The organism is Klebsiella sp. GG_Kp175 (assembly GCF_040062325.1).
Lineage (GTDB): Bacteria > Pseudomonadota > Gammaproteobacteria > Enterobacterales > Enterobacteriaceae > Klebsiella > Klebsiella quasipneumoniae.
Genome location: NZ_JBEAFX010000004.1, coordinates 56,260 through 112,254, shown reverse-complemented (window position 1 = coordinate 112,254; position 55,995 = coordinate 56,260). Strand labels below are relative to the sequence as shown.

The 55,995-nt window shown below is 58.1% G+C and carries 59 protein-coding genes (2 of these 59 cut by a window edge); 20 read left to right on the top strand and 39 right to left on the bottom strand.

All coding sequences use genetic code 11. The annotated features are described in order from the left end of the window. The 3 genes in view from ABLU73_RS09180 to ABLU73_RS09170 are tightly spaced (each overlapping or abutting the next) and all read left to right on the top strand, a layout consistent with a single transcriptional unit that may run on beyond the window. Nucleotides 1-34 carry the 3' end of an antibiotic biosynthesis monooxygenase gene (locus tag ABLU73_RS09180; RefSeq protein ID WP_108450528.1) on the top strand. Its footprint begins 290 nt before the window's first position, so 34 of the gene's 324 nt are visible here — the last part of the coding sequence; the start codon falls outside the window, past its left edge; the stop codon is at nt 32-34. After that, nucleotides 27-419 (top strand): amino acid-binding ACT domain-containing protein, encoded by a 393-nt coding sequence (locus ABLU73_RS09175; protein WP_004203705.1) that lies wholly within the window; start codon nt 27-29, stop codon nt 417-419. Before ABLU73_RS09180 ends, ABLU73_RS09175 begins: the two co-directional genes overlap by 8 nt. Then, nucleotides 416-1,186, top strand: a complete 771-nt coding sequence (locus ABLU73_RS09170) for a winged helix-turn-helix domain-containing protein (protein WP_264923554.1) — start codon at nt 416-418, stop codon at nt 1,184-1,186. The genes ABLU73_RS09175 and ABLU73_RS09170 overlap by 4 nt, the downstream gene beginning before the upstream one ends. A 203-nt stretch (nt 1,187-1,389) precedes the next feature. Here the strand turns inward: ABLU73_RS09170 and ABLU73_RS09165 are convergent, their stop codons facing one another. The 5 genes from ABLU73_RS09165 to icd form a co-directional block, all read right to left on the bottom strand. After that, on the bottom strand, nt 1,390-1,809 hold the full coding sequence (locus ABLU73_RS09165; protein WP_177951921.1) for a hypothetical protein: 420 nt from the start codon (nt 1,807-1,809) through the stop codon (nt 1,390-1,392). A 20-nt stretch (nt 1,810-1,829) separates the two neighbouring features. Continuing rightward, a complete protein-coding gene (gene yecR, locus ABLU73_RS09160; protein ID WP_050442630.1) occupies nt 1,830-2,168 on the bottom strand; it encodes a YecR family lipoprotein in 339 nt (112 codons plus the stop codon). Further along, nucleotides 2,165-2,551 (bottom strand): hypothetical protein, encoded by a 387-nt coding sequence (locus ABLU73_RS09155; RefSeq protein ID WP_032452458.1) that lies wholly within the window; start codon nt 2,549-2,551, stop codon nt 2,165-2,167. The genes yecR and ABLU73_RS09155 overlap by 4 nt, the downstream gene beginning before the upstream one ends. Nucleotides 2,552-3,349: 798 nt before the next feature. After that, entirely contained in the window at nt 3,350-3,616 is a 267-nt protein-coding gene (locus tag ABLU73_RS09150; RefSeq protein WP_264923555.1) for a hypothetical protein, read from the bottom strand. 595 nt (nt 3,617-4,211) lie between these two features. Then, nucleotides 4,212-5,462 carry an NADP-dependent isocitrate dehydrogenase gene (gene icd / locus ABLU73_RS09145; RefSeq protein WP_004150800.1) on the bottom strand — a complete coding sequence of 417 codons (1,251 nt, stop codon included), beginning with the start codon at nt 5,460-5,462 and terminating at the stop codon, nt 4,212-4,214. 240 nt (nt 5,463-5,702) lie between these two features. Between icd and rluE the strand changes: the two genes are divergently transcribed. From rluE to purB, 5 genes are read left to right on the top strand one after another with little or no spacing between them, the layout of a single operon-like run. Next, nucleotides 5,703-6,353, top strand: a complete 651-nt coding sequence (gene rluE / locus ABLU73_RS09140; protein ID WP_048294490.1) for a 23S rRNA pseudouridine(2457) synthase RluE — start codon at nt 5,703-5,705, stop codon at nt 6,351-6,353. 16 nt (nt 6,354-6,369) lie between these two features. Continuing rightward, nucleotides 6,370-6,828, top strand: coding sequence for an NUDIX hydrolase (locus ABLU73_RS09135; protein WP_348850153.1), 459 nt, complete (start codon nt 6,370-6,372; stop codon nt 6,826-6,828). 56 nt (nt 6,829-6,884) lie between these two features. After that, a complete protein-coding gene (gene mnmA / locus ABLU73_RS09130; RefSeq protein ID WP_012542211.1) occupies nt 6,885-7,991 on the top strand; it encodes a tRNA 2-thiouridine(34) synthase MnmA in 1,107 nt (368 codons plus the stop codon). Between the two features lie 54 nt (nt 7,992-8,045). Further along, complete coding sequence (gene hflD / locus ABLU73_RS09125; RefSeq protein ID WP_004140557.1) at nt 8,046-8,687, top strand: high frequency lysogenization protein HflD; 642 nt, start codon at nt 8,046-8,048, stop codon at nt 8,685-8,687. A 3-nt stretch (nt 8,688-8,690) separates the two neighbouring features. Continuing rightward, a complete protein-coding gene (gene purB / locus ABLU73_RS09120) occupies nt 8,691-10,061 on the top strand; it encodes an adenylosuccinate lyase (protein ID WP_004150804.1) in 1,371 nt (456 codons plus the stop codon). Nucleotides 10,062-10,115: 54 nt separating this feature from the next. Here the strand turns inward: purB and ABLU73_RS09115 are convergent, their stop codons facing one another. Together ABLU73_RS09115 and ABLU73_RS09110 are read right to left on the bottom strand one after the other, a co-directional pair. Then, nucleotides 10,116-10,478, bottom strand: a complete 363-nt coding sequence (locus tag ABLU73_RS09115; protein ID WP_114464874.1) for a cupin domain-containing protein — start codon at nt 10,476-10,478, stop codon at nt 10,116-10,118. Between the two features lie 83 nt (nt 10,479-10,561). Continuing rightward, the gene (locus ABLU73_RS09110; protein ID WP_004206637.1) at nt 10,562-11,368 is read right to left on the bottom strand and encodes an AraC family transcriptional regulator; all 807 of its coding nucleotides are present in this window, start codon (nt 11,366-11,368) and stop codon (nt 10,562-10,564) included. Between the two features lie 282 nt (nt 11,369-11,650). Between ABLU73_RS09110 and phoP the strand changes: the two genes are divergently transcribed. The 3 genes from phoP (at nt 11,651) to ABLU73_RS09095 (ending at nt 14,995) form a co-directional block, all read left to right on the top strand. Continuing rightward, nucleotides 11,651-12,322: a two-component system response regulator PhoP gene (gene phoP, locus ABLU73_RS09105; protein WP_004206636.1), complete on the top strand. Its 672-nt coding sequence runs from the start codon at nt 11,651-11,653 to the stop codon at nt 12,320-12,322. Continuing rightward, nucleotides 12,322-13,788, top strand: coding sequence for a two-component system sensor histidine kinase PhoQ (gene phoQ / locus ABLU73_RS09100; protein WP_023317928.1), 1,467 nt, complete (start codon nt 12,322-12,324; stop codon nt 13,786-13,788). Before phoP ends, phoQ begins: the two co-directional genes overlap by 1 nt. A gap of 85 nt (nt 13,789-13,873) precedes the next feature. After that, nucleotides 13,874-14,995, top strand: a complete 1,122-nt coding sequence (locus ABLU73_RS09095; RefSeq protein WP_004206634.1) for a cupin domain-containing protein — start codon at nt 13,874-13,876, stop codon at nt 14,993-14,995. A 139-nt stretch (nt 14,996-15,134) separates the two neighbouring features. On the opposite strand, the gene pepT is transcribed toward ABLU73_RS09095, so the two are convergent. Continuing rightward, nucleotides 15,135-16,367 carry a peptidase T gene (pepT, locus tag ABLU73_RS09090; protein WP_004206633.1) on the bottom strand — a complete coding sequence of 411 codons (1,233 nt, stop codon included), beginning with the start codon at nt 16,365-16,367 and terminating at the stop codon, nt 15,135-15,137. A 257-nt stretch (nt 16,368-16,624) separates the two neighbouring features. Between pepT and potA the strand changes: the two genes are divergently transcribed. Genes potA through potD form a run of 4 tightly spaced genes read left to right on the top strand, consistent with a single transcriptional unit; the run spans nt 16,625 to nt 20,427 of the window. Beyond that, nucleotides 16,625-17,761, top strand: coding sequence for a spermidine/putrescine ABC transporter ATP-binding protein PotA (potA, locus tag ABLU73_RS09085; protein WP_004150811.1), 1,137 nt, complete (start codon nt 16,625-16,627; stop codon nt 17,759-17,761). After that, the gene (gene potB, locus ABLU73_RS09080; RefSeq protein WP_004150812.1) at nt 17,745-18,602 is read left to right on the top strand and encodes a spermidine/putrescine ABC transporter permease PotB; all 858 of its coding nucleotides are present in this window, start codon (nt 17,745-17,747) and stop codon (nt 18,600-18,602) included. Before potA ends, potB begins: the two co-directional genes overlap by 17 nt. Further along, nucleotides 18,599-19,384, top strand: coding sequence for a spermidine/putrescine ABC transporter permease PotC (gene potC / locus ABLU73_RS09075; protein ID WP_004150813.1), 786 nt, complete (start codon nt 18,599-18,601; stop codon nt 19,382-19,384). The genes potB and potC overlap by 4 nt, the downstream gene beginning before the upstream one ends. After that, the gene (gene potD / locus ABLU73_RS09070; protein WP_004206631.1) at nt 19,381-20,427 is read left to right on the top strand and encodes a spermidine/putrescine ABC transporter substrate-binding protein PotD; all 1,047 of its coding nucleotides are present in this window, start codon (nt 19,381-19,383) and stop codon (nt 20,425-20,427) included. Before potC ends, potD begins: the two co-directional genes overlap by 4 nt. 44 nt (nt 20,428-20,471) lie before the next feature. Here potD and ABLU73_RS09065 read toward each other — a convergent pair whose 3' ends face one another. The 9 genes from ABLU73_RS09065 to ABLU73_RS09025 all read right to left on the bottom strand — a co-directional run bounded on the left by ABLU73_RS09065 (nt 20,472) and on the right by ABLU73_RS09025 (nt 29,744). Continuing rightward, a complete protein-coding gene (locus ABLU73_RS09065) occupies nt 20,472-22,196 on the bottom strand; it encodes an aldehyde dehydrogenase family protein (protein ID WP_348850152.1) in 1,725 nt (574 codons plus the stop codon). After that, on the bottom strand, nt 22,193-23,821 hold the full coding sequence (locus ABLU73_RS09060) for a long-chain fatty acid--CoA ligase (RefSeq protein WP_064187943.1): 1,629 nt from the start codon (nt 23,819-23,821) through the stop codon (nt 22,193-22,195). The genes ABLU73_RS09065 and ABLU73_RS09060 overlap by 4 nt, the downstream gene beginning before the upstream one ends. 280 nt (nt 23,822-24,101) lie before the next feature. Further along, a complete protein-coding gene (locus tag ABLU73_RS09055; RefSeq protein WP_057214320.1) occupies nt 24,102-24,446 on the bottom strand; it encodes a hypothetical protein in 345 nt (114 codons plus the stop codon). A 90-nt stretch (nt 24,447-24,536) separates the two neighbouring features. Then, entirely contained in the window at nt 24,537-25,367 is an 831-nt protein-coding gene (gene cobB, locus ABLU73_RS09050; protein WP_017898959.1) for a Sir2 family NAD+-dependent deacetylase, read from the bottom strand. 14 nt (nt 25,368-25,381) lie between these two features. Next, nucleotides 25,382-26,293, bottom strand: coding sequence for an N-acetylglucosamine kinase (gene nagK / locus ABLU73_RS09045; protein ID WP_004204591.1), 912 nt, complete (start codon nt 26,291-26,293; stop codon nt 25,382-25,384). 48 nt (nt 26,294-26,341) lie between these two features. Next, the gene (lolE, locus tag ABLU73_RS09040; RefSeq protein WP_008806005.1) at nt 26,342-27,586 is read right to left on the bottom strand and encodes a lipoprotein-releasing ABC transporter permease subunit LolE; all 1,245 of its coding nucleotides are present in this window, start codon (nt 27,584-27,586) and stop codon (nt 26,342-26,344) included. Continuing rightward, nucleotides 27,586-28,287, bottom strand: coding sequence for a lipoprotein-releasing ABC transporter ATP-binding protein LolD (lolD, locus tag ABLU73_RS09035; RefSeq protein WP_004204584.1), 702 nt, complete (start codon nt 28,285-28,287; stop codon nt 27,586-27,588). The genes lolE and lolD overlap by 1 nt, the downstream gene beginning before the upstream one ends. Further along, nucleotides 28,280-29,479 (bottom strand): lipoprotein-releasing ABC transporter permease subunit LolC, encoded by a 1,200-nt coding sequence (gene lolC, locus ABLU73_RS09030; protein WP_004204582.1) that lies wholly within the window; start codon nt 29,477-29,479, stop codon nt 28,280-28,282. Before lolC ends, lolD begins: the two co-directional genes overlap by 8 nt. A gap of 133 nt (nt 29,480-29,612) precedes the next feature. Next, nucleotides 29,613-29,744 (bottom strand): hypothetical protein, encoded by a 132-nt coding sequence (locus ABLU73_RS09025; RefSeq protein ID WP_004140630.1) that lies wholly within the window; start codon nt 29,742-29,744, stop codon nt 29,613-29,615. Between the two features lie 39 nt (nt 29,745-29,783). Here ABLU73_RS09025 and mfd point away from each other — a divergent pair, with 39 nt between their 5' ends. Together mfd and ABLU73_RS09015 are read left to right on the top strand one after the other, a co-directional pair. Further along, entirely contained in the window at nt 29,784-33,230 is a 3,447-nt protein-coding gene (gene mfd, locus ABLU73_RS09020) for a transcription-repair coupling factor (protein WP_048294481.1), read from the top strand. 164 nt (nt 33,231-33,394) lie between these two features. Further along, nucleotides 33,395-34,348, top strand: coding sequence for a L,D-transpeptidase family protein (locus tag ABLU73_RS09015; protein WP_017898955.1), 954 nt, complete (start codon nt 33,395-33,397; stop codon nt 34,346-34,348). Between the two features lie 128 nt (nt 34,349-34,476). Here ABLU73_RS09015 and bhsA read toward each other — a convergent pair whose 3' ends face one another. Continuing rightward, complete coding sequence (bhsA, locus tag ABLU73_RS09010; RefSeq protein WP_002900788.1) at nt 34,477-34,734, bottom strand: multiple stress resistance protein BhsA; 258 nt, start codon at nt 34,732-34,734, stop codon at nt 34,477-34,479. A gap of 133 nt (nt 34,735-34,867) precedes the next feature. On the opposite strand from bhsA, the gene ABLU73_RS09005 reads away from it, so the two are divergent. Further along, nucleotides 34,868-34,987, top strand: coding sequence for a hypothetical protein (locus ABLU73_RS09005; RefSeq protein ID WP_048294479.1), 120 nt, complete (start codon nt 34,868-34,870; stop codon nt 34,985-34,987). Then, nucleotides 34,984-35,619 (top strand): TetR/AcrR family transcriptional regulator, encoded by a 636-nt coding sequence (locus tag ABLU73_RS09000; protein WP_004204579.1) that lies wholly within the window; start codon nt 34,984-34,986, stop codon nt 35,617-35,619. The genes ABLU73_RS09005 and ABLU73_RS09000 overlap by 4 nt, the downstream gene beginning before the upstream one ends. Before the next feature lie 51 nt (nt 35,620-35,670). Here ABLU73_RS09000 and ABLU73_RS08995 read toward each other — a convergent pair whose 3' ends face one another. Continuing rightward, a complete protein-coding gene (locus tag ABLU73_RS08995) occupies nt 35,671-35,793 on the bottom strand; it encodes a hypothetical protein (protein ID WP_004140642.1) in 123 nt (40 codons plus the stop codon). A 69-nt stretch (nt 35,794-35,862) separates the two neighbouring features. Here ABLU73_RS08995 and ABLU73_RS08990 point away from each other — a divergent pair, with 69 nt between their 5' ends. Beyond that, nucleotides 35,863-38,052 (top strand): TonB-dependent siderophore receptor, encoded by a 2,190-nt coding sequence (locus tag ABLU73_RS08990; protein ID WP_128335616.1) that lies wholly within the window; start codon nt 35,863-35,865, stop codon nt 38,050-38,052. 57 nt (nt 38,053-38,109) lie between these two features. Here the strand turns inward: ABLU73_RS08990 and ABLU73_RS08985 are convergent, their stop codons facing one another. The 20 genes from ABLU73_RS08985 to plsX all read right to left on the bottom strand — a co-directional run. Then, the gene (locus ABLU73_RS08985; protein WP_002900781.1) at nt 38,110-38,649 is read right to left on the bottom strand and encodes a glycine zipper 2TM domain-containing protein; all 540 of its coding nucleotides are present in this window, start codon (nt 38,647-38,649) and stop codon (nt 38,110-38,112) included. A gap of 193 nt (nt 38,650-38,842) precedes the next feature. After that, a complete protein-coding gene (locus tag ABLU73_RS08980; RefSeq protein ID WP_008805997.1) occupies nt 38,843-40,147 on the bottom strand; it encodes an NAD(P)/FAD-dependent oxidoreductase in 1,305 nt (434 codons plus the stop codon). A gap of 244 nt (nt 40,148-40,391) precedes the next feature. Next, nucleotides 40,392-40,934, bottom strand: coding sequence for an alpha/beta hydrolase YcfP (gene ycfP / locus ABLU73_RS08975; RefSeq protein WP_002900775.1), 543 nt, complete (start codon nt 40,932-40,934; stop codon nt 40,392-40,394). A 35-nt stretch (nt 40,935-40,969) separates the two neighbouring features. Beyond that, nucleotides 40,970-41,980 carry a beta-N-acetylhexosaminidase gene (nagZ, locus tag ABLU73_RS08970; protein ID WP_072140424.1) on the bottom strand — a complete coding sequence of 337 codons (1,011 nt, stop codon included), beginning with the start codon at nt 41,978-41,980 and terminating at the stop codon, nt 40,970-40,972. Nucleotides 41,981-42,003: 23 nt separating this feature from the next. Beyond that, nucleotides 42,004-42,831, bottom strand: coding sequence for a thiamine kinase (thiK, locus tag ABLU73_RS08965; RefSeq protein WP_264923433.1), 828 nt, complete (start codon nt 42,829-42,831; stop codon nt 42,004-42,006). Further along, nucleotides 42,812-43,450, bottom strand: coding sequence for a penicillin-binding protein activator LpoB (gene lpoB / locus ABLU73_RS08960; protein ID WP_072096711.1), 639 nt, complete (start codon nt 43,448-43,450; stop codon nt 42,812-42,814). The genes thiK and lpoB overlap by 20 nt, the downstream gene beginning before the upstream one ends. A gap of 21 nt (nt 43,451-43,471) precedes the next feature. Continuing rightward, the gene (locus ABLU73_RS08955) at nt 43,472-43,846 is read right to left on the bottom strand and encodes a YcfL family protein (RefSeq protein ID WP_004204572.1); all 375 of its coding nucleotides are present in this window, start codon (nt 43,844-43,846) and stop codon (nt 43,472-43,474) included. Nucleotides 43,847-43,850: 4 nt separating this feature from the next. Next, the gene (gene hinT, locus ABLU73_RS08950; RefSeq protein WP_004204571.1) at nt 43,851-44,207 is read right to left on the bottom strand and encodes a purine nucleoside phosphoramidase; all 357 of its coding nucleotides are present in this window, start codon (nt 44,205-44,207) and stop codon (nt 43,851-43,853) included. A gap of 261 nt (nt 44,208-44,468) precedes the next feature. Next, the gene (ptsG, locus tag ABLU73_RS08945; protein ID WP_002900680.1) at nt 44,469-45,902 is read right to left on the bottom strand and encodes a PTS glucose transporter subunit IIBC; all 1,434 of its coding nucleotides are present in this window, start codon (nt 45,900-45,902) and stop codon (nt 44,469-44,471) included. 296 nt (nt 45,903-46,198) lie between these two features. Next, on the bottom strand, nt 46,199-46,993 hold the full coding sequence (locus tag ABLU73_RS08940; RefSeq protein ID WP_004204569.1) for a metal-dependent hydrolase: 795 nt from the start codon (nt 46,991-46,993) through the stop codon (nt 46,199-46,201). Nucleotides 46,994-47,003: 10 nt separating this feature from the next. Next, nucleotides 47,004-48,008: a DNA polymerase III subunit delta' gene (gene holB, locus ABLU73_RS08935; RefSeq protein WP_017900729.1), complete on the bottom strand. Its 1,005-nt coding sequence runs from the start codon at nt 48,006-48,008 to the stop codon at nt 47,004-47,006. Next, nucleotides 48,005-48,646 (bottom strand): dTMP kinase, encoded by a 642-nt coding sequence (gene tmk / locus ABLU73_RS08930; protein WP_004204566.1) that lies wholly within the window; start codon nt 48,644-48,646, stop codon nt 48,005-48,007. Before tmk ends, holB begins: the two co-directional genes overlap by 4 nt. Continuing rightward, complete coding sequence (gene yceG / locus ABLU73_RS08925) at nt 48,636-49,658, bottom strand: cell division protein YceG (protein ID WP_004204565.1); 1,023 nt, start codon at nt 49,656-49,658, stop codon at nt 48,636-48,638. Before yceG ends, tmk begins: the two co-directional genes overlap by 11 nt. Nucleotide 49,659: 1 nt before the next feature. Further along, on the bottom strand, nt 49,660-50,469 hold the full coding sequence (pabC, locus tag ABLU73_RS08920; protein WP_264923434.1) for an aminodeoxychorismate lyase: 810 nt from the start codon (nt 50,467-50,469) through the stop codon (nt 49,660-49,662). Nucleotides 50,470-50,594: 125 nt separating this feature from the next. Further along, entirely contained in the window at nt 50,595-51,836 is a 1,242-nt protein-coding gene (gene fabF, locus ABLU73_RS08915; protein WP_002900666.1) for a beta-ketoacyl-ACP synthase II, read from the bottom strand. Between the two features lie 88 nt (nt 51,837-51,924). Then, nucleotides 51,925-52,161, bottom strand: a complete 237-nt coding sequence (gene acpP, locus ABLU73_RS08910; RefSeq protein WP_000103754.1) for an acyl carrier protein — start codon at nt 52,159-52,161, stop codon at nt 51,925-51,927. A 210-nt stretch (nt 52,162-52,371) separates the two neighbouring features. Continuing rightward, entirely contained in the window at nt 52,372-53,106 is a 735-nt protein-coding gene (fabG, locus tag ABLU73_RS08905) for a 3-oxoacyl-ACP reductase FabG (protein WP_002899294.1), read from the bottom strand. Between the two features lie 12 nt (nt 53,107-53,118). Next, nucleotides 53,119-54,048, bottom strand: a complete 930-nt coding sequence (fabD, locus tag ABLU73_RS08900) for an ACP S-malonyltransferase (RefSeq protein WP_004204563.1) — start codon at nt 54,046-54,048, stop codon at nt 53,119-53,121. 15 nt (nt 54,049-54,063) lie between these two features. Further along, entirely contained in the window at nt 54,064-55,017 is a 954-nt protein-coding gene (locus tag ABLU73_RS08895; protein WP_002899288.1) for a beta-ketoacyl-ACP synthase III, read from the bottom strand. A gap of 53 nt (nt 55,018-55,070) precedes the next feature. Continuing rightward, nucleotides 55,071-55,995 carry the 3' portion of a phosphate acyltransferase PlsX gene (plsX, locus tag ABLU73_RS08890; RefSeq protein ID WP_201785712.1) on the bottom strand. It continues 173 nt past the right edge of the window, so only the last 925 of its 1,098 coding nucleotides appear in the window; the start codon falls outside the window, past its right edge — the gene reads right to left on this strand; it ends in the stop codon at nt 55,071-55,073.

Sequence of the window (55,995 nt, the reverse complement as noted above, 5' to 3'; positions counted from 1 at the left end):
CTCATCGGATCGGGGAGCACAGCCAGATGTATGATATTCACATCATTCTCAGCAACACGCCGGGCTCGCTTGGCGCAATGGGTATAGCGCTGGGCAACAACGGTGTGGGCCTCGAAGGTGGTGGGGTATTCACCACGCCTGATGCCGGACATGCGCATTTTCTGGTGGAGGACGGTGAGACAGCCCGCAGGGTGCTGACCGAGGCCGGCTTTACGGTCAGCGATGTATGCCGTCCTCTGATACGTAAGTTACCCCAGGAACGCCCCGGGGAACTGGGAGACATTGCCGACACCCTTGCCCGCAACGGTATTAATATTCTGGTACAGTACAGCGACCACCGTAACCGGCTCATTCTTCTTACCGATGATGACACCCGGGCAGCGGAAGTGACCAAAAAATGGGCCATACTTTCTGAATGAATCTCCTGAAAACGCAGCAAGACAGTGAGCCAGAGGCGGCACTGGAAACCGCGATGGCGATGGTGGCCTCTGCCCTCTCTGACCCGTCAAGGGTCAGCATTCTCTGCGCGCTGATGGACGGGCGCGCATGGACGGCGACCGAGCTCAGCACGGTCGCCGAGGTCTCCGCCTCCACCACCAGCGGACATCTTGCCCGGCTGCTCAGCAACGGGCTGGTGGTGTGTCTCGCGCAGGGGCGCCACCGCTATTACCGCCTGGCGGGCCCGCATATCGCCGGGCTGCTGGAAAACCTGATGGGCGTCTCAATGCAGGCGCATAAGGCGCTGGCCACCAGCACGCCGGTGACGCTTCGCTATGCCCGCACCTGCTACGACCATCTGGCGGGCGAACTGGCGGTGAAGATTTATGAGTTTATGCTGCGGGAAAAATGGCTGGCGGCCGATGGGCAGTCCCTGACGTCAGCCGGTAAAATCCAGCTTGAAAGCCTGGGCGCGGTACTTAACGCTCGCCCGCGACGTAAGCCTTGTTGCCCCTGTCTTGACTGGAGCGAAAGACGTTTTCATCTGGGAGGCGACGCCGGTTCGGCGCTGATGGCGCTGTTTGAGCAGAAAGGATGGATAACCCGCGCGCCGGGATATCGGGAAGTGCAAGTGACGGATAGCGGCAGAGCGGCGCTGTCCCGGCTGTTTAATCTCAAAGATAGCATCCGCGGATTAGACTATGTTGAGCCACCAGAAAACGTTAATCATAGTGAGCGCAACGCATAGATTACTCACATTTTTTCTGGCGTACCTGCAGAAAATGGTTTAGTTCCGGGCACCCTTTTTCAGCTCCAGCATATATTTATTGCCGACGCTGCCGAGCTCAAAATTAAACACTAGCTTCGTATTACCTGCTTTCTCCACTCGCGACACTGGAGGAAGCGGTGGTGTAAAAAAACCCGCCGCAGCGGGTCTTTTTTCCGGGCAGCCTATCGGCCGATAGTGCCGCCGGTATTGTTCGCATCGTTGAACCAAGTTCCCAGCTCATTACCGTGCGTGCTGGTGATGGAGAATTGTGCCTCCTGCACGGAAAACAGCAGCACGCCGTTGACGACCCGCGGGCGCTCCGCCAGGTGGCCGTTGTAACGCACCTCATGGGGCTTCACCACAATGATTTTGTTGCCAATGCGCTGACCATTCCGAAGGAAAACGGAGTAGGTACCAGCGAATTTCGAAAAGTTCTGGCTCTTCTTCGCTTCTGCAGCGTTTTGCGCTTTAGTTTTGTGGATGTCGCAGCCCTGCCCGGCGTTCATCTCATTGCATCCGGAGCGCTCCAGCTGTTCGCGATATTTAGCGTTAATGGCGTGTGCCGGTGCTGCAGCGACGGTCGCCAGGGTGATTGCTATCATCAATTTTTTCATTATTTTCTCTATTGTTGGATCTTGCCACTACACATGTACAGTTTTGACACTTCGCCTTTCAGGCAACCGCGGATGAATATATTCGTCTCGGAGCATTCAGTTTTGGCGAGTTCATCGACAGCCTCCGCGCCGGTGTACCCCCATTTTTTGCAGATTGCCGCCGCCTTCTCCTGCGCGCCGTTAAAGGTCGGCGTGAAGTTAGCAGGCTGGCTACCGTTTAGCAGGTACGAAAATTTAACGGTAGCGTCAGCGCGGCTCGCGTTAGTGACGCCCATTGGAGGGGGAACGGCACACCCGGCCAGCGCCGTCGTCAGTGCTACGCCAGAAAGCGTCTTCAGGATGTTCATCTTTTTGCCTCTTCATTAACGGCGTTGTTTTCTTGATGCAATTCAGCGCGGCGCTGCTCATAAAACGCATGAACATCGGCAGGTTGAGCATCCCACAATGCTCTCATTTTCCGGTCATAATTGTCAGCGCAGACACGGCGCTCTTTCTCATACCCGCGGGAGACCGCGACACGCGCTTCACCTTCAACCCGGACAGAGCCATACAACTGGCCATGATATTTCTTGTTAGCGATCTCCTCGCAGCGCAGTAGCGCTTTGTTGTAAAGGCTCCTGGTTTCGCGAAACTTCGCGACGTGCTTTTCCTGATCGTTTATTTGGTTTACGGTGCAACCAACCAGTGCGCAAGCTAACAGCAGCGCGGTGGGGGGGATTTTCTTCATCATATAGTTGTGTTTCCATGTGGTTATATTCAAATTTATAAATCAGTGCTTCAACGGTCGACTGTCGATCCAGGCTGATACGCTCTTCGTTCCAGTAGATGAATCACCAAGCAACAGACCCAGCACGTCTCCTGCCGCATACAGCGTTGCTTTCGACTATGAGCCCATGAATCAACTGCAGGCCTTGGTAGCAAATAACGTGAGCGGCCCCTGATATCTCATTTGCCTCACTTCTCATCTGCGTAATGACGTCCCCAAAAGCAGGGCTAGCCAGGAATAACATCGTGACAACAATGAAGGTATTAATCCTTTTCCATTTATAATCCTGTATTTTTGATAAGGGTTGGATGTTTCAAGTGTCTGGCTTTTACTTTTCCCGTACTCGTAAGATCGGGCAATTGTCAGCAAAAAGAATGAGAACACAAAGTTATTAACTTGTGAAATGTGTTTTTTTATTGAGGTAATGTCAATACATCGCTTTATCGATGATTAATTTCTCGCCACGGGAAGATGCATAACTCTAGTATGTTTTGTTATCTCTATTCCTGCCACCCCAGTATAAGCTTCATCTTATCATATCGGAATGGGGCAAGACTTACAGATTAACCCCATGAAGCTCATTGCGTATTTTATTGCCCACTGATAAATAATATGCATTCACATTAATTCCCCCTGTGATAATTCATGATAACATAAGCAAGTTTTATCAAAATCATGATATAAAAAGCTAACCACCACCGACTCAAGTACCGCCATGCCATACGTACTGTAAAAGGCCGCGGCGGATGACCGACGGAGTCCTCAGGCTTGTTTTTCATTAGCGACACCCAGCGCATAAAATAATTCATCACTGATCTTTGCGAAGTTTTTTTGCAATTCAAAAAGGTTGTGTAATTCGGTGCAAATGGTTGGATTATATTTATTGTTAATAGCTATGATTAGATGTGTTAACTCACATTCAATAACAGCACACAAAAAATTAATATTTGCATTAAATTCTGACGGGCGTTCGACTGGAAACTGTGCGAGCGTGACCGATGGAACGGAAGCGCCTGTTGTATTATTCATGTTGTATCATCATTAATTATTTTCGAGGGGAAGCCCCACTAAACATTTAATTATTTTGCAGCATAAAATAAGAGTAAATGACCTATTCTTCAAGAAATATCCCATTACTTTTTGTGTGGATTTCAGAATATTTCACCAAATATCCGGCGATTCTTTTCTTCTTCAGGTTCAGATGCGCCCCGTTTATCCCCTTCCTCATGAAACGGTGTGTACAAAGTGTCGACTGAAGTAGCATGCTTGCGGCAGAGGTCCCTGGCAGAACTGACTGCTTCAACTGCGTGAAAAATAGGGATGTTCGCTTTATTGGTGCATTGCTTCTTCATTGGGTTGCCCTCACGTAATTTATAATGTCGAGGCTCACATCGCTCATGTATTAACCAATGGGGAGACCAGTCAATGTGCTCGTACATAAAAAGCAACAGCAAAGGATAGGTCACCTGGTGATCGAGGTAAGGAGTGGAAAGAAGTGGCCTTATGAGGTTTTTCGGGAGGGGTTTTGATAATTTGTTTTGATAAAATTTTGTTAACCGTTCGAAAACTAATAATAAAAACGGGAACCACCAGGTTCCCGTTTTGACATAATCTGGGGGCCAGATTACATGTTCGCGATAATCGCGTCGCCAAACTCGCTACATTTCAGCAGTTTAGCGCCTTCCATCAGACGTTCGAAGTCATAGGTCACGGTCTTGGCGGCGATAGCGCCTTCCATGCCTTTAACGATCAGGTCTGCGGCTTCGAACCACTGCATGTGGCGCAGCATCATCTCTGCGGACAGGATGATGGAGCCCGGGTTCACTTTGTCCTGGCCAGCATACTTCGGCGCAGTACCGTGAGTCGCTTCGAACAGCGCGCACTCGTCGCCGATATTGGCGCCCGGGGCGATACCGATACCGCCAACCTGTGCCGCCAGCGCGTCAGAGATGTAGTCGCCGTTGAGGTTCATACAGGCGATAACGTCGTATTCCGCAGGACGCAGCAGGATCTGCTGCAGGAAGGCGTCGGCGATCACGTCTTTTACCACGATCTCTTTACCGGTGTTCGGGTTCTTGATTTTCACCCACGGGCCGCCGTCGATCAGCTCGCCGCCGAACTCTTCGCGAGCCAGCTGGTAGCCCCAGTCTTTGAACGCGCCTTCGGTGAACTTCATAATGTTGCCTTTGTGCACCAGAGTGACGGAATCACGATCGTTGGTGATCGCATACTCAATGGCTGCACGAACCAGACGTTTGGTGCCTTCTTCAGAGCACGGCTTGATGCCGATGCCGCAATGTTCCGGGAAGCGAATTTTCTTCACGCCCATCTCATCGCGCAGGAATTTGATCACTTTGTCTGCTTCAGCAGAGTCGGCTTTCCACTCGATGCCTGCATAGATATCTTCGGAGTTTTCACGGAAGATAACCATGTCGGTCAGTTCCGGGTGCTTAACCGGGCTCGGGGTGCCCTGGTAGTAACGTACCGGACGCAGGCAGACGTAGAGATCCAGCTCCTGGCGCAGCGCCACGTTCAGGGAACGAATGCCGCCGCCGACTGGGGTAGTCAGAGGACCTTTGATAGCAACGCGGTAGTCACGAATCAGATCGAGGGTTTCAGCTGGCAGCCAGACATCCTGGCCATAGACGTGGGTCGATTTCTCACCGGTGTAAACTTCCATCCAGGAAATTTTACGCTCGCCCTTATAGGCTTTCTCAACGGCGGCATCAACCACTTTCAGCATCGCTGGGGTAACGTCAACGCCGATACCGTCACCTTCAATGAACGGGATAATCGGATTGTGAGGGACGTTCAGTTTGCCGTTTTGCAGGGTGATTTTTTGACCTTCCGCCGGAACTACTACTTTGCTTTCCATTAACCTCTCCTTCGAGCGCTTCTGGTTCTGCTCTTCCCTCTTCACGCGAGCCTGGTGTTGGCTGAGTCGGCCAGCTTCGGAGTACCGGGTCTTCCCGCTAACCGGAGCTATCGCGTCCGTGTCGCCTTCCTGCCTGTAGTGCGAATCGGTTTGAGCAATTTTTTGTTAATAATTTGTAATGAGCATGTCAATACTACCTGAATGTTTGCGTCCATGAAAGGCATTCGTAATTAGGCTATAATGCGGCAATTGATAGAGCCTGAAAATACCATGCAGAAAACTTCATTTAGAAAACATCGCGTTGAGCGATTCAGCACACAACAAGTCACCAGACAACGTAAAGAACGCCAGCCAAAAACTGTGATCTTGTTCAATAAACCCTATGATGTGTTGCCGCAATTTACCGACGAGGCCGGGCGCAGCACGCTGAAAGATTTTATTCCGGTGGCGGGCGTCTACGCTGCCGGTCGGCTCGATCGCGACAGCGAAGGCCTGCTGGTGCTGACCAACGACGGCGCGCTGCAGGCGAAGCTGACCCAGCCGGGTAAGCGCACCGGCAAGATCTACTATGTTCAGGTGGAAGGCGAACCCACGCCCGAGGCGCTGACCGCCTTGCGCGACGGCGTCACCCTCAACGACGGCCCCACCCTGCCTGCCGGCGTAGAACTTGTGGAGGAACCCGTCTGGCTGTGGCCGCGCAACCCGCCGATTCGTGAGCGCAAATTGATTCCCACCCGCTGGCTGAAAATTACGCTCTACGAGGGACGCAACCGCCAGGTGCGCCGGATGACCGCCCACGTCGGCTTCCCCACCCTGCGTCTGATCCGCTACGCCATGGGCGGCTATACGCTCGACGGACTGGCCAACGGCGACTGGCGCAAAGCCGAATAACTGAAAAGGAAAAGTGATGTTTAAACCTCATGTCACCGTTGCCTGCGTGGTTCACGCCCAGGATAAATTTCTCATCGTCGAAGAAACCATTAACGGCAAAGCGCTGTGGAACCAGCCGGCGGGCCATCTCGAGGCCAATGAAACGCTGCTGCAGGCCGCCGAACGTGAACTGTGGGAAGAGACCGGCATTCGCGCCACGCCGCAGCACTTCATCCGCATGCATCAGTGGCTGGCTCCCGATAACACCCCGTTTCTGCGCTTCCTGTTCGCTATCGAACTTAGCGATCCGTGCGCCACTGAACCGCACGACAGCGATATCGATCGCTGCCTGTGGCTCAGTGCTGAGGAAATTCTTAACGCGCCAAACCTGCGCTCGCCGCTGGTTGCCGAAAGCATTCGCTGCTACCTGCAGGACCCGCTGCAGCCGCTGTCGCTGATTGGCGCCTTTAACTGGCCGTTCACAGGGGGTGAATGAACGGTGAGCGCGTGCTAGAATACGCCGCCTCGAAGTTCAATGTAGCGAGTATTTCCATGTCAGAAAGCCAGAAAAAAGTGATCGTCGGCATGTCCGGCGGCGTCGACTCCTCGGTCTCCGCGTACCTGTTGCTGCAACAAGGGTATAAGGTGGAAGGCCTGTTCATGAAGAACTGGGAGGAAGACGACGGCGAGGAATACTGCACCGCCGCCGCCGACCTTGCCGATGCGCAAGCGGTCTGCGATAAGCTGGGCATTGAACTGCACACCGTTAACTTTGCCGCCGAATATTGGGATAACGTCTTTGAGCTCTTCCTGGAAGAGTACAAAGCCGGCCGCACGCCGAACCCGGATATTCTGTGCAATAAAGAGATCAAATTTAAAGCCTTTCTCGAGTTTGCTGCCGAAGACCTCGGCGCCGACTACATCGCCACCGGGCACTATGTGCGCCGCGCCGATGTCGACGGTAAAAGCCAGCTGCTGCGCGGACTCGACGGCAATAAAGATCAGAGCTACTTCCTTTATACCCTCAGCCACGAGCAGATTGCCCAGAGCCTGTTCCCGGTGGGTGAACTGGAAAAACCGCAGGTGCGTAAGATCGCCGAAGAGCTGGATCTGATCACCGCGAAGAAAAAAGATTCCACCGGCATCTGCTTTATCGGCGAGCGTAAATTCCGCGATTTCCTTGGCCGTTACCTGCCGGCGCAGCCGGGCAAAATCCTCACCGTCGACGGCGAGGAGATCGGTACCCATCAGGGGTTGATGTACCACACCCTGGGCCAGCGTAAAGGGCTGGGTATCGGCGGCACCAAAGAGGGTAGTGAAGATCCATGGTACGTGGTCGATAAAGACGTTGAGAATAATATTCTTATCGTCGCCCAGGGCCATGACCACCCGCGCCTGATGTCCGTCGGTCTGATTGCCCAACAGCTGCACTGGGTTGACCGTGAACCGCTGCAGGGCACCCTGCGCTGCACGGTGAAAACCCGCTATCGCCAGACCGATATCCCCTGCACCGTTACCGCGCTGGATGAAGACCGTATCGAAGTCCGCTTCGATGAGCCGGTCGCGGCGGTGACACCGGGCCAGTCCGCGGTATTCTATTTGGGTGAAGTGTGTCTCGGCGGCGGAATTATTGAACAACGACTGCCTCTGCAGTCCTGAACGCGCGTTATTTCCGCCGGGACGAACCGCCCCGGCGGCTGACAAGGAGTATGTGTGGCGAAGAATTACTATGACATCACCCTGGCGCTGGCTGGCGTTTGCCAGGCGGCGCGACTGGTTCAGCAACTGGCGCATCAGGGACATTGCGACAGCGATGCCCTGCATGTGTCGCTGAACAGCATCATCGACCTCGATCCCGAGTCGACGCTGGCGGTGTTCGGTGGCAGTGAAGCCAATCTTCGCCTCGGCCTTGAAACGCTGCTCGGGGTGCTCAATACCAGCAGCCGTCAGGGCCTCAATGCGGAACTCACCCGCTATACCCTGAGCCTGATGGTGCTGGAGCGCAAGCTCGCCGCCAGTAAAGGGGCGATGGACACGCTCGGCAACCGCATCGCCGGCCTGCACCGTCAGCTGGAGCACTTTGACCTGCAGTCCGAAACGCTGCTCAGCGCCATGGCGGGCATCTATGTCGATGTGATAAGCCCGCTGGGCCCGCGTATTCAGGTGACCGGCTCCCCTGCCGTGCTGCAAAGCCCGCAGGTGCAGGCGAAAGTTCGCTCAGCGCTGCTTGCGGGTATTCGCGCCGCGGTGCTCTGGCATCAGGTGGGCGGCGGACGTCTCCAGCTTATGTTTTCCCGTAATCGTCTGGTTAACCAGGCAAAGCAAATTCTTGCTCATTTAACCCCGGAGTTGTGATCTATGGAATTATCCTCACTGACCGCCGTTTCCCCTGTAGACGGCCGCTACGGCGATAAAGTCAGCGCGCTGCGCGGTATCTTCAGCGAATTCGGTTTGCTGAAATTCCGCGTTCAGGTGGAAGTACGTTGGCTGCAAAAACTGGCCGCCCACGCAGCGATCAAGGAAGTTCCTGCTTTTGCTGCCGACGCAAACGGTTTCCTTGACAAAATCGTTGCCGATTTCAGCGTCGAAGACGCCGAGCGCATCAAAACCATCGAGCGCACCACTAATCACGATGTGAAAGCGGTAGAGTACTTTCTGAAAGAGAAAGTCGCTGACATCGCCGAACTGCACGCCGTGTCGGAGTTTATTCACTTCGCCTGTACGTCCGAAGACATCAATAACCTCTCCCACGCGCTGATGCTGAAAACCGCCCGCGACGAAGTGGTTCTGCCTTACTGGCGCAAACTGATTGACGCGGTAAAAGATCTGGCGACCCAGTACCGCGATGTGCCGCTGCTCTCCCGTACCCACGGCCAGCCAGCGACACCGTCCACCATGGGTAAAGAGATGGCCAACGTCGCCTACCGTATGGAGCGCCAGTACCGTCAGCTGAACCAGGTGGAAATCCTTGGTAAAATCAACGGCGCGGTGGGTAACTACAACGCCCACATCGCCGCTTACCCGGAAGTCGACTGGCATCAGTTCAGCGAAGAGTTTGTTACTTCGCTGGGCATTCAGTGGAACCCGTACACCACGCAGATCGAGCCGCATGACTATATCGCTGAGCTGTTTGACTGCATCGCGCGCTTTAACACCATTCTGATCGACTTCGATCGCGACGTGTGGGGCTACATCGCGCTCAACCACTTCAAACAGAAGACCATCGCCGGGGAAATCGGCTCCTCCACCATGCCGCACAAGGTGAACCCGATTGACTTCGAAAACTCCGAAGGCAACCTCGGCCTGGCCAATGCGGTCATGCAGCACCTGGCCAGCAAACTGCCGGTTTCCCGCTGGCAGCGCGACCTGACCGACTCCACCGTCCTGCGTAACCTCGGCGTGGGCATCGGCTATGCGCTGATCGCCTATCAGTCCACCCTCAAAGGGATCAGCAAGCTGGAGCTGAACCAGGATCGCCTGCTGGACGAACTGGATCACAACTGGGAAGTACTGGCTGAGCCGATCCAGACCGTGATGCGTCGTTACGGTATCGAAAAACCGTACGAGAAGCTGAAAGAGCTGACCCGCGGCAAACGCGTGGACGCGGAAGGGATGAAGCAGTTTATTGACAGCCTCGCCCTGCCGGAAGAGGAAAAAGTGCGTCTCAAAGCGATGACCCCGGCCAACTATATCGGTCGGGCAACCACCATGGTTGACGAGCTGAAGTAATCGCCCTGCCCCTCTTTCCGCCGGAAAGAGGGGCGTTTTATCGCCGGAAAGCGATCAGATCCAAACGTCGTTCACCGCCGTCCGCTCGCCGCCCTCGTGGCCGGTATTTAACACCCCGCGCGGTTCAATCAGCATCAGCTTCGCTTCCGTCTCCGTCGAGGTCTTATGTTCCACCCCGCGCGGCACGACGATCATCTCCCCGGCCTTCACCAGCACATGTCCGTCGCGAAAGTCCACGCGCAATACCCCCTCCACCACCATCAGCGTCTCATCGGTTTCCGGGTGGCTGTGCCAGATAAAGTCGCCGGCGATGCGCACGATCTTGAACTGATAGTCATTCATTTCGGCCACCACTTTGGGCTGCCATTGTTCGCTGAACAGGGAAAATTTATGAGCAAAATTAACGAGTTGATACATAGGCTGTCTCCTTGTGATAAAGGCAGTCAGCATAGTTCACCGCGCCGCGGTCACGCTTGAACGATTGTGCAACCTGCGCCGCCTTAGCCGCGGATCGCCCGCAGCCAGCGCCCCGGAGAGAGGCCAAAGCGGCTGATAAACTGGCGCGTCATGTGGCTCTGGTCGGCAAACCCCGCGTCAGCGGCAATATCCACCAGACGCTCCCCGGCGCGCATCCGCTGGCGACAAAAATCGAGCCGGCGCATCATGACGTAGCGCCACGGGCTGGTGCCGTACAGCGTTCTGAAATCACGGCTCAGGCTCCAGCGGTCCCGGCCGCTGACCTGCGACAGGGTGTCGAGGGTCATATCCTGCATAAAACAGGCATGGATATACTCCCGAGCCCTCTCCGCCGCCTGATAATCAAACGCCTGGCGACGGGAACGCTGCCCGCCGACCACGGCCAGGGTCTGCGCCAGGTCGTACAGGGCGTCTTCTTCCTCCAGCGGCTCGAAGGTATCCGTGACCGCTTTCAACAGCGGCTGCACGGCGCGACCTAGCCGTGGATCCGCCGACAGGCCGCCGGGGATAAACGGCAATGGCCTGCCGCCGAGTATCTTCTGGATCAGCGCTGGCTCAATGTAGACCATGCGGTAGTGAAACCCCGCCTCGGTGCCCGCCTCGCCATCGTGTATTTCGTCCGGGTGAAGGACCATCGTCCCGCCGGGCAGACTGTGCTGTAGCCCGCCGCGATAGTGAAAGCTCTGCACGCCGGCGATCGTCTGGCCGATGGCGTAGGTATCATGCCGGTGCGGCTCGTAGCCGTGGCCGCCGAAGAAGGCTTCGATGCGCTCCGTGCGGCTGGGCGATTGCGCCAGCCTGACCCAATCCGCGCTCTGCTGCTGAGACATAATGAATAACCTGCGGCGTTCATGAGGGAGGATTCGAGCACTATTACACAAAAAATTAACATCACCAACCCGCTCACTGCCGCGCCCAGCCGCTGGGCGTTTGCTGAAATTACGCATAGAATGAAGGAGTTCCATACCCGCTGCGCAAAAGGCGCCGCTCAACGCCGGCCTGCCCGGCGATGCTCCACGCCGTTTGTATAAAAAGCTTTATTTAACAGCTGTTTATATTTTGCGTATATAATAAACGTCAGACTACTTTCGAAATTGCAAGGGAGAACAGCCATGCGCGTACTCGTGGTTGAGGATAATGCCCTGCTGCGTCACCACCTCAAAGTTCAGCTCCAGGAGCTGGGCCATCAGGTCGATGCCGCAGAGGATGCCAAGGAAGCGGATTACTATCTGGGCGAACATCTCCCGGATATCGCCATCGTCGATCTCGGCCTGCCGGACGAAGATGGATTATCGTTGATCCGCCGCTGGCGCAGCCACGACGTGTCGCTGCCGGTGCTGGTGCTGACCGCCCGCGAAGGATGGCAGGATAAAGTCGAAGTGCTGAGCGCCGGGGCGGATGATTACGTCACTAAGCCTTTCCATATTGAAGAGGTTGCCGCCCGCATGCAGGCGCTGCTGCGCCGCAACAGCGGCCTGGCCTCGCAGGTGATCTCTCTGCCGCCGTTTCAGGTCGACCTCTCCCGCCGCGAGCTGTCGGTGAACGATCAGCCGATCAAGCTGACGGCCTTTGAGTACACGATTATGGAAACCCTGATCCGCAACCGCGGCAAAGTGGTCAGTAAAGATTCCCTGATGCTCCAGCTTTACCCGGATGCCGAACTGCGTGAAAGCCATACCATCGACGTGCTGATGGGCCGGCTGCGTAAGAAAATTCAGGCTGAATACCCGCAGGACGTCATCACCACGGTGCGCGGCCAGGGCTATCTGTTCGAACTGCGCTGATGAAGGGACTGTTGCGGCATATTTTCCCGCTGTCATTACGGGTTCGCTTCCTGCTGGCGACCGCCGGGGTGGTGCTGGTGCTCTCCCTGGCCTATGGCATGGTGGCGCTGGTGGGCTACAGCGTCAGCTTCGATAAAACCACCTTCCGTCTGCTACGCGGCGAGAGCAATCTCTTTTATATGCTGGCCAAATGGGAGAACGGCGCCATTGATGTCGATATCCCGGAAAATCTGAATATGGAAAGCCCGACGGTGACCCTTATTTACGATGAGAAGGGCAAGCTACTGTGGGCGCAGCGCGATGTCCCCTGGCTGACGAAGCGCATTCAACCGGATTGGTTGAAACGCAATGGCTTCCATGAAATTGAAGCCGATGTCGACAGCAGCAGTATGCTGTTGCGCAATAACCATGAGGTTCAGGAACAGCTGGACGCCATCCGCGAACAGGGCGACGATTCGGAGATGACCCACTCGGTGGCGATCAACTTCTACCCAGCCACCAGCAAAATGCCCCAGCTCAGTATCGTGGTGGTCGACACCATCCCGGTGGAGCTCAAGCGCAGCTATATGGTGTGGAGCTGGTTTATCTACGTGCTGGCCGCCAACCTGTTGCTGGTGATCCCCCTGCTGTGGGTCGCCGCCTGGTGGAGCCTGCGCCCCATCGAGTCGCTGGCCAAAGAGGTGCGCGAGCTGGAGGAACATCACCGCGAGAAGCTCAATCCCAACACCACCCGCGAGCTGACCCGACTGGTGAGCAACCTTAACCGGCTGGTTCGCAGCGAGCGTGAACGCTATGACAAATACCGCACCACCCTCACCGATCTCACCCACAGCCTGAAAACGCCGCTGGCGGTGATGCAGAGCACGTTGCGCTCGCTGCGCGGCGAGAAGATCAGCGTCGACGAGGCGGAGCCGGTGATGCTGGAGCAGATCAGCCGTATCTCGCAACAAATTGGCTACTATCTGCATCGCGCCAGCATGCGCAGCGGCGGCACCCTGCTGAGCCGGGAACTACACCCGATCGCCCCTCTGCTCGACAGCCTGACCTCCGCCCTCAATAAGGTCTATCAGCGCAAGGGGGTCAATATCTCGCTCGACATCTCGCCGGAGATCAGTTTTGTCGGCGAGCAGAACGATTTTATGGAAGTGATGGGCAACGTTCTCGATAACGCCTGTAAGTACTGCCTGGAGTTCGTGGAGGTTTCCGTGCGCCAGACCACCGACAGCCATCTGCACATCCTGGTGGAAGACGATGGGCCGGGGATCCCGCTGAGCCAGCGCCGCGCCGTCTTCGACCGCGGCCAGCGGGCGGATACTCTGCGTCCCGGCCAGGGGGTGGGGCTCTCCGTCGCCCGGGAAATCGTCGAACAATATGACGGGGAGATCATCGCCGGCGAGAGCCTGCTCGGCGGCGCCTGCATGGAGGTGGTGTTTGGCCGCCAGCTGATGGAAGATAAAGAGAGTTAATCGTTGAGTTTTTTCACGGCGCCTGCATCGCCGGGGCGCCGCATCCGTTATAATCCCTGTCAGACACCTGCAGTGGAATATCAATATGGATTATCAATTAACGCTTAACTGGCCCGACTTTATCGAACGCTACTGGCAAAAACGGCCGGTAGTATTGAAGCGCGGCTTCGCCAATTTTATCGACCCGCTGAGCCCGGACGAACTGGCTGGACTGGCCATGGAGAGCGAGGTCGATAGCCGCCTTGTCAGCCATCAGGATGGAAAATGGCAGGTCAGTCACGGTCCCTTCGAAAGCTACGATCACCTGAGCGAAAACAACTGGTCCCTGCTGGTGCAGGCGGTTAACCACTGGCATGAGCCGTCTGCGGCGCTGATGCATCCGTTCCGCGCCCTGCCGGACTGGCGTATCGACGACCTGATGATCTCCTTCTCAGTACCGGGCGGCGGCGTCGGCCCGCATCTGGATCAGTATGATGTGTTTATCATTCAGGGCACCGGCCGTCGACGCTGGCGCGTCGGGGAAAAAGTGCCGATGAAACAGCACTGCCCGCATCCGGACCTGCTGCAGGTTGACCCCTTCGAGGCGATTATCGATGAAGAAATGGAGCCGGGGGATATTCTCTATATTCCGCCAGGATTCCCGCATGAGGGGTATTCGCTGGAAAACTCGCTCAACTATTCGGTCGGCTATCGCGCGCCGAATGCCCGCGAGTTGTTCAGCGGATTTGCCGACTACGTTCTCCAGCGCGAACTGGGCAGCCAGCGCTACGCCGATCCAGACGTGCCGTCGCGCGACCATCCGGCGGATATTTTACCGGCCGAACTCGACCGCCTGCGCGAGATGATGCTGGGGCTGATTAACCAACCGGAGCACTTTAAGCAGTGGTTCGGCGAGTTTATCACCCAGTCGCGTCATGAACTTGACGTCGCGCCGCCGGAGCCGCCGTATCAGCCTGACGAGATTTATGATGCCCTGCAGCAGGGCGATACCCTGGAACGCCTTGGCGGCCTGCGGGTGCTGCGCATTGACGGCGAGGTGTTCGTCAATGGCGAGAAGATCAACTCCCCGCACCGTCCGGCGCTGGACGCCTTAGCTACCCACCTGACGCTGCGCGCCGACCATTTTGGCGATGCGCTGGAAGATCCTTCCTTCCTCGCCATGCTGGCGGCGCTGGTCAACAGCGGCTACTGGTTCTTTGGCGACTGAGTCTCCATCCTGCCCGGCGGCGCTGCGCTTGCCGGGCCTACGGGTTCTGCAGTCACCGGCTGGACCGTATGCCGGATAAGGCAAAGCCGCCATCCGGCATCTTATGCGACAAGCAGAATGACCGGCCTGGTTGCGAAGGCTATTTCCCTGTTCGTGCCGCCGTCAGCTCGGCGATACGCACGATCACCTGCACCGCTTTCTCCATCCCTTCCAAGGTGACAAACTCATGTTTGCCGTGATAGTTGTAGCCGCCGGTAAACAGGTTCGGGCACGGCAGTCCCATAAACGAGAGCTGCGCGCCGTCGGTACCGCCGCGGATCGGTTTCATCTGCGGTTCGATATCGCAGTCCACCATCGCCTGGCGGGCAATATCGACCACGTGCGGGTGGGCGATCACCTGCTCATGCATGTTGTAATAACTGTCCTCGATCACCAGCTCGATATAGCAGTCCGGATGTAGCCCCTTGCCCACCTTTTTGGCGATCTCCATCATCTTGCGCTTGCGCGCCTCAAAGTGCTTGCGGTCAAAATCGCGGATGATGTAGTGCATCTCGGCCCGATCGACGCTGCCTTTGATGCTGGTGAGGTGATAAAAGCCTTCATAGCCTTCTGTGGTCTCCGGCGCCTCGTCGGCCGGCACTTCGGCATGAATGCGCGCGGCCAGCGACAGCGCGTTAACCATCACCCCTTTCGCGGTGCCGGGGTGCACGTTGTTGCCGACGATCTTAATGGTCACCGAGGCGGCATTGAAATTTTCAAACTCCAGTTCGCCGACCCCGCCGCCATCTACGGTGTAGGCCCAGCGGGCGTCAAAGGCCTCGACGTCGAAATGCTTCGCCCCTTTTCCCACCTCTTCATCGGGGGTGAAGGCCACGCGGATATCGCCGTGGGGGATGTTTTTCGCCTGCAGGGTCGCCAGCGCGGTCATGATTTCGGCGATGCCGGCCTTGTCGTCCGCCCCCAGCAGCGTCTTCCCGTCGGTGGTGATCAGCGTCTGCCCCAAAAGCTGATGCAAAACCGGGAACATCACCGGAGAGAGCACCTCATCGCCAATGCCGAGCGCGATATCGCCGCCGCGATAGTTTTCGACAATCTGCGGGTTAACGTTTTTGCCGCTGAAATCCGGGGAGGTGTCGACGTGAGAGATAAAGCCGATGGCCGGGATATCGCCCTCAACGTTGGCGGGCAGGGTTCCCATTACCGTCCCTTTTTCACTCAGCGTTACCTTGACCAGTCCCATTTCTTCCAGCTGCGCCTGCAACAGGCGTAACAGCTTCCACTGCCCTTCCGTGCTGGGGACCTGACGAACGCCAGGCTTCGACTGCGTGTCCAAAGAAACGTACTGCAAAAAACGCTCAAGCAATTTATCCATGTAGCCACCCTCTTCTTTTGTGACAACATTATTGATAAGCCAGAAAAGACAAATATTGCGTCAGGTCATTTTTAGCCCGTAAAGCGAAATTTAATAACGGAACCGACTTTATGGTGTAAAGGTAGACTATGCGGGCGTATCAAGGATTGGCGATTACCCTCGTTTGCCGTAGAATGCTGGCCCTTATTAAAAACGTGCAACCCCAAAGGTGGTTAATCACAAACCCCGCAGCGGCCGGAAATTTCCGTTGCGTCTACATGGGACAGAGTCAAAAATTGAATATACAACCGCGTTCGCGTTCGCCGCTGGTGCATCTGGCGGGAATTCGCAAGAGCTTTGATGGTAAAACGGTCATCGATAACCTTAACCTGACCATCAACAATGGTGAGTTTCTCACCCTGCTTGGCCCCTCTGGCTGCGGTAAAACCACCGTTCTGCGCCTTATTGCCGGCCTGGAAAACGTCGACAGCGGACGGATCCATCTCGAAGATCACGATATCACTCATGTTCCGGCGGAAAACCGCCACGTTAATACCGTATTCCAAAGCTACGCCCTGTTTCCGCATATGACGGTGTTCGAGAACGTCGCCTTTGGCCTGCGGATGCAGAAAACCCCGGCGGCGGAAATCACACCGCGGGTGATGGATGCCTTAAAGATGGTGCAGCTGGAGGCCTTTGCCCAGCGCAAACCGCACCAGCTCTCCGGCGGCCAGCAGCAGCGCGTGGCCATCGCCCGCGCGGTGGTCAACAAACCGCGCCTGCTGCTGCTCGATGAGTCCCTTTCGGCGCTGGATTACAAGCTGCGCAAGCAGATGCAGAACGAACTGAAAGCGCTGCAGCGTAAGCTCGGCATCACCTTCGTCTTCGTCACTCACGACCAGGAAGAGGCCCTGACCATGTCCGATCGCATCGTGGTAATGCGTGATGGCAAAATTGAGCAGGACGGCACCCCGCGCGAGATCTACGAAGAGCCAAAAAACCTGTTCGTCGCCAGCTTTATCGGCGAGATCAATATCTTCGACGCCACGGTCATTGAACGCCTCGACGAACAGCGCGTGCGGGCCAGCGTGGAAGGGCGTGAATGCAACATCACCGTCAATTTTGCGGTGGAGGCCGGCCAGCGCCTGCATGTCCTGCTGCGCCCGGAAGATCTGCGCGTCGATGAGATCCACCACAACAGCGACGCCGACGGCCTGATAGGCTATGTCCGCGAGCGCAACTATAAGGGCATGACCCTCGAGTCGGTGGTGGAGCTGGAAAACGGCAAAATGGTGATGGTCAGCGAATTCTTTAACGAAGACGACCCGGATTTCGACCACTCTCTTGATCAGAAAATGTCTATCAATTGGGTAGAGAGCTGGGAGGTGGTGCTGGCCGATGAAGAACACCAGTAAATTCCAGAATGTGGTGATCGCCACCATCGTTGGTTGGCTGGTGCTGTTTGTCTTTCTGCCCAACCTGATGATCATCGCCACCAGCTTCCTGACCCGCGACGACGCTAACTTCGTCAAGCTGGTCTTCACGCTGGACAACTACTCGCGGCTGCTGGATCCGCTCTATTACGACGTGCTGCTGCATTCGCTGAACATGGCGCTGCTGGCGACCCTCGCCTGCCTGGCGCTGGGCTACCCGTTTGCGTGGTTCCTTGCCCGGCTGCCGCAGAAGGTGCGCCCCCTGCTGCTGTTCCTGCTGATCGTTCCCTTCTGGACCAACTCGTTGATCCGCATCTACGGGCTGAAGATTTTCCTCAGCACCAAAGGCTACCTTAACGAGTTTCTCCTGTGGCTGGGAGTGATCGACACGCCGATACGCATTATGTTCACCCCGTCGGCGGTGATTATCGGCCTGGTATACATCCTGCTGCCGTTTATGGTGATGCCGCTCTACTCCAGCATTGAGAAACTGGACCGTCCGCTGCTGGAAGCGGCGAAAGATCTCGGCGCCAGCAAGCTGCAGACGTTTATCCGCATCATCATTCCGCTAACCATGCCGGGGATCATCGCCGGCTGCCTGCTGGTGATGTTGCCGGCGATGGGGCTATTCTACGTTTCCGACCTGATGGGCGGCGCCAAGAACCTGCTGATCGGCAACGTGATCAAGAGCCAGTTCCTCAATATTCGCGACTGGCCGTTCGGCGCGGCAACCAGCATTACCTTAACCCTGGTGATGGGCCTGATGCTGTTGATTTACTGGCGCGCGGCGCGCCTGCTGAATAAAAAGGTGGAGCTGGAATGATCGGTCGACTGCTGCGCGGCGGCTTTATGACCGCCATCTACGCGTATCTCTACATCCCTATTATTATCCTGATCGTTAACTCATTTAACCGGTCGCGCTTCGGCATCAACTGGCAGGGGTTCACCACCGACTGGTATAGCCTGCTGATGAACAACGATAGCCTGCTGCAGGCCGCCCAGCACTCGCTGACCATGGCGGTGCTTTCGGCGACCTTCGCCACCCTTATCGGCTCGCTGACCGCCGTGGCGCTGTATCGCTATCGCTTTCGCGGCAAACCGTTCGTTAGCGGTATGCTGTTTGTAGTGATGATGTCGCCAGATATTGTCATGGCTATCTCCCTGCTGGTGCTGTTTATGCTGATTGGCGTCCAGCTTGGCTTCTGGTCGCTGCTGTTTTCGCATATCACCTTTTGCCTGCCGTTTGTGGTGGTCACCGTATACTCCCGGCTGAAAGGCTTTGACGTGCGGATGCTGGAGGCGGCGAAAGATCTGGGCGCCAGCGAGATGACCATCCTGCGTAAAATCATCCTGCCGCTGGCCCTGCCGGCGGTGGCCGCCGGATGGCTGCTGAGCTTCACGCTGTCGATGGATGACGTGGTGGTCTCCTCGTTCGTCACCGGTCCGGGGTATGAAATCCTGCCGCTGAAGATCTATTCGATGGTCAAGGTCGGCGTTTCGCCAGAGGTGAACGCCCTGGCAACGATACTGTTGGTTCTGTCGCTGGTGATGGTCATCGCCAGTCAGTTAATTGCACGTGATAAAACTCAGGGGACGTTAAAATGAAAAAATGGTCACGCCACCTGCTCGCGGCGGGCGCTCTGGCAATCGGCATGAGCGCTGCCCACGCGGACGACAGCAAAACGCTCTACTTCTACAACTGGACCGAATATGTGCCGCCGGGCCTGCTGGAGCAGTTCACCAAAGAGACCGGCATCAAGGTTATTTACTCGACCTACGAGTCGAACGAAACCATGTACGCCAAACTCAAGACCTATAAAGACGGAGCGTACGATCTGGTCGTCCCGTCGACCTACTTCGTCGACAAGATGCGCAAAGAAGGTATGCTGCAGAAGATCGATAAGAGCAAGCTGACTAACTTCAGCAACCTCGATCCGCAGATGCTGAACAAACCGTTCGACCCGAATAACGACTACTCCATCCCCTACATCTGGGGGGCGACGGCTATCGGCGTTAACAGCGACGCTATCGATCCGAAAACCGTCACCAGCTGGGCCGACCTGTGGAAACCGGAATACAAAAGCAGCCTGCTGCTGACCGACGACGCGCGCGAAGTGTTCCAGATGGCGCTGCGTAAGCTGGGTTATTCCGGCAACACGACCGACCCGAAAGAGATTGAAGCCGCCTATAACGAGCTGAAAAAACTGATGCCCAACGTCGCGGCGTTTAATTCCGATAACCCGGCGAACCCGTATATGGAAGGCGAAGTGAACCTCGGGATGGTATGGAACGGCTCGGCTTATGTCGCACGCCAGGCCGGTACCCCGCTGGAAGTGATCTGGCCGAAAGAAGGCGGCATCTTCTGGATGGACAGCCTGTCGATTCCGGCAAATGCTAAGAACGTCGACGGCGCGCTGAAGCTGATTAACTTCCTGCTGCGCCCGGATGTCGCCAAACAGGTCGCGGAAACCATCGGCTATCCCACGCCAAACCTGGCGGCGCGCAAAATGCTCAGCCCGGCAGTGGCCAACGATAAATCGCTCTATCCGGACGCCGCCACCATCGAAAAAGGCGAATGGCAGAATGACGTCGGCAGCGCCAGCGCCATTTATGAAGAGTATTACCAGAAGCTGAAAGCGGGCCGCTAATCCCGCAGGGCGGAACCGCGGTTCCGCCCTTTTTTCCCCTCAGTTTAGCCTCTCAGCGCGCGCCAGAGGATCGCCGGCAGCTTGCGCCAGCGCGGCCGATGGTAAAAATCCACCAGCCGTTTCGCCACCGCTTCCTGCCCCCGGTGGGTAATAAACCAGGGCGGCAAAGGCATCAGCGTCAGTTCGCCATGCCACAGACTGCGCGGAAACGGCCGAAACGGCGCCTCAATCACCGTGCGCTCGGTTTTCTCCAGCATAAAGCTGTTATGCACCTTGCCCCGCCCGCTCTGAATATCGTCGAGCGTATGGCCAGGGAACGCCCCCCACGGGCAAGGGGCTAACAGGAAGGCCACCCCGCTCCAGCAGTTGATCGCCACCGTGCCGTAGCGCAGCTCGGCGATCAGCGCGTTAAAACGCTTACGTCCAATCGCTTTGCGGGTGCGCGGGTGGATCACAATATTGGCCCCCAGCGTGCCCTGCAGCCGCTGATTGGCATAGCCGATCGCCTGGCGCAGAAAGCTTTCCGCGCTGTCGGCCTCAAGGCGGGTGACCGACAGCCCCGGGCCAAAGACCTCCTGCTGGCAGAACGCCGGGTCATCCTCGGTGTTCGCCACAATCAACGGCAGCGCGTCGCCGCGCGCTATCTCCAGCGGCTGGCGGGCGCGCAGACGAAAGTCAGTCAGCCGGTTTTCCGCGCCGGGGTAATAGTCCGGGCGGGTATTGGCGGCGATCAGCCGGTACAGCTGGTTAAGCAGGGCCGACGCCGGCTCCCAGCCCTGCTGCAGGATCAGCACCTGGCTGGCCACGCAGTTAAACCCGCCGTTGTTCATTTTCTGCGTCGCCAGCTGCTGCGCCTGAAAAGCGATATCCGCCTCGCTCCATGGCCCGGGGACGATAATGGTGGGGCTGACCCCGCCCAGCTCTGAGGTCACCCGGCGCGGGTTCAGCGGCATCCCGGCGGCCCGACGCTGGCGAGCGGTCTCACCGTCGCCCCAGACGATGGCGTCATGGCTCTCCCGCGATCCGGTGATATGGATCTCATCGACAGCGGGATGGGTGGTCAGCCACGCCCCCGCCCGGGCGTCGCCGGTGACGATGCGGAGCGCATCCATGGCGATCAGCGGCGCCAGAGCCTGAGCCAGCAGATCGTGCAGATAATCATTCACCGGGTTGAGCTTCAGCAGGCAGACCTGATTTTCAATAAACAGCTTGTGTAACACGTCCAGCGGCGCGATAGAGGCCACATTTCCGGCGCCGAGCACCAGCGCCAGCTTGCCCTGCCGCGCGGCCGGCGGGATGTCGTATGCGGCTGCCGCGCAGCGATCGAGATTGGCCCGGGTGACTCCCGGCTGCATCCAAATTTCAGCGCGAATACCGGAGAGCAGCAGCCGATCCCAGAGTGTGCCGGGCACCACCCGCAGCGCCAGCCGGCCGTCCGCCAGCGTCCTGAGCGGGATCCGCCGCAGAAAGGTTTTCTCCTCCAGTTGCTCCAGGGTGGCGATAAGCCCGTTGCAGCCGACCATTAGCGCGCAGGGGCCCGCCAGCCATTCTTCGCCCGTCAGCGGATCCCCCGCCAGCAGCCCTTTAGCCCTCGCCGCCGCCTCCACCCACGCCGGCGCTATGCTGGCCAGGGCATCCTTGATCTGGCGCAGGAGCGCCAGACGACGGTTCACTGAGGTTTCCGCCCAGCGCTGGCGCGCCGCCGACAAGGCGTGCAGCGCTGCGTCATACTGAGAGCAGGTCGTCAGACCGGGTCGCGCGTGGCTCATTGTCCCTCACTCATTAAAATTTCCCCGTAGGCCTGGCGCAGCTGGTTTTTAAGCACCTTACCCGTGGCGCTGACCGGCAGCGCATCGACAAATATCACCCGGTCCGGGATCTGCCATTTAGGCACCCGTTTCTCAAACCAGGCCAGCAGATCGCTCTCCTCCACTTCCCCCCCTTCCGCGCGGACGCACAGCAGCACCGGCCGTTCGTCCCAGCGCGGGTGGCGGGCGGCGATGGCCGCCGCGCTGCGTACCGCCGGATGCGCGATGGCAATATTCTCCAGCTCAACGGTGGAGATCCACTCGCCACCGGACTTGATAATATCCTTTGCCCGATCGCTAATCACCAGATAACCATTGGCGTCGAGCGTACCGATATCGCCGGTATCAAACCAGCCTGCCGCGGTCAGGGCGCTGTCGTCCTGACCATAGTATTGCTCTACCACCCAGTGCCCCCTCACCTGCAGATACCCCTGACTTTGACCATCCCGGGGCAACGGTTCGCCATCCACGTCGACCACCTGCAGCTCGATGCCAAAAATAGGCCGCCCCTGACCGGTACGCTGCTTTTGCTGCTCCTGTGCCGGGAGGGCGTCATGTTTGCTCAACAGCGTGTTGATGGTGCCGATAGGCGATGTTTCGGTCATTCCCCAGGCGTGGGTCAGCGCAATGCCGTAATCGCGCTGAAAGGCCTCGGCCATCGACGGCGGCAGCGCGGAGCCACCAACCAGCGCACGTTTGAATTCAGGCATTCTCACGTCTGTCCGACGCATCGCCGCCAGCAAGCCGGCCCAGATCACCGGCACGCCAAACCCCACGGTTACTTTCTCGGCAGCCAGCAGCTGCAGCAGGCTGTCGCCATCGAGGTGCGGCCCCGGCAGCACCAGCCGCGCCCCGACCATGGCGGCGATAAAGGGCGTCCCCCACGCGTTGACATGGAACATCGGCACCACCGGCAACAGGCTGTCCCTGGCCGATATCCCGGCGGCGTCCGGCTGATTGCCGCTCAAAGCGTGCAGGACCAGCGAACGATGGGTATTCAACACCCCTTTCGGCCGGCCAGTGGTTCCCGAGGTGTAGCAGAGCGAGGCCGGCGTCAGTTCATTCAACTGCGGCCAGCGATAGTTTGCCATTCCCTGCTGCAACAGATCGTCATAAAACAGCAATGAGGGCAGCTGGCTGAGCGCCGCTTCGCTGCGCGGCTCCATCAGCACGACGTGTTTCACCGTCGGCAGCTGCGCCAGCAGCTGCGCTACCAGCGGCAAAAAGGTCTGATCAAAGAACAGCACTTCGTCGGCAGCGTCGTTGAGGATATACAGTAGATGGTCAACCGACAGCCGCGGATTGACGGTATGCGTTACCCAGCCGCCGGAGGCGACGGCAAAATAGATCTCCAGGTGGCGACGGTTGTTCCATGCGAGGGTGGCGCAGCGGGCGCCCGGTGGCAGCCCCAATGATGCCAGCGCCGACGCCAGCCGCTGAGCGCGGCAGGCCACCTCCCCCCAGCTGCTGCGCTCCTTCTCACCGCCAGCGCTCACCGAGACGATCTCGGTCTCGCTGTGGTATTGCGCCGCATGGCTGAGCAGCGCGGTGGTGGTGAGATCCTGATAAATCATCGGTGACGGCATGGCGGGGTCTCCTTTGCAGACTTCCGGCGGAATTGAGGGGTGCGGCGCGATCGCGCGGGCGCCTATTGAATCTGGTCTACATTTGCCGGTCTGCACAAAAAAACGTACAGAAATCAGCGGTCACGCACAAAATAGAGTAGGAAATCGCTCAGAAAGGAGAAGCCGAGAATGGCAGGATGGAGGTCATTGCCCGGCGCCGGTCCGGGCCATATCGTCAGAGCGACCGCCGGGGGCTGAAGGTAGCCAGGAGAAAGTTATGCGCGTCTCAGGGGGAAGCGGATCAGCGTCGTTCGCCGTCGCGCTGGCCTTTGCCCTTCCCTTTTGCGGCTCGCCGCTGCAAAACACCCTCCATGATGCCGACAACCCCGTTGAGGGGTTTCCACAGCGCCACCAGCAGCAGCAACGGGCCGTATATTCGCACACCACCCTTCGCGGCCTGACCGGTGAACAGCAGGGCTAAACCATCCAGCAGCAGGCACAATGCGCTGCCGGTGCCGACGAACAGACACAGCAGGAAGAGGATCGGTCGGCTGTCGGCGTGTAGCGGTAAAGCACGCTGGCTCCAGACGCCAACGAGAATGGCCGCGAACAACATGATCGCTTCGATAACCAGCGGATTATGCATGGTCTGACTCCTGTCATGACGTATCATCCTTGTCAGCAGCGTTGCCGGAGGCGGCGGGCGTCGCCCTCGTCCCCGGCAGGCTGCTTCAGTTTACAGCGCGTTTTCCTGTAGCAGCTTATCGATAAAGGCGGGCACCACTTCGCTCGCCAGTCCGTAGTGCTTTTCGGCAAACTCGCTGCCCACCTGGCTGGGCTCCAGGTTCAGTTCAACGGTGTGGGCGCCGTGCAGCCGCGCCTCGTGCACAAAGCCGGCCGCCGGATAAACGTGGCCGGAGGTGCCGATGGCGATAAAGATATCCGCTTCGGCCAGCGCGCTGTAGATCTCGTCCATCCCCAGCGGCATTTCGCCAAACCAGACCACGTGGGGACGCAGCGCCGCCGGGAACTGGCAGCAGTGGCACTTGTCCTCTGCGGTGACGTCGCCGGTCCACTCCAGTACCTGGCCACTCCACGAACAGCGCACCTTCAGCAGCTCGCCGTGCATATGGATTACCCGGCGGTTGCCGGCGCGTTCGTGCAGATTATCGATATTCTGGGTGACCAGCAGAAAATGGTCGCCCAGCAGATCCTCCAGACGCGCCAGCGCCAGATGCGCCGCGTTCGGCGCGATCTCCGGACTCTGCAGCTGACGACGGCGGGCGTTGTAGAACGCCTGCACCAGCGCCGGGTCGCGGGCAAAACCTTCCGGCGTCGCCACATCTTCCACCCGATGCTCTTCCCACAGGCCATCGGCCGCGCGGAAAGTTTTGATCCCCGACTCCGCCGATATGCCCGCGCCGGTTAACACCACCACTCTCGGTTTGGCCATCGCTTCAGGCTTCATCCTGTCCTCCCTAAAGAAAATCCGCTGACGCAGACGGTCACGCAACTGACGTTTATTGCGACGAAAACGGCTCAATCGATGTAAACGGCGCGACTGCATAGCTACCTCTGTGATTAATGGGTCAGATGAAGGAAGGCCGCACCGCGCATTCCCCCGGCATCGCCATGGCGCGCGCGCTCAATGCGCGGTACTCTGGCGACCGGCAGAAGATGGCGCGGCAATCGCTGCGCCAGCCCTTCGCTAATGGCCGTAAAGTTAGATAATCCACCGCCGAGCACCAGCAAATCCGGGTCGACAATGGTCAGTATATTCCCCAGACACACCGCCAGCAGATCGAGATAGCGCTCTACGTGCGCCAGGGCGCGCGGATCGTGCTGCTGCCACTGCGCCACAATCTCCGGCGAGGTGAGCGGTTGCTGATAAAAATGTTCATACAGCCAGGCAAAACCGCGGCCGGAGAGATAATTTTCAATGCAGCCCAGCTGGCCGCAGCCGCAGCGAAGCAGCGGAAAATCACGCCCGACCACCTCCAGGGCATCCACCGGCAGACGAATATGACCAAACTCGCCGGTGATATAGCTATGTCCGGTAATCGATTTACCGTTCAACACCAGGCCGCCGCCCACGCCGGTGCCGAGGATCAGCCCCATCACCAGCGGGTATTGCGTAAACTCATCGTCCCACGCTTCCGACAGCGCGAAGCAGTTGGCGTCATTATCGAGGCGCACATCGCGTCCCAGCCGCGCGCTGAGGTCGGCGCGCAGCGGCCGGCCGCTGGCGGCAGGCACGTTAGCGGCATACAGCGTGCCGTCCGCCGTTTCCGGCATCCCCGGGATACCGATCCCAACCGACCCCTGCTGGTCGAAGCGCTCATCGGCCTCGCGGACCAGCGCCTCTACTGCCTGGAGAAAATCCTCATAACTGCTTTTCGGCGTGGCGACGCGTTTTTCCCACTGCAGCCGCCGCTCCTGATTAAATACGCCCAGCGCTATCTTGCTGCCGCCAATGTCAAATCCATAGTACATTTCAGCAATTCCTCTTGTGTCGTCAGCCAGGCCGACGATGACGATAAATTACTGGCCACTCAGCACCCTCGCCGGGTCGATACGGCTGGCGCGGCGGGCGGGATACCAGCTGGCCAGCAAACTCAGCAACAGTGCTGTCACCAGCACATAAAAGACGTCCAGCCAGTGCAGTTCTGACGGCAGGAAGTCAATAAAATAGATGTCGCCGGAGAGGAATTTATGCCCAATCAGGTATTCGATGCCGTTGATGATTGACGTCAGGTTCAACGCGCAGATCACGCCGATCACCACCCCAAACAGGCTGCCTACCGATCCGGCTAATAAACCATACCACACGAAAATCGCGCGAATTAAGCCGTCTTTTGCGCCAAGCGTGCGCAGCACCGCAATATCGCCGCTCTTGTCTTTGACCGCCATCACCAGCGTCGAGACGATGTTAAAGCAAGCCACGCCGATCACCAGCACCATTGCCAGGTACATAATGGCGCGGATCATCTGGATATCGCGATACATATAGCCGTAGGTGCCGATCCAGCTCTTGATATATACGTAGCTGTTGGTCACCTCGCCGGCGTCGCGCACCAGCTTGTTAGCATGGAAAACGTCCGTGACCTTGATGGCGATACCGGTCACGCTGCCGCCCATCTCCAGGTACTGCTGCGCATCCTGCATCGGGATCATGGCAAAACTATGATCGAGCTGGCCGCTCAGCTGCAAAATACCGGTCACATGCAGCCTGACGCGTTTCGGCTGCAGCAGCTGATGGTCGGCGTCGGCGTTAGGGATCATGATCGACACCCAGTCTCCCTGCTTCACGTGCAGCGCATCAGCGACGCCTTTACCCAGAATCACCTGCTGTTCACCGGCCTTGAAGCCGGCCCACGCGTTATTCTGCACAAAGGTGGGCAGCGCGCTGAGCCGGGTTTCCTGCTGCGGGTCGACCCCTTTCACCTGGATGGCGCGCATATTGCTGCCGCTTTCCACCAGGCCGGTGAAGTTAATATAGGGCGCCGCGGCGACTATCCCCTTCACTTTCTGCACCTTAGCCAGCGCCTCCTGCCAGTTATTCCACGGCTGGTTCACGGGTTCGATTTCACCGTGCGGCACCACCGCCAGCACGCGGTTATTCAGCTCGCGCTCAAAGCCGTTCATCGCGCTGAGGCCGACGATCAGCACTGCCACCCCCAGCGCAATACCGATGGTGGAGATCACCGAGATCAGCGACACCATGCCGCCGCGCCGCCGGCCGCGGCTGAAACGCAATGCAATCAGTAACGATAACGGAGAGGCCATTACTCGGCCCCCATCAGGGTCAGGTCGGCGGTCAGGCGGCCATCGCGCATCTCCAGCTGGCGGCTCATCCGCTTCGCCAGCTGCAGGTCGTGGGTCACCACCAGAAACGCGGTGCGCTGCGCGAGGTTCAGTTCGCCCAGCAGCTGGAAGATGCTGTCGGCGTTGCGAGCGTCGAGGTTACCGGTCGGCTCATCCGCCAATACCAGTCGCGGTTTGTTCACCAGCGCGCGGGCAATCGCCACCCGCTGGCGTTCGCCACCGGAGAGTTCCGACGGACGGTGATGGCTGCGGTGTTCAAGCCCGACCGCCTGCAGCATCGCTTTCGCCTGACGTTCAATGTCCGCCGGCTTCTTTTTGCCAATCAGCAGCGGCATCGCCACGTTCTCCAGTGCGCTAAAGTCCGGCAGCAGATGGTGGAACTGATAGATAAAGCCCAGCTCGCGGTTACGCAGGTCGGCGCGCGCGGCGGTGGAGAGCTTGCTCATCGGCTGGCCGGAGAAAATCACGTCGCCAGAGGTGGGGGTATCGAGGCCGCCCAGCAGATGCAGCAGGGTACTTTTGCCGGAGCCGGAGGTACCGACGATGGCCATCATCTCGCCTTCATCAATGCTGAAGCTGACATTGTGCAGGACATCGGTTTGCACATTGCCTTCCTGATAGCGTTTGCACAGGTTGTCGCATTGCAGCAGGATCTTATTCATAACGTAAAGCCTCAGCGGGTTGAGTGGCGGCAGCGCGCCAGGAAGGGTACAACGTAGACAACAATGCCAGCGCCATCGCCACCAGGGCGATAACGACGACCTGCAGCGGCTCAATCGCCACCGGCAGCGCCGCGCCGTCAAGGAAGGCGCCGATGATCGGCATTAAATTATTCAACTGGCTGGCCAGCAGCGCACCAAGCACCGCTCCCAGCAGCGCGCCGACGATCCCTGCGCTGGCGCCCTGCACCATGAAGACGGCCATAATCTGCCGCGGCGTCAGCCCCTGGGTCTGCAGGATCGCCACTTCGCCCTGCTTCTCCATCACCATCATCCCCAGCGAGGTAATAATGTTGAAGGCCGCGACGGCGACGATCAGGCTGAGCAGCAGGCCCATCATATTTTTCTCCATGCGCACCGCCTGGAACAGTTCACCCTTGCGCTCGCGCCAGTCCTGCCACTGGGTGCCCGGCGGCAGCGTCTGCTGGCTGAGGGTATCCACTTGCAGCGGTTTATCCAGCCACAGGCGCCAGCCGGTGATATTCCCCAGCGGATAGCGCATCAAACGGGAAGCGTCGTCGATGTTGGTCAGCATCTGATAACCATCGACTTCGCTGTTGGCAGCGAAGGTGCCGATGACCGTAAACAGGCGCTGGCTCGGCACGCGGCCCATCGGCGTAAACTGGCTGGCGGAAGGAACCATCAGGCGAATTTTATCGCCGCGATTAACCCCCAGCTGACCCGCCAGCTGCTCGCCGAGAATAACGTTATATTTACCCGCCTGCAGATCGCTCTGTTTGACGTTCACCAGATACGGGGTCAGGGGATCGTTCTGCGCCGGGTCGATGCCCAGCATGACCCCAACCGCCACGCTGCGCGCGCTCTGCAGCACCACGTCGCCGGTGGTGATCGGCGCCACCCGGGTTACGCCCTGGAGTTTCGCCTCGCGCTCCGGCAGCTGTTGGGGATTCACCGAACCCTGTTTGGCGCTAAGTATGGCCTGGGGCATCAGCCCCAGGATGTTGTTTTGCAGCTCGCGTTCAAAGCCGTTCATCACCGACAGGACCGTCACCAGCGCCATGACGCCGAGGGTAATACCGATGGTGGAAAGCCAGGAGACGAAGCGACCGAAGCGGTCGGCTGCTCGCCCACGCATATAGCGCAGGCCGATAAAGAGTGCGGCAGGTTGATACATGTCATCCATCTGGTTGCTGATAGCCGATTCCCGAGTATATAAGCGATTAGGGGCAGCGTAAATGACTGATACCTGACGACTTTATTAGCAAAAATCCTAAAACCCAAGCAAATACAAACGGATAGATAAGTACTTACTTATTTATCTTTACGCTTATCGACAGCGCTGACCTTTCTTCACCCAACACGCGATGGCAATTCGGGTTGGCGAATCCAGACCAATCGCGGATAATCTCACTATTGAATATCAGCGAGTTGCCCTCCATATCGGCAGAGCGAATCCCTAAGAGACCATGAAACCGTCTATGCCTGAACAATATCGATACTCATTGCCGGTGAAAGCCGGTGACCAGCGCCAGCTTGGCGAGTTGACCGGCGCAGCCTGCGCCACCCTGGTGGCGGAGATGGCCGAACGCCACAAGGGCCCGGTGGTGCTGGTGGCGCCTGACATGCAAAACGCGCTGCGTCTGAACGACGAGATCAGGCAGTTCACCGACAGCATGGTGATGGGGCTGGCGGACTGGGAGACGCTCCCTTATGACAGCTTCTCACCGCATCAGGACATCATCTCCTCCCGTCTTGCCACCCTTTACCAGTTACCCACCATGCAGCGCGGCGTGCTGATCGTCCCGGTCAGCACGCTGATGCAGCGCGTCTGTCCGCACAGCTTCCTTCACGGCCACGCGCTGGTGATGAAAAAGGGTCAGCGCCTGTCGCGCGATGCGCTGCGCGATCAGCTTGAGGGGGCCGGCTACCGCCATGTCGATCAGGTGATGGAGCATGGCGAATATGCTACCCGCGGCGCGCTGCTCGATCTGTTCCCGATGGGCAGCGACCAGCCCTACCGCCTCGATTTTTTTGACGATGAAATCGACAGCCTGCGCCTGTTCGACGTCGACAGCCAGCGCACGCTGGAGGAAGTGGCGGCCATTAACCTGCTCCCGGCGCACGAATTCCCCACCGATCAGACCGCCATCGAGCTGTTCCGCAGCCAGTGGCGCGACCGCTTTGAAGTGAAACGCGATGCCGAGCATATCTATCAGCAGGTCAGTAAAGGGACGCTGCCTGCCGGTATCGAATACTGGCAGCCGCTGTTCTTCAGCGAGCCGCTGCCGCCGTTATTCAGCTATTTCCCGTCCAGCACGCTGATCGTCAACACCGGCGATCTCGAGGCCAGCGCGGAGCGTTTCCAGAATGAAGCCCGCGCCCGTTTTGAAAACCGCGGCGTCGATCCGATGCGCCCGCTCCTGCCGCCGGAACTGCTGTGGCTGCGCAGCGATGAGCTGTTTAGCGAACTGAAAAAGTGGCCGCGCGTACAGCTGAAAACCGAGCGCCTGGCGGACAAAGCGGCAAATACCAATCTGGGCTACCAGACGCTGCCGGACATCGCCGTCCAGGCGCAAAACAAAGCGCCGCTGGATAATCTGCGCCGCTTCCTCGAAGCGTTTACCGGCCCGGTTATCTTCTCGGTGGAAAGCGAGGGTCGCCGTGAAGCGCTGAGCGAAATGCTGGCGCGGATTAAAGTTGCGCCAAAACACGTGCTGCGTCTGGAGGAAGCCACCGGCAACGGCCGCTATCTGATGATTGGCGCCGCCGAGCACGGGTTTATCGACAGCCAGCGCGGCCTGGCGCTGATTTGCGAGAGCGACCTGCTCGGCGAGCGCGTCGCGCGCCGTCGTCAGGATTCCCGTCGCACCATTAACCCTGACACACTCATTCGCAACCTTGCCGAACTGCATATCGGCCAGCCGGTCGTTCATCTGGAACACGGCGTGGGACGCTATGCGGGGATGACCACCCTGGAGGCGGGCGGCATCACCGGCGAATACCTGATGCTGACCTACGCTAACGATGCCAAATTATACGTTCCGGTCTCCTCCCTGCATCTTATTAGCCGCTACGCCGGCGGAGCGGAAGAGAACGCGCCCCTGCATAAGCTGGGCGGCGATGCCTGGACCCGGGCGCGGCAAAAAGCGGCCGAGAAGGTACGCGACGTCGCGGCCGAATTGCTGGATATCTACGCCCAGCGCGCAGCGAAAGCCGGTTTTGCCTTTAAACACGACCGCGAACAGTATCAGCTGTTCTGCGACGGTTTCCCATTTGAAACCACGCCGGATCAGGCGCAGGCGATCAACGCCGTCCTCAGCGATATGTGCCAGCCGCTGGCCATGGACCGCCTGGTGTGTGGCGATGTGGGCTTCGGCAAGACCGAAGTGGCCATGCGCGCCGCCTTCCTCGCCGTGGAGAACCACAAACAGGTGGCGGTACTGGTGCCGACCACCCTGCTGGCTCAGCAGCACTATGACAACTTCCGCGATCGTTTCGCCAACTGGCCGGTACGCATCGAAATGCTCTCCCGTTTCCGCAGCGCTAAGGAGCAGGCGCAGATCCTCGAGCAGGCCGCGGAAGGCAAAATCGATATCTTGATCGGCACCCACAAGCTGCTGCAGAGCGAGGTGAAGCTCCGCGATCTGGGGCTGCTGATCGTCGACGAAGAGCACCGGTTTGGCGTGCGGCATAAAGAGCGTATCAAAGCGATGCGCGCCGATGTCGATATCCTGACCCTCACCGCCACGCCGATCCCGCGAACGCTGAACATGGCGATGAGCGGGATGCGGGATCTGTCGATCATCGCCACGCCGCCGGCGCGCCGCCTGGCGGTAAAGACCTTCGTTCGCGAATACGATGCGCTGGTGGTGCGCGAGGCGATCCTGCGTGAAACGCTGCGCGGCGGCCAGGTTTACTACCTGTTTAATGACGTCGAGAACATCCAGAAAGCCGCCGACAAACTGGCGGAGCTGGTGCCTGAGGCGCGGATCGCCATCGGCCACGGTCAGATGCGGGAGCGTGAGCTGGAGCGGGTGATGAATGACTTCCATCACCAGCGCTTCAATGTGCTGGTGTGCACCACCATCATCGAAACCGGGATCGACATTCCCACCGCCAACACCATCATCATCGAACGCGCCGACCATTTTGGCCTCGCCCAGCTGCACCAGCTGCGCGGCCGCGTTGGCCGCTCCCATCACCAGGCCTATGCCTGGCTGCTGACGCCGCATCCAAAGGCGATGACCACCGATGCGCAAAAGCGCCTCGAAGCCATTGCCTCGCTGGAAGATCTCGGCGCCGGCTTTGCGCTAGCCACCCACGATCTGGAGATCCGCGGTGCCGGGGAACTGCTGGGCGAAGATCAGAGCGGTCAGATGGAGACCATCGGCTTCTCCCTGTATATGGAGTTGCTGGAGAATGCGGTGGATGCGCTGAAAGCCGGGCGCGAGCCGTCGCTGGAGGATCTCACCAGCCAGCAGACCGAAGTCGAACTGCGCATGCCTTCCCTGCTGCCTGACGATTTCATCCCCGACGTCAATACCCGCCTGTCGTTCTATAAGCGCATTGCCAGCGCCAAAAACGAACAGGATCTGGAGGAGATCAAAGTCGAGCTGATCGATCGTTTTGGTCGCCTGCCCGACGCCGCCCGCAACCTGCTGGATATCGCCCGTCTGCGTCAGCAGGCGCAGAAGCTGGGGATTCGTAAACTGGAAAGTAACGAAAAAGGCGGCGTGATCGAATTTAACGAGAAAAACAACGTCAATCCAGTGTGGTTAATTGGCCTGCTGCAGAAGCAGCCGCAGCACTTCCGCCTGGACGGGCCGACGCGCCTGAAGTTCATGCAGGATCTCGAGGAGCGTAAGACGCGGATGGACTGGGTTCGCCAGTTCATGCGCCAGCTGGAAGAGAACGCCGTCGCCTGATCGCGGGGGGATATGGCCGTTACGCCGTATCCCCCTTTCCACATATCTGGCAATCTTTACAAACATTTTGCAATCCGCCTGGATTTCCCCACACAGACTCACGCCATAATCTCATCTCCTTTTTCATATAAAAATAACCACTTATATATTTTGGAGTTATGGTAATGAGAATCCGTTTCCCCTTGATGCTGGCGCTGGTCGCGCTGGTTGCTGCGCTGGCGCTGCCCGCGCGCGCTAACACCTGGCCCCTACCCCCGCCGGGCAGCCGACTGGTGGGGCAGAATCAGTTCCATGTGGTGCAGGATAACGGCGGTTCGCTGGAGGCGATTGCCAAAAAGTACAATGTCGGCTTCCTGGCCCTGCTGCAGGCCAATCCCGGGGTGGACCCCTACGTTCCGCGCGCCGGCAGCGTGCTGACCATCCCCCTGCAGACGCTGCTGCCCGATGCGCCGCGCGAAGGGCTGGTGATTAACCTTGCCGAACTGCGCCTCTACTATTACCCGCCAGGCAAGAATGAAGTGACCGTCTACCCGATCGGCATCGGCCAGCTGGGCGGAACCACCATCACGCCGACAATGGTTACGACCGTGTCCGACAAGCGGGCCAATCCGACCTGGACGCCAACCGCCAACATTCGCGCGCGCTACAAAGCGATGGGGATTGAGCTGCCGGCGGTGGTGCCTGCCGGTCCTGACAACCCGATGGGACATCACGCCATCCGCCTCGCCGCCTATGGCGGAGTCTATCTCCTGCACGGCACCAATGCCGATTTCGGCATCGGTATGCGCGTCAGCTCCGGCTGTATTCGTCTGCGCGACAACGATATCAAGGCGCTGTACAACGCCATCTCGCCGGGCACGAAGGTGAATATTATCAACACGCCGATCAAGGCGTCGGTAGAGCCGGACGGTCGCCGTCTGGTTGAGGTCCATCAGCCGCTGTCTGAGCATATCGATGACGACCCGCAGACCCTGCCTATTACGCTTAACGCGGCCATGAAGGCGTTCAAACAGGCGCCGCAGACCGACGGAACAGTGATGGAGCGCGCGATGAATTACCGCTCGGGCATGCCCATTGACGTCACCCGTCATGCGGACCCCGGCCCGCAGTCGCTGTAACCTCACACCGCAGAAAACAAAAAACCCGCCTTCAGGCGGGTTTTTTGTTGGCAAGGGTCAAACAGGGGTACAACAGGGTTTTACTCATCGCTGACCGGTGAAGGGGGCCGGGCAGCGACGCATCGGGTTTACTTGTAGATAACCGCGGTACCGTGAAGGGTATTCGGACCGGTTACCGAAGTAATACGGTATGAGGTGGCGCCCATCTCATCCGCTTTCTGCGCCAGCTGGTCTTCCAGCGAACCCAGGTTAGTCCCTGCGGAAGCTGAGATAGTGCCCACTTTATGCTGGCCGGCTGGGGTGGACTGCACCTCAACAGCGGCAAAGCTGGCGAAAGAGAGGGAGCTAAGAACGGCGGCAATAGCCAGAGTATTAACGGTTTTCATGATTATTATACCTATGCAGATGAATTTTATAGTAGGGTCGTAAGCATTAACTTAACGATCGATAGGTAAATATTAATGTGATCTAAGTCACACGTCAACGCATTTTTATAACGACCGTTTAACTATTTATAAAATGCTTAATTTTCATACGCATATGAATTATTTGTTTTTGAACCAACAGCGCTGGCCCCGGCGATCGTTTATTTTTATAATGACGATTCACCAAACCAACATAGGTACAACGGCATCATGACAACTGACGTTCAGAGTTGCGCCAAAAAAAGCCGTGGCCGACCGAAGGTGTTCGACAGGGATGCGGCGCTGGACAAAGCCATGACACTCTTCTGGCAGCACGGCTATGAGGCGACCTCGCTCGCCGATCTGGTCGAGGCGACAGGAGCAAAAGCCCCCACCCTGTATGCGGAATTTGTGAATAAAGAAGGACTGTTCCGCGCAGTATTGGACCGTTACATTTCGCGCTTTGCCGCGAAGCACGAAGCCGTGCTGTTTGCTGAGGGAAAATCCGTCGATCGGGCGTTGCGCGACTACTTCACCGCGGTCGCCACCTGTTTTACCAGCAAAGAGACACCGGCCGGCTGCTTTATCATCAATACCTCCGCCGCGCTGGCCGCCTCCTCGACGGATATCGCCAATACCATCAAATCCCGCCATGCGATGCAGGAGCAGGCGCTAACCCAGTTTCTGCAGCAGCGGCAAGCGCAGGGCGAACTGCCCGCGGGCCGCGACGTGGGGCAGCTGGCGCAGTTTCTCAACTGTGTCCTGCAGGGGATGTCCATCAGCGCACGGGAAGGCGCCGATTTTGACAAACTGATGCAAATCACTGACACCACCCTCCGTCTCTGGCCGCTGGTTCTCGAGTCCTGATGCGCCCCGCTTCCGGCGGTGTTCAACCGCCGGAACCGCCCGCCGTTTCGCTTATCCCCACAAAATAGATTGATTTTTATTACCTTTTCTCGCGCAAGATAAACGCAAATGATATTGATTGCGATATTCATTATGTGCAAAATCCTTTTTTGAGTTTTTCCAGATGTTTCGCATTGTAACGAATACCGGCCCGACGCCGGCCCATAACAACGACAAAACAACTTGCTCATAAAAGGAATGGATATGAAAAAGCGCCTCTGGGTGCTCCACCCTCTGCTGCTGGCCAGCGCGCTGCCTGCGCTGGCGGCTCAGTCTGAAGAAGACAGCATAATCGTTAGCGCGAACCGCACCCACCGCACCGTAGCCGAAATGGCCCAAACCACCTGGGTCATTGAGGGCCAGGAAATTGAGCAGCAGGTCCAGGGCGGAAAAGAGTTCAAAGACGTGCTGGCGCAGCTGATCCCGGGCATCGACGTCAGCAGCCAGGGGCGCACCAACTATGGGATGAACATGCGCGGGCGCGCCATCGTCGTGCTGATTGACGGCGTCCGGCTCAACTCTTCCCGCACCGACAGCCGCCAGCTCGACGCCATCGACCCGTTCAACATCGAACATATCGAAGTGATCTCCGGGGCAACCTCGCTGTACGGCGGCGGCAGTACCGGCGGACTTATCAACATCGTCACCAAAAAAGGGCAGCAGGATCGCCAGGTCGATCTTGAGGTGGGCAGCAAGAGCGGGTTTGCAAACAGCAACGATCATGATGAGCGCGTCGCGGCGGCGGTCAGCGGCGGGACAGACCACGCGTCCGGGCGTTTATCGGTAGCCTATCAGCGTTTCGGCGGTTGGTACGACGGCAATAACGATGCGCTGATCCTCGATAACACCCAAACGGGGCTCCAGCACTCTGATCGTCTGGACGTCATGGGGACGGGAACGATCGAGATCGATGACAACCGCCAGCTGCAGCTGGTCACCCAGTACTATAAAAGCCAGGGCGATGATGACTATGGCCTGTGGCTCGGGAAAAATATGTCCGCGGTCACCAGCGGCGGCAAAGCGTACACCACCGATGGGCTCAATTCCGATCGTATCCCCGGCACCGAGCGCCATCTGATCAGCCTCCAGTACTCCGATGCCGATTTCTTCGGCCAGAATCTGGTGAGCCAGGTGTACTATCGCGATGAGTCCCTCACCTTCTATCCATTCCCGACGCTCAGCAAAGGTCAGGTCAGCAGCTTCTCCTCGTCGCAGCAGGATACCGATCAGTACGGGGCAAAGCTGACCCTCAACAGCCAGCCGCTGGCGGGATGGGATCTCACCTGGGGTCTCGACGCCGATCATGAGACCTTCAATGCCAACCAGATGTTCTTCGATCTGCAACAATCGCTGGCGTCCGGCGGGCTGCACAACGAATCGATCTACACCACCGGCCGCTATCCGGGATACAGTATCTCCAACGTCGCGCCGTTCCTGCAGTCGAGCTATGATCTGAACGATATCTTTACCCTCAGCGGCGGGGTTCGCTACCAGTGGACCGAAAACCGGGTTGACGACTTTGTCGGCTACGCCCAGCAACAGGATATCGCCAACGGCAAAGCGCGCTCCGCCGACGCCATCAAAGGCGGCAAAACCGATTATGACAACTTCCTGTTTAACGCCGGGATCGTGGCCCATCTGACCGAGCGTCAGCAGACCTGGTTTAACTTCTCGCAGGGCGTTGAGCTGCCGGATCCGGGTAAATACTATGGCATCGGGAAATACGGCGCGGCGGTCAATGGTCATCTGCCGCTGCTCTCCAGCGTCAACGTCGATGACTCGCCGCTGCAGGGGATCAAAGTTAACTCGTATGAGCTGGGCTGGCGCTATACCGGCGATAACCTGCGCACTCAGCTGGCGGCGTATTACTCGACTTCGGATAAGACCATCGTCGTCAACCGTACCGATATGACCATCGATGTTCAGTCCGACAAACGGCGTATTTACGGCGTTGAGGGTGCGGTCGATTACTTTATTCCGGACAGCGACTGGAGCGTCGGCGGCAACTTCAACGTGCTGAAATCACAGGTGCAGACCGATGGCCGCTGGCAGAAGTGGGACGTTACCCTCGCCTCGCCGTCCAAAGCCACCGCCTGGGTGGGCTGGGCGCCGGATCCGTGGAGCCTGCGCGTGCAGAGCCAGCAGGTGTTTGACCTCAGCGACGCCGCCGGCAACAAGCTGGAAGGCTATAACACCGTCGATTTTATCGGCAGTTACGCGCTGCCGGTGGGAAAACTGACCTTCAGTATCGAAAACCTGCTTAACGAAGACTATATCACCATCTGGGGCCAGCGCGCGCCGCTGCTCTACAGCCCAACCTACGGCAGCTCGTCGCTGTATGAATACAAGGGCCGCGGCCGCACCTTCGGTCTGAATTACTCGTTAACCTTCTGATAAAAAAAGCCCCTCAGCCTGAGCGATTGAGGGGCTAATCAATACACAAATCTGTTTTTAGATTTTGTTGTTCAGGACCAGCTGGCCGTTGTTGTCCAGCGGGATCTGGCTGCCAGGATCGTGATCCATCCGGATTTTCCCCTGCTGATCGCCTATCTTATAGGTCACATCGTAACCCAGCATCTTGTCGGATTTGTCATACACCGTTTTGCAGCGCTGTTGCGTGGTGGTGTAGGTGTCGTTGTCCTGCATCGCGCCCTGGATCTGGTTACCGGCATAGCCGCCGCCCAGCGCGCCCACCACCGTCGCCACGCTGCGTCCGTGACCGCCGCCGAACTGGTGGCCAATCACCCCGCCCGCCACCGCGCCCAGCACGGAACCGGCGATGCGGTTTTCATCCTGTACCGGACGACGATGGGTCACGGTGACATTGCGGCATTCCTGGCGCGGGGTTTTCACGGTTTCTTTAATCGGTGTGCTGGAGACCACTTGCGCATACTGCGGGCCGCGATCTAACACGTTGAGACCAGCGACAGCTGCAACGCCCAGCGCGGCAGCCACGCCTATCCCTATACCCGCCAACATAGATTTATTCACGGGAGATCCTCCTTTGTTGCTGTTGATACAATTTTGCAACCGGACCCGGGAAGGCGCAAATCAGATAGCGGATGAAAAGTGCGAGAATTCGCTGCAAATCAAAGGGATTCAGAGGATTCCGAGCGGGATTGCCGCCGGTTCAGCAGAAGAGCCCGGAGGCGCCGCCAGGGCGCGCTCCGGGTCGCAACAGCGATTAATGCAGCTTGAGGCGCGGGCGAATGATGCGGTTGATGCGCCCAACCAGCATCATCAGGCCGGTTTTGAAATAGCCGTGCAGGGCGATCTGGTGCATACGGTACAGGGAGATGTACACAAAGCGCGCAATGCGCCCTTCCACCATCATCGAGCCGCGCATCAGGTTGCCCATCAGGCTGCCGACGGTGGAGTAGTTGGATAGCGACACCAGCGAGCCATGGTCTTTATAGGTGTACGCCTTCAGCGGTTTGCCTTTCATCTGCGCGAGGATGTTATTCAGCGCGCAGGTGGCCATCTGGTGCGCCGCCTGGGCACGCGGTGGCACAAAGCCGCCTTCCGGACGGGCGCAGGAGGCGCAGTCGCCAATGGCGAAAATATCCGCGTCGCGAGTGGTCTGCAACGTCGGCTCAACCACCAGCTGATTGATACGGTTGGTTTCCAGGCCGCCGATCTCTTTCATGAAATCTGGCGCTTTGATCCCGGCCGCCCAGACCATCAGATCCGCTTCAATATATTCGCCATCTTTGGTGTGCAGGCCGCCCGCATCGGCGCTGGTGACCATGGTCTGGGTCAGCACCCGTACACCCAGCTTGGTCAGCTCATTATGCGCCGCCCCGGAAATGCGCGGCGGCAGCGCTGGCAGAATGCGTTCGCCCGCTTCGACCAGCGTGACGTTCAGCGCTTCGTTGGTCAGCCCTTTGTAGCCGTAGCTGTGCAGCTGTTTCACGGCATTATGCAACTCAGCGGAGAGTTCCACGCCGGTGGCGCCGCCGCCGACGATGGCAATGTTTACTTTACCGTTAGCGCCGAGGTTCGCGGAGTATTTAAGGAACAGGTTGAGCATTTCCTGATGGAAACGACGCGCCTGGTGCGGGTTGTCGAGGAAAATGCAATTCTCTTTAACGCCAGGGGTGTTGAAGTCATTCGAGGTACTGCCCAGCGCCATCACCAGCGTGTCGTACGGCAGTTTACGCTCAGCCACCAGCAGCTCGCCTTTTTCATTGCGCAGCTCGCCGAGGGTGATGGTCTTCCCTTCGCGATTGATATCGACCACCGACCCCAGCTGGAACTGGAAGCCGTGGTTGCGGGCATGGGCCAGATAGCTCAGCGCATCGACACCTTCATCCAGAGAACCGGTGGCCACTTCGTGCAGCAGCGGCTTCCACAGATGGCTGTGGTTACGGTCCACCAGGGTGATTTTCGCTTTCTTATGGCGCCCTAACTTTTTCCCCAGCTGAGTTGCCAGTTCCAGTCCGCCTGCGCCGCCACCCACAATTACGATTTTTTTCAATGGCGTAGTCATGTGTACCCCTAAAATTATTAACCAATTGTTAAATAAAAGTTATTAAAATAGCCTTTATTTAACAACAAGTTACGTCAATGAAACCATTCAGCACTGTCGAGAATACCATGAACGGTGCATTGGTCATACCAAAATTGATGTGCATCAAGTTTTGTCGCGTATTTTTTCAGCGAAACCAATAAGTGTAGACATGAAAAAACCCGCGCGGCGAACCCGGCGCGGGTTTGGAGACAGGGGAAAAGGCTTAACCGAGGGTTTTAAACGCTTTCAGCCGCTGCAGATGCGGCGAAATGTTTTTAAACTTATGGGTCTGCTCTTCATCCCAGATAATTTCATAATAGTGGTGCAGAAGGTCGGCGGAACGCTGGCTGTCCAACGCTTCGTCCTGTCGGGAAAGCACCACCAGACAGCGATCGCGGTTCTTTTCGCGGAAGTTGGTCACGCATTTGGTGGCGATGTCAGCATACTCTTCCGGTCGGTCGATTTTGCCTTCCATATTCTCATGCGGAAACAGGTTCGGATTGAACACCGCCTGACGGATATCGCACAGGAAACCAATCCGCTCCGCCCAGTAACCGCCGAGTCCAACGCCGCAGATCAGCGGCCGGTCATCGGCGGTAAGCTGCAGCATTTTATCAACCTCTTTCAGCAGATGCTGCATGTCGTGCTTGGGATGGCGCGTGCTGTAGCTTATCAACCGCACGTCAGGGTCAATAAACTGCAACTGCATCACCTTCTCGTGGTTACCGGGGCTGTTCGAGTCAAAACCGTGTAAATAGATAATCATCGCATCCTCACCAGACAACAACGCCCCGCAGAGCGTTACGCGGACTTCGCCTCTTGCCAGCGCGCATGAAGCTGCTCCAGCTGGGCACTCACCGTTTTCCAACGGGCTGAATCCCTTAACTCCTGACGGGAAAAGGAACCTTTATGATACAATTTCGTAACACGCTCTGCTTTGATCGGCGACAGGTTATCCAGCACACTGACCGCGCCCTTACGATTATTGCAGACGAGTATCATATCGCAACCGGCGTCGAGCGATGCCTGGCCGCGTTCGGCATAGCTGCCCATGATCGCTGCCCCCTCCATCGACAGATCGTCGGAGAAAATCACCCCATCGAAGCCCAGCTCGCCGCGCAGCACCGTTTTCAGCCAATAGGCCGAACCGCTCGCCGGACGCGGGTCGAGCTCCGGGTAAATCACATGCGCCGGCATAATGGCATCCAGACGCTGCTCGGCGATAAGGCTTTTGAATACCGCCATATCGTGGTCGCGGATAACCGATGCCGGACGCGGATCGAAGGGGGTTTCTTTGTGCGAATCGGCAGTCACCGCCCCGTGTCCCGGGAAGTGTTTGCCGGTGGTTTTCATGCCCGCGGCGTGCATGCCGTCAATGACGTGACGCGCCATCGTCAGCGCTTTCTGCGGATCTTCATGATAAGAACGTTCGCCGATTGCGGCGCTGATGTGACCGACGTCCAGCACCGGCGCAAAGCTGATATCGATGTCCATGGCGATCATTTCGCTGGCCATCAGCCAACCGGCCTCGGCGGCCAGTTTGCCCCCCTCTTCCATCCCCAGCAGCGCAGCGAAAGACTGGGCCGCCGGTAAACGGGTAAAGCCTTCGCGGAAACGCTGAACGCGTCCCCCTTCCTGATCGACCGCCACCACCAGATGGTTACGGGAGGCTTCGCGGATCTGGCGCACCAGCTCGCGCAGCTGCGCCGGATCGTGATAATTTCGGGTGAAGAGGATCAACCCTCCCACCAATGGATGCGCCAGAATCTCTCGCTCTTCCGCATCCAGTTCATACCCTTCAACATCCAACATCACTGGGCCCACACTGACCTCTCTTATCCTTTGCGTTCGTTGTCTAACTGACACCATGTTTCATCTGCCAGCATGATAAATTGCCGATCCCCGCTCTGCCGCCAGCGCATTTCATACCAGCCCGCCATGAGCAGCAGTACCCACGGACGCCAGCGCGCCACCTGCCGCCATAGCTGCTGCGCGTCGATAGCCGCCCGTCGGGCATATGCCGCCACCAGTTGGCGGCGCTCGTCCGGGGCGATCCACACGGCGGCCAGCTCCAGCGCGATATCGCCATCGCCGGCATATTCCCAGTCGATCAGCTTCAGTCCGGCGTCGCTGTGGATAATATTGCCGGCATGGACGTCCATATGCAGCGGCGCCAGTCGCAGAGGACGAGGCTCGCCCCGGCGGCACAGCCGCTGATGCCAACGTAGCCAGCGCGGCGTGCGCCGGGCCGGATCGCTCCTCTGCCAGTACTGCGCCAGCAGCGGCCCGAGACTAACACGCCAGCCGAACCGCGGTTGCTGATGCAAATCATACAATAAGCCAGACAGTTGCGGGCAGTCAGGTAACTCGCTTTTCACCTCACCCGCGCAATACTCCACCACCATCCAGCAGGGCGAGTAAAACAGAGGATTGGGCGCCAGCCTGGCAGGCAGCCGGCGCAGCGCATGATACTGACGGCGAAAATAACAGGCAGCGGCAGACGGGTCGTGCGGCTGACGCAGCACTCGTCGCTGGTCGCCATCGCTGATAATCACACTGCCGCCGCTGAGGCCGGTCTGGCTCAGCGAGACGACAGGATGATAGTGGGGAAAGAAGCGCGACAAGAGCTCGTCGCGCGTTAGCTTATTGTTGCTGAACCGCACCTTTACCTGACCAGATAATCTCGCCGGTTTGCACCAGCATCAACTGCATCTTCAGCTCGGGCGCGTTGACGTTGCCAGTGGCATTGGAATAAAGCACATACTGCGCGCCCACGTTGCGGGCGATGCCCATGGCTTTGCTGCGGCTGCCGAGGCTGTCCTGCGGCGACAGGCCCAGCTGCTGCTTGGCGACCGCCAGCTGCTGCGGTGAAACAAGGGTAAATTTGCCGTTGCCCGCCAGCGCGTTACGTAACGCGGTGGTGGCTTCTCCGGCATTCAGCGAACCGTTGGTGCGGTTGTTCACGCTGTCAACCAGCAGAATACTGCCGGCATTGACCCCGCCCGCCTGCAGCATCTGTCCCACCATCGGCTGCACCGCGCCGTTCCAGTCATAATGACGCACGCGCGGCGCCGGCTGACCCGACTGCTGATCCTGATGCTCAATCGGTCCTGGCTGCGACGGGACGGAGGGCACCGCCGGTACCGTCGGCACCGTGGGCTGCGGCTGCGCAGGCTGCTGCGGCTGCGGTTTGGCCTCTTCTACCGGCGCGGGCTGCTCACGCAGCCCCGCACAGCCTGCGAGGAATATCGCCAGTGCTGTGATTAACGCATAGCGACACATTTTCATCATTATAATTACCCCTTACAGATAAAGATAAAGGCGGGCCTTATGCGCCCCCAGGATATTGGCGCTGCCATACAACGTCACCGAGGAGCGAGCCGGGACCACGATGGTGCGCGGCGCCTCCAGGGGGTGCATCTCCAGCCCTCGGGCGTCATACCAGAAAAAACGATAATGCACGGTGACCGGCTGTTGGCGCTCGTTATACAGCGTAGAGGAGGCGGTGGCCTGGATCTCCGTCGCCACGACGACAGGTTCGCTGGCGCTGATCCCGGCGGCCAGCACGCTCGACTCCATCACCAGCGCCTGCTGGTCAGAAACCGGGATCTCCGGGTGTGAACTACATCCGGCCAGCAGCCCCGCCGCCAGACACGCGCCCAAAAGGGTCCTGAGCATGGCGTTAGCCTTTGTGCGCCAGCATCGGACCCAGCGGACGACCGCCCAGCAGATGCATATGGATATGGTAAACTTCCTGACCGCCGTGGCGGTTGCAGTTGACGATCAACCGGTAGCCATCGTCGGCGAGGCCTTCATCGCGGGCAATCTTCGCCGCGACGGTCATCATCCGGCCCAGAGCCAGCTCATGTTCGGTGGTGACGTCATTTACGGTAGGAATCAGAACGTTCGGGACAATCAGAATGTGGGTGGGCGCCTGCGGGGAGATGTCGCGAAAAGCGGTCACAAGCTCATCCTGATAAACAATATCCGACGGGATCTCCCGGCGAATGATTTTGCTGAAAATCGTTTCTTCTGCCATGACTGATTCCTTATTAGTTTTATCCCGTACGCTGGCCTGCTTCTGCAGATAAACGCAGACGCACAGGTTCCGGTAAGAGTATGAGCGACATCCTCCCTCTCTTTCAACCTGAAAGCTCTTTTTCTTATTCAACTATAGACTTAGCTGCTGAGGGAATAAGCATTTGGCGGACAGTTTGCGGGGTTATCGCCTCTGGAAGGCCGATCTGGTCACGTAAAAAAGGCAGCCAGTTGGCTGCCTTAGTCTCCCCGATACTACGTCTTAACTGTTACGGATGTACTCATCCATTTCAGTTTTCAGGTTATCGGACTTGGTACCGAAGATGGCCTGTACGCCAGAACCTGCCACTACCACGCCAGCGGCGCCCAGTTTTTTCAGGCCAGCCTGGTCAACTTTCGCTACATCCGCCACGCTAACACGCAGACGAGTAATACATGCGTCGAGGTTGGTGATGTTCTCTTTACCGCCGAAAGCGGCGACCAGAGCCGGAGCCATCTCGCTGGTTGCGCCAGCTTTGCTCTCTTCGGTGGTATCTTCACGACCCGGGGTTTTCAGATCCAGGGCTTTAATCAGCACGCGGAAAATGACGTAGTACACGATCGCATAGCAGATACCGACGATCGGGAACAGCCACAGCTTGCTGCTGTTACCGGACAGCACGATAAAGTCGATCAGGCCGTGAGAGAACGAAGTACCGTCACGCATACCCAGCAGGATACAGATCGGGAACGCCAGACCCGCCAGGATGGCATGGATAACGTACAGGATCGGCGCCACGAACATGAACGAGAACTCGATCGGCTCGGTGATACCGGTCAGGAACGAGGTCAGCGCGGCGGAGATCATGATACCGCCCACTTTGGCGCGGTTTTCCGGTTTAGCAGAGTGCCAAATCGCGATAGCCGCTGCCGGCAGACCGTACATTTTGAACAGGAAGCCGCCAGACAGTTTGCCCGCGGTCGGGTCGCCTGCCATGTAGCGCGGGATATCGCCGTGGAATACCTGACCAGCCGCGTTGGTGTATTCGCCGATCTGCATCTGGAAAGGAACGTTCCAGATGTGGTGCAGACCAAACGGCACCAGGCAACGCTCGATGAAACCGTAGATACCAAACGCCACCACCGGGTTCTGATAAGCAGCCCACTGGGAGAAGGTCTGGATCGCGGAACCGATCGGCGGCCAAATGAAGGAGAGGATCACGCCGGTGAAGATAGCGGCCAGACCAGAGATAATCGGTACAAAGCGCTTGCCCGCAAAGAAGCCGAGATATTCTGGCAGCTTGATGCGGTAGAAGCGGTTGAACATGTACGCGGCGATAGCACCGGAGATAATACCGCCAAGCACGCCGGTATCAGCCAGGTGTTTTGCCGCAATCTCGTCAGCAGGTAAATGCAGCACCAGCGGCGCAACCACCGCCATGGTTTTCACCATGATGCCGTAAGCTACCACTGCAGCCAGTGCGGATACACCGTCGTTATTGGTGAAGCCGAGGGCCACACCGATAGCGAAGATCAGCGGCATGTTGGCGAAAACTGAACCGCCTGCTTCTGCCATAACGTGGGAGACCACGGCTGGCAGCCAGCTGAAGTTTGCGGAACCGACGCCCAGCAGGATACCTGCGATAGGCAGTACGGATACCGGCAGCATCAGCGATTTACCGACCTTCTGCAGGTTAGCAAATGCATTCTTAAACATAATTGAGAGTGCTCCTGAGTATTTGGTACTTTTTTACGTTTTCACGCATTGGCCCGGGGGGAGAACCGCGCCGTGGACAGGACATCTAAGCGCCCTTTATTTATTACACAGAGTAAAATAATTAACGGGATGATTGTTTGACGGCTATCACGTTTCAATCAGCCTTCCGGTAAAAATTTACATCAGCTTACATAAGTTGTATCCAGATGTTGCCAAAAAACCTTCACCGCCACTTTTGTGGCGGTGAACTTTACTCGCTTTGGCTATTAATTACGAGCCTTAAAATAATAAGCAGATCAAGCAGGTTGCAAGCGGGCGGGGTCAATGTGGAACAGCGTGGCAAAATTGTCGGTGGTTTGCTGAGCCAGTTGCTCCAGCGACACACCCTTCAGTACCGCCATGTATTCAGCAACGTCACGCACCAGCGCCGGCTGGTTCTCTTTGCCGCGATGGGGTACCGGCGCCAGGTATGGCGAATCGGTCTCCACCAGCAGACGATCCAGCGGAACATAGCGCGCCGCATCGCGCAGCTGCTCGGCGTTACGGAAAGTGACGATACCGGAAAACGAGATATAGAACCCCATGTCGAGCAGCTTACCCGCCGTCTCCCTGTCCTCAGTGAAACAGTGTAGTACGCCTCCGCAATCCGTCACCTTTTCTTCGCGTAAAATGGCCAGGGTATCGGCGCGAGCGTCACGGGTATGCACGATCACGGGCTTGTTCAGCTCCCGGCCGATGCGGATATGGTCACGGAACGAAGTTTGCTGCTGGACTTTGGTTTCCGGGGTATAAAAATAGTCCAGTCCGGTCTCTCCCATCGCGACGACGCCCTCTTCCGCCGCCAGCGTGCGCAGCGTCTCCACCTCGTAGGGCTCATCCTGGTTTAACGGGTGCACGCCGCAGGAGAAGACGACGTTGTCACGCCTTCCTACCAGCTCGCGCATACTGCGGTAGCCAGGCAGCGTCGTGGCGACCGCCAGGCAAAATTTCACATCGCGTGCGGCCGCTTTTGCCAGTACGTCATCGACGTTTTTGTGCAGGGTTTGATAATCCAGACCATCAAGATGGCAGTGGGAGTCGACTAAAAACATAATGTCTCACTCAGAGGTGGGAGACGGGTAAAACCGTCCCGGGTTGCAGGTAATGTTCCCAGCGCAGCAGGCGCTCGGTGAGCAGCAGTTCGCGGTTGACGCCGACGACGTTCAGCAATTGCTCGCGGCAGGTACAGACGTCATGGGCAATCGCCTGCAGCCGGGCGGCGGGCAGACTGTGCGCCAGCTGCTCCAGCAGCGGCCAGACATCCGGGTTACTCACCAGGGCAATTCCCTGCTGTCGTTTTTGCGCATCGACCAGCAGCGATGCCAGCCAGTGCAGGCGAACCGCCGCCTGTTCATGATTGAGTATCGGCAGCAGCGCCAGCCAGTCACCGCTTGCCAGTGTGGTCGCCAGCGCCTGACACAGCTGCTGTCGCGCCGTCCACTGCGGCTCCTTAAGCAGCTCGAGCGCCGCGGCCGGCGCGCTGGCGCACAGACGTAACGCGGTCAGCAGCGCCTCCTGCGGCAGGTTCACCTCACGCTCCAGCCAGGCCAGGGCATAAGATTCCGTCGGCGGCGACAGGTGGTGCAGGCGGCAGCGACTGCGCAGGGTGGTCAGCAGACGCGCCGGCTCCTCGCAGGCGAGGAAGAACCAGGTATTTTCCGGCGGCTCCTCCAGCGTTTTCAGCAACGCGTTGGCGGCAGCATCGGTCAGCAAGGCGGCATCGCTAATCCATACCACCTTCGCCCCACCGAGGCGCGCGCGCTCATAGAGCTTGTCGTTGACATCGCGCACCGCGTCAATACCCAGCGCGCTCTTGCCTTTCTCAGGGCTCAGCGGATAGTAATCGGGGTGCGTACCGGCCTGCATCAGCTGGCAGCTGTGGCAGTGACCGCAGCTTTTATGCCCTTCAGGCTGGCGGCACATCAGGAAGCGGCACAGCGCATAAATCAACGCCTCGCCGCCCATCCCGCTCAGAGACTGTAACAGTAAGGCGTGGTGGCCACGTCCGGCCTGATAGCTACCGACCAGTTGTTCGAACGAGGGGCGCAGCCACGGATACCATTTCATGCCGGTTGCTCCGCCATCCACTGGGCGATCGTGGCGCGAATATCGCGCGCGACGGCATCCAGCGGCTGCGTCGCATCCACCGTGCGGATAGAAGGATCTGCCGCAGCCAGCTCAAGGTAGCGCGCGCGGGTACGATTGAAGAAGTTCATCGACTCCTGCTCAATGCGATCCAGTTCACCGCGGGCGCGGGCGCGCTGCAGCCCCACTTCCGGCGTAACGTCGAGGTACAGCGTCAAATCGGGACGAAAATCGCCGAGAACGGCGTCGCGCAGCGTCGCCAGCATCGTGCGGTCAATGCCCCTGCCGCCGCCCTGATAGGCCTGGGTGGAGAGATCGTGACGATCGCCGATCACCCACTGGCCGCGAGCCAGAGCAGGTTTAATCACCGTCTCCACCAGTTGGACGCGCGCCGCGTAAAACATCAGCACTTCCGCTTTATCGTTAATCACTTCATCGCCCGTGGACTGGATATCCAGCACCAGGCTACGCAGTTTTTCAGCAAGGATTGTGCCCCCCGGCTCACGGGTAAACACCATATCGTGAATACCTGCCGACTGCAGCGTCTCCACCACCAGTTGACGTGCGGTGGTCTTCCCGGCGCCCTCCAGCCCCTCGATGACGATATAGTTACTGCGCATTTTTTTCCTTAAGTACTTTCAGATAGTCCTGCACCGCGCGGTTATGGCTGACCAGGTTTGTGGTAAACGTATGGCCCCCTTTCCCGTCGGCGACAAAATAGAGGTATGGTGTTTTCGCCGGATGGGCGGCCGCCTTCAGCGACGCTTCGCCCGGCACCGCGATAGGGCCTGGCGGCAGGCCGCTGATGGTATAGGTATTGTACGCGGTCGGCGTCTCCAGATCCTTACGCGTTAACTTTCCATTATACCCTTCGCCCATCCCGTAGATCACCGTTGGGTCGGTCTGTAAGCGCATGCCGATGCGCAGGCGGTTGATAAATACCGACGCGACGCGATCGCGCTCTTCCGCCACCGCGGTCTCTTTCTCAATAATCGAGGCCATGGTCAACAGCTGATTCTGATCGGCATAGGGCAGATTATCCATCCGTCCTTCCCAAATCTTCGCCACTTCAGTGACCATTTTCTGATGCGCGCGCTTGAGGATGGCGATGTCGCTAGTATTGGCGGTGTACATCCAGGTGTCCGGCCAGAACCAGCCTTCCACCCAGTCGGCATGGTCAAGACCTAACGCCTTAGCCACCGTCGCGTAGCTATCGTCTTCAAGCGTGTGCTTCACGTAGGGAGCATCGCGCAGCTGACGAAGGTAGTCGCTGACGCGCATGCCTTCGACAAAGCGCAGCGGAAACTGCGCCTCTTTGCCGCTGGCCAGCAGCTGCAGCATCTCGCGCACCGTCATTTGCGGCGTGAGGCGATAGGTCCCGGCCTTGAAGTGAGACAGCTCAGGCTCCATCCGCAGCAGCCACTGGAACACGCGCGGGCGATTGATCACCTTCTCGCGATAGAGATCCTGCCCCAGCGCCAGCCGGCCGGTGCCGGCTTCGAGGGTAAAGATGGTCTCTTCTTTAATCAGCAGCTTGCTGTCCGCCAGCTGGCGTACCTTCCACATTCCTGCCGCCGCGGCGATGCCCAACAGCACCACCAGCAACAGGATAAAACGTAACATTTTCTTCATACTAACCAGACAGCTCACACAAAGGGGCTAAAAAATGGTAAAGCTCGCGCGAGGACCAGACGGTCTCATCCCAGCGACGAACCGGCACCAGCGGCATCAGCGCATTGCAGATCAGCACTTCATCGGCCTCCCGCAACGCCTCGGGACGCGCTGTCACTTCGACAACGCGAAACGTCGATGGTGCCAGCTGCGCGATACAGCGCTGCCGCATTATGCCGTTGACCCCGGCATAATCGAGTCGCGGAGTAAATACATCCCGTCCCTGACGCCAGAATAAATTCGCGGCACAGCATTCCGTAAGCCACCCGTCACTGTCAAGGACCAGCGCCTCATCGGCGTCCGTCTGTTCAAGATGAGAGCGAATCAGCACCTGCTCCAGACGATTAAGATGCTTCAGGCCAGCCAGCCAGGGGTTGCGCCCCAGGGTCACCGGGCTCCGGGTCAGGGTAATGCCCTCCTCCCGCCAGCGCGCGTAGTGCGCCGGAAGCGGAGAGTCGCTCAGAATACGGGTGGGCGGCGCACAGCCCGCCGTGCTGTATCCCCTTCCCCCAACGCCGCGGGTAAGGGTCACCTTAAGCACGCCCTGCGCGTGCGGTCGAGCCAGACGCTGCATCTCGTCGCTTAGCGTCAGCCAGTCGTCAAACGGGATGCGTAATTTTTCGCAGGTTGTCTGCAAACGCTGCAGATGGGCGTCCAGTAACGCAACCTGTCCATGCTGTATACGGGCAGTGGTAAAACAACCGTCGCCAAACTGGACGGCGCGATCGTTCACCGCCAGCGTGTCCTGTTCAACGCCATTTATCAAGAACATAAAGGACTCCTTTTCACTGGTCGGTGAGTGTCTCAGGACACGGAGCAGAGGACAAGCGGAGAAAGCCGAATAAAAAAGGCCCGACAATCGGGCCTTTTGTTAAAGCAGTACCGGGGCAAGCCCTGTCACACTTTTTTGAAGATCAGCGAACCGTTAGTGCCGCCAAAGCCGAAGGAGTTGCACAGGGTGTACTCCATACCGGAAACCTGACGCGCTTCGTGCGGAACGAAGTCGAGGTCGCAGCCCTCATCCGGGTTGTCGAGGTTGATCGTCGGCGGAACCGCCTGATCGCGCAGCGCCAGGATAGAGTAAATCGACTCTACCGCCCCTGCCGCGCCCAGCAGATGCCCGGTCATGGATTTGGTGGAGCTCACCAGTACGCGGCTCGCCGCATCGCCGAAGACAGACTTAACCGCCTGCGCTTCCGCTTTATCGCCAGCCGGCGTCGAGGTGCCGTGGGCGTTGACGTAGCCGATCTGGCCCGGTTCAATGCCCGCATCGCGAATGGCATTCACCATCGCCAGCGCGGCGCCCGCGCCATCTTCCGGCGGTGACGTCATATGGTAAGCATCGCTGCTCATGCCGAAGCCGACGATCTCGGCGTAGATTTTCGCACCGCGTTTTTTTGCGTGCTCGTACTCTTCCAGCACCACCATGCCCGCGCCGTCGCCCAGCACGAAGCCGTCGCGATCTTTATCCCACGGACGGCTTGCCGCCTGCGGGTTGTCATTGCGCGTGGAGAGCGCCCGCGCTGCGCCAAAGCCGCCCACGCCAAGCGGGGTACTGGCTTTTTCCGCACCGCCTGCCACCATCGCATCGGCATCGCCATAGGCGATGATGCGCGCAGCCTGACCGATGTTGTGCACGCCTGAAGTACAGGCGGTCGCGATGGAGATACTTGGTCCACGCAGACCAAACATGATGGTCAGATGGCCGGCCACCATGTTAACAATTGTGGAGGGAACGAAGAATGGGCTGATCTTACGCGGTCCGCCGTTGACCAGCGAACTGTGGTTTTCTTCGATCAAGCCGAGACCGCCAATACCAGAGCCGATTGCGGCACCAATACGGGTAGCATTCTCTTCCGTCACTTCAAGGCCAGAATCCTGCATGGCCTGAACGCCAGCGACAATTCCATATTGAATGAAGGCATCCATCTTGCGCTGCTCTTTGCGCGAGATGATGTCATCACAGTTAAAATCCTTTACTAAGCCAGCAAATTTCGTTGCATAGGCGCTAGTATCGAAATGGTCGATCAGGCTGATGCCACTCTGACCGGCAAGGAGAGCTTTCCAGGTAGACTCTACGGTATTGCCGACAGGAGACAACATGCCCAGTCCGGTCACAACTACACGACGCTTAGACACGTTTGTCCTCCAGGGAGGGAAAATAGATTCTTGTGGGACAAATAAAGATAAAACTCAGGCGGTCGAATGACCGCCTGGAGATGTTCACTTACGCCTGGTGGCCGTTGATGTAATCAATGGCAGCCTGAACGGTGGTGATTTTCTCAGCTTCTTCGTCCGGAATCTCAGTATCAAACTCTTCTTCCAGAGCCATTACCAGCTCAACGGTGTCAAGAGAATCAGCGCCCAGGTCTTCAACGAAGGAAGCATTGTTGGTAACTTCTTCCTGCTTAACGCCCAGCTGCTCGCCGATAATTTTCTTAACGCGTTCTTCGATAGTGCTCATACTCTTAAATTTCCTATCAAAACTCGCTTTCGCGATGGTTTTCGTAGTGTATAAAATGTTGAAAAATTTGCAACTAAATCCCGGCAGGTCTTACCACGATTTTGCGCTATTTTGAGGCCGTTTGCCCTAAGAACGCAAATCTTTTCGCACAAAACCGCACAGAGAACCGTGCGAAGTGCGCGGTTCCTGAACGTTTTGCACAAATCTCGGTCAGACCATGTACATTCCGCCGTTGACGTGCAGGGTTTCACCAGTAATGTAACTTGCTTCGTCAGAGGCTAAAAATGCAACCGCGCTGGCGATTTCATTTGGGGTGCCAAGGCGCCCCGCAGGAACTGCCGCCAGCGTACCCGCACGCTGCTCATCGGTCAGCGCACGCGTCATGTCCGTTTCAATAAAGCCCGGAGCAACAACGTTTACAGTAATACCGCGGGACGCAACTTCACGCGCCAGTGATTTACTGAAGCCGATCAGACCCGCTTTCGCCGCAGCGTAGTTGGCCTGACCCGCATTTCCCATGGTACCAACCACAGAACCGATAGTGATAATACGTCCATGACGCTTTTTCATCATAGCGCGCATTACCGCTTTTGACAGACGGAAAACCGATGACAGGTTGGTTTCGATGATATCGTTCCACTCGTCATCTTTCATGCGCATTAACAGGTTGTCGCGAGTGATCCCGGCATTATTCACCAGGATATCCACTTCGCCAAACTCTGCGCGCACATTTTCCAGAACAGATTCAATAGATGCCGGGTCGGTCACATTCAACATCAGACCTTTACCGTTGGCGCCTAAATAGTCGCTGATCGCCTGCGCGCCGCTTTCGCTGGTCGCAGTACCGATAACTTTCGCGCCGCGGGCGACGAGCGTTTCAGCGATGGCGCGGCCAATACCGCGGCTTGCACCGGTAACCAGCGCGATTTTTCCTTCAAAACTCATGGTTTTCCTCTTTTATTGCTCAAGCGCCGCAGACATCGCCGCCGGCTCGTTAAGCGCGGAAGCGGTCAGGGTGTCAACAATACGTTTGGTCAGGCCGGTGAGGACTTTACCCGGGCCAACCTCATACAGATGCGTTACGCCCTGAGCAGCCATAAACTCAACGGTTTTAGTCCACTGAACCGGACTATACAGCTGGCGTACCAGCGCGTCGCGAATGGCGTCCGGCGCGGTTTCGCACTTCACATCGACGTTATTTACCACCGGGATCGTCGGCGCGTTGAAGGTGATTTTCTGCAGCTCAAGCGCCAGTTTCTCCGCTGCTGGCTTCATCAGCGCACAGTGAGACGGCACGCTCACCGGCAACGGCAGCGCCCGTTTAGCGCCCGCGGCCTTACAGGCGGCGCCTGCGCGTTCAACGGCCTCTTTGTGACCGGCGATAACCACCTGGCCCGGGGAATTGTAGTTCACCGGAGAGACGACCTGCCCTTCGGCCGATTCTTCACAGGCTTTGGCAATAGCCGCGTCGTCCAGACCGATAATCGCTGACATGGCGCCAGTACCTTCCGGTACAGCTTCCTGCATGAATTTGCCGCGCAGTTCAACCAGGCGAACGGCATCAGCGAAAGCGATAACGCCCGCGCAAACCAGCGCGGAGTATTCGCCGAGGCTGTGGCCAGCCAGCAGCGCCGGCGCTTTGCCGCCCTGCTGCTGCCAGACGCGATACAGCGCCACGGAGGCGGTCAGCAGCGCTGGCTGGGTCTGCCAGGTCTTATTCAGTTCTTCTGCCGGGCCCTGTTGCGTCAGCGCCCACAGATCGTAACCCAACGCTGCGGAAGCTTCACCGAAGGTCTCTTCAATGACCGGCCAGGTCGCCGCCATATCGGCCAGCATGCCTACGGCCTGCGAGCCCTGTCCCGGGAACACAAAAGCAAATTGCGTCATGTTTAAATCCTTATACTAAAAACGAACCAGCGCGGAACCCCAGGTGAAACCGCCACCAAAGGCTTCCAGCAAAATCAGCTGCCCACGTTGAATGCGGCCATCGCGGACGGCCTCATCCAGCGCGCAAGGGACTGACGCCGCGGAGGTGTTGCCATGGCGGTCGAGGGTCACTACGACGTTATCCATCGACATGCCCAGTTTCTTCGCCGTCGCGCTGATGATCCGCAGGTTTGCCTGGTGCGGCACCAGCCAGTCCAGCGCTGAACGTTCGAGATTATTCGCGGCCAGCGTCTCATCAACGATGTGCGCTAACTCGGTGACCGCCACTTTGAAGACTTCATTGCCGGCCATCGTCAGATAGATCGGATTTTCCGGATCGACGCGATCGGCGTTCGGCAGGGTCAGCAGTTCGCCATAGCTACCATCAGCATGCAGATGCGTCGAGATAATGCCAGGCTCTTCGGAGGCGCCCAGCACCACCGCCCCGGCGCCATCGCCGAAAATAATAATCGTCCCGCGATCGGCCGGATCGCAGGTGCGCGCCAGCACATCGGCGCCGACGACCAGCGCATAGTCCACCGCGCCGTTCTTGACATACTGATCGGCGACGCTCAGCGCATAGGTGAAACCGGCGCAGGCGGCCGCGACGTCAAACGCCGGGCAGCCCTTGACACCCAGCATAGACTGAATCTGGCATGCCGAACTCGGAAACGCGTGCGTGCCGGAGGTGGTCGCAACAATGATCAGACCAATTTGCTCCGCGGACACGCCCGCCATCGCCAGCGCCTGCTTTGCGGCTTCAAAGCCCATCGTAGCAACTGTTTCATGCGCTGCGGCAATACGACGCTCACGGATACCTGTGCGGGTGACAATCCACTCGTCAGAGGTCTCTACCATTTTTTCCAGGTCGGCGTTTGTACGCACTTGCTCGGGCAGATAGCTGCCGGTACCAATAATCTTCGTATACATGTACGCTCAGTCACTCTTGGGTAATATACCCGCCTCGTTCAACCGCCGCGGCGTCAGTGGTGTCCATTCGTCCCGCTTTGCTGTCGGGCGTTCACATCACTGTCGCTTTCCGGCAGCTCGAAACCAGCTGGGTATAAAGATTCCAGGCGCGCGGCGATCCGTTGGGGAATTTGCCGCTGCACCGCCTGCACTGCCTGCTCTATCGCGACGCTAAAGGCGCGTTGATTGGCAGCACCATGACTCTTGATCACGGAACCGCGCAATCCTAACAGACAGGCGCCATTATACTGGTCGGGGTTGAGGTGACTGAATCGCCTCGCCAGGCTTTTTTGTAACCAACGTTTTAGTAACAGCAGCCACCACGACCGTTTTTTGCCCTCTCCCTGAGATTTCAGCAGTGAAAGGAACATTCTGACAACACCTTCCATGGTTTTTAATGTGACGTTGCCCGTGAATCCATCACAAACCAGCACATCGGTTTTTCCGGTCAACAGTTCATTGGCTTCAAGATAGCCGATGTAGTTGAGGGAAGGCAGCGTTTTGAGCACTGCAGCAGCATCGCGGATGCTGCTGAGGCCTTTCATCTCTTCTTCGCCGATGTTCAGCAAGGCGACGCGAGGATTGGCAATGCCGACCACCTCTTCCGCCAGCACTGCACCCATCACCGCGAATTGCACCAGCATCGTGCTGTCGCAATCGACGTTGGCGCCGAGATCCAGCACCACGGTTTTGCCCTTCTGCTGGTGCGGCAGCACCGTCACCAGCGCCGGCCGCTCAATACCTTCAATCGGTTTGAGCAGCAGTTTCGCCAGACCCATCAGCGCGCCGGTGTTGCCGGCGCTGACGCAGGCTTCCGCCCGCCCTTCTTTCACAAGCTCCAGCGCCACGCGCATTGAGCTTCCGCGACTGCTGCGGATAGCCTGTGCGGGTCGCGCATCACTGGCAATAACTGACTGCGCAGGAATAATCTGCAGACGC

Excerpts from the sequence above, each read along its gene's own strand:
- ABLU73_RS09175 (WP_004203705.1), top strand. The coding sequence starts at position 27 with ATGTATGATATTCACATCATTCTCAGCAACACGCCGGGCTCGCTTGGC.
- ABLU73_RS09170 (WP_264923554.1), top strand. The coding sequence starts at position 416 with ATGAATCTCCTGAAAACGCAGCAAGACAGTGAGCCAGAGGCGGCACTG.
- ABLU73_RS09165 (WP_177951921.1), bottom strand. The coding sequence starts at position 1,809 with ATGATAGCAATCACCCTGGCGACCGTCGCTGCAGCACCGGCACACGCC.
- yecR (WP_050442630.1), bottom strand. The coding sequence starts at position 2,168 with ATGAACATCCTGAAGACGCTTTCTGGCGTAGCACTGACGACGGCGCTG.
- ABLU73_RS09155 (WP_032452458.1), bottom strand. The coding sequence starts at position 2,551 with ATGATGAAGAAAATCCCCCCCACCGCGCTGCTGTTAGCTTGCGCACTG.
- ABLU73_RS09150 (WP_264923555.1), bottom strand. The coding sequence starts at position 3,616 with ATGAATAATACAACAGGCGCTTCCGTTCCATCGGTCACGCTCGCACAG.
- icd (WP_004150800.1), bottom strand. The coding sequence starts at position 5,462 with ATGGAAAGCAAAGTAGTAGTTCCGGCGGAAGGTCAAAAAATCACCCTG.
- rluE (WP_048294490.1), top strand. The coding sequence starts at position 5,703 with ATGCGGCAATTGATAGAGCCTGAAAATACCATGCAGAAAACTTCATTT.
- ABLU73_RS09135 (WP_348850153.1), top strand. The coding sequence starts at position 6,370 with ATGTTTAAACCTCATGTCACCGTTGCCTGCGTGGTTCACGCCCAGGAT.
- mnmA (WP_012542211.1), top strand. The coding sequence starts at position 6,885 with ATGTCAGAAAGCCAGAAAAAAGTGATCGTCGGCATGTCCGGCGGCGTC.
- purB (WP_004150804.1), top strand. The coding sequence starts at position 8,691 with ATGGAATTATCCTCACTGACCGCCGTTTCCCCTGTAGACGGCCGCTAC.
- ABLU73_RS09115 (WP_114464874.1), bottom strand. The coding sequence starts at position 10,478 with ATGTATCAACTCGTTAATTTTGCTCATAAATTTTCCCTGTTCAGCGAA.
- ABLU73_RS09110 (WP_004206637.1), bottom strand. The coding sequence starts at position 11,368 with ATGTCTCAGCAGCAGAGCGCGGATTGGGTCAGGCTGGCGCAATCGCCC.
- phoP (WP_004206636.1), top strand. The coding sequence starts at position 11,651 with ATGCGCGTACTCGTGGTTGAGGATAATGCCCTGCTGCGTCACCACCTC.
- phoQ (WP_023317928.1), top strand. The coding sequence starts at position 12,322 with ATGAAGGGACTGTTGCGGCATATTTTCCCGCTGTCATTACGGGTTCGC.
- ABLU73_RS09095 (WP_004206634.1), top strand. The coding sequence starts at position 13,874 with ATGGATTATCAATTAACGCTTAACTGGCCCGACTTTATCGAACGCTAC.
- pepT (WP_004206633.1), bottom strand. The coding sequence starts at position 16,367 with ATGGATAAATTGCTTGAGCGTTTTTTGCAGTACGTTTCTTTGGACACG.
- potA (WP_004150811.1), top strand. The coding sequence starts at position 16,625 with ATGGGACAGAGTCAAAAATTGAATATACAACCGCGTTCGCGTTCGCCG.
- potB (WP_004150812.1), top strand. The coding sequence starts at position 17,745 with ATGAAGAACACCAGTAAATTCCAGAATGTGGTGATCGCCACCATCGTT.
- potC (WP_004150813.1), top strand. The coding sequence starts at position 18,599 with ATGATCGGTCGACTGCTGCGCGGCGGCTTTATGACCGCCATCTACGCG.
- potD (WP_004206631.1), top strand. The coding sequence starts at position 19,381 with ATGAAAAAATGGTCACGCCACCTGCTCGCGGCGGGCGCTCTGGCAATC.
- ABLU73_RS09065 (WP_348850152.1), bottom strand. The coding sequence starts at position 22,196 with ATGAGCCACGCGCGACCCGGTCTGACGACCTGCTCTCAGTATGACGCA.
- ABLU73_RS09060 (WP_064187943.1), bottom strand. The coding sequence starts at position 23,821 with ATGCCGTCACCGATGATTTATCAGGATCTCACCACCACCGCGCTGCTC.
- ABLU73_RS09055 (WP_057214320.1), bottom strand. The coding sequence starts at position 24,446 with ATGCATAATCCGCTGGTTATCGAAGCGATCATGTTGTTCGCGGCCATT.
- cobB (WP_017898959.1), bottom strand. The coding sequence starts at position 25,367 with ATGCAGTCGCGCCGTTTACATCGATTGAGCCGTTTTCGTCGCAATAAA.
- nagK (WP_004204591.1), bottom strand. The coding sequence starts at position 26,293 with ATGTACTATGGATTTGACATTGGCGGCAGCAAGATAGCGCTGGGCGTA.
- lolE (WP_008806005.1), bottom strand. The coding sequence starts at position 27,586 with ATGGCCTCTCCGTTATCGTTACTGATTGCATTGCGTTTCAGCCGCGGC.
- lolD (WP_004204584.1), bottom strand. The coding sequence starts at position 28,287 with ATGAATAAGATCCTGCTGCAATGCGACAACCTGTGCAAACGCTATCAG.
- lolC (WP_004204582.1), bottom strand. The coding sequence starts at position 29,479 with ATGTATCAACCTGCCGCACTCTTTATCGGCCTGCGCTATATGCGTGGG.
- ABLU73_RS09025 (WP_004140630.1), bottom strand. The coding sequence starts at position 29,744 with ATGGAGGGCAACTCGCTGATATTCAATAGTGAGATTATCCGCGATTGG.
- mfd (WP_048294481.1), top strand. The coding sequence starts at position 29,784 with ATGCCTGAACAATATCGATACTCATTGCCGGTGAAAGCCGGTGACCAG.
- ABLU73_RS09015 (WP_017898955.1), top strand. The coding sequence starts at position 33,395 with ATGAGAATCCGTTTCCCCTTGATGCTGGCGCTGGTCGCGCTGGTTGCT.
- bhsA (WP_002900788.1), bottom strand. The coding sequence starts at position 34,734 with ATGAAAACCGTTAATACTCTGGCTATTGCCGCCGTTCTTAGCTCCCTC.
- ABLU73_RS09005 (WP_048294479.1), top strand. The coding sequence starts at position 34,868 with ATGCTTAATTTTCATACGCATATGAATTATTTGTTTTTGAACCAACAG.
- ABLU73_RS09000 (WP_004204579.1), top strand. The coding sequence starts at position 34,984 with ATGACAACTGACGTTCAGAGTTGCGCCAAAAAAAGCCGTGGCCGACCG.
- ABLU73_RS08995 (WP_004140642.1), bottom strand. The coding sequence starts at position 35,793 with ATGCGAAACATCTGGAAAAACTCAAAAAAGGATTTTGCACATAATGAA.
- ABLU73_RS08990 (WP_128335616.1), top strand. The coding sequence starts at position 35,863 with ATGAAAAAGCGCCTCTGGGTGCTCCACCCTCTGCTGCTGGCCAGCGCG.
- ABLU73_RS08980 (WP_008805997.1), bottom strand. The coding sequence starts at position 40,147 with ATGACTACGCCATTGAAAAAAATCGTAATTGTGGGTGGCGGCGCAGGC.
- ycfP (WP_002900775.1), bottom strand. The coding sequence starts at position 40,934 with ATGATTATCTATTTACACGGTTTTGACTCGAACAGCCCCGGTAACCAC.
- nagZ (WP_072140424.1), bottom strand. The coding sequence starts at position 41,980 with ATGTTGGATGTTGAAGGGTATGAACTGGATGCGGAAGAGCGAGAGATT.
- lpoB (WP_072096711.1), bottom strand. The coding sequence starts at position 43,450 with ATGTGTCGCTATGCGTTAATCACAGCACTGGCGATATTCCTCGCAGGC.
- ABLU73_RS08955 (WP_004204572.1), bottom strand. The coding sequence starts at position 43,846 with ATGCTCAGGACCCTTTTGGGCGCGTGTCTGGCGGCGGGGCTGCTGGCC.
- hinT (WP_004204571.1), bottom strand. The coding sequence starts at position 44,207 with ATGGCAGAAGAAACGATTTTCAGCAAAATCATTCGCCGGGAGATCCCG.
- ptsG (WP_002900680.1), bottom strand. The coding sequence starts at position 45,902 with ATGTTTAAGAATGCATTTGCTAACCTGCAGAAGGTCGGTAAATCGCTG.
- ABLU73_RS08940 (WP_004204569.1), bottom strand. The coding sequence starts at position 46,993 with ATGTTTTTAGTCGACTCCCACTGCCATCTTGATGGTCTGGATTATCAA.
- holB (WP_017900729.1), bottom strand. The coding sequence starts at position 48,008 with ATGAAATGGTATCCGTGGCTGCGCCCCTCGTTCGAACAACTGGTCGGT.
- tmk (WP_004204566.1), bottom strand. The coding sequence starts at position 48,646 with ATGCGCAGTAACTATATCGTCATCGAGGGGCTGGAGGGCGCCGGGAAG.
- yceG (WP_004204565.1), bottom strand. The coding sequence starts at position 49,658 with ATGAAGAAAATGTTACGTTTTATCCTGTTGCTGGTGGTGCTGTTGGGC.
- pabC (WP_264923434.1), bottom strand. The coding sequence starts at position 50,469 with ATGTTCTTGATAAATGGCGTTGAACAGGACACGCTGGCGGTGAACGAT.
- acpP (WP_000103754.1), bottom strand. The coding sequence starts at position 52,161 with ATGAGCACTATCGAAGAACGCGTTAAGAAAATTATCGGCGAGCAGCTG.
- fabG (WP_002899294.1), bottom strand. The coding sequence starts at position 53,106 with ATGAGTTTTGAAGGAAAAATCGCGCTGGTTACCGGTGCAAGCCGCGGT.
- fabD (WP_004204563.1), bottom strand. The coding sequence starts at position 54,048 with ATGACGCAATTTGCTTTTGTGTTCCCGGGACAGGGCTCGCAGGCCGTA.
- ABLU73_RS08895 (WP_002899288.1), bottom strand. The coding sequence starts at position 55,017 with ATGTATACGAAGATTATTGGTACCGGCAGCTATCTGCCCGAGCAAGTG.